Source organism: Achromobacter veterisilvae, from assembly GCF_037619525.1.
Taxonomy (GTDB): Bacteria; Pseudomonadota; Gammaproteobacteria; order Burkholderiales; family Burkholderiaceae_B; genus Achromobacter; species Achromobacter veterisilvae.
In genome coordinates, this window is record NZ_CP148753.1 from 3229091 (window position 1) to 3285983 (window position 56893).

The window sequence follows — 56893 nt, forward strand, 5'->3', positions numbered from 1 at the left end:
GTGCCCCGCGGGCTACAGCGCGGTGATCGTCTCCGCGGGCGGCAAATGGACCGACACCGAGGGCTGGACCACCGGCTACGTCTGCGTGCGCTGAGCCCCGCGCGCGCCCGTTGCCGCGTATGCCCGCCAACCCTCTATAATCAAAAATTCGCCTAAATCCTGCTTCATCCACGATGAAATCCTCCGAGATTCGCCAGCAGTTCCTGCAATTCTTCAAGTCCAAGGGACACACCATCGTTCCTTCGTCGTCGCTCGTCCCCGGCAACGACCCGACTTTGCTCTTCACCAATTCGGGCATGGTCCAGTTCAAGGACGTCTTCACGGGCAAGGAATCGCGGTCCTACACGCGTGCCACCTCGTCGCAGCGCAGCGTGCGCGCCGGCGGCAAGCACAACGACCTGGAGAACGTGGGCTACACCGCCCGCCACCATACGTTCTTCGAAATGCTGGGCAATTTCAGCTTTGGCGACTACTTCAAGCGCGACGCCATCCAGTACGCCTGGGAACTGCTGACGCAGGTCTACAAGTTGCCGGCCGAGAAGCTCTGGGTCACCGTGTACCAGGAAGACGACGAGGCCTACGACATCTGGGCCAAGGAAGTCGGGGTGCCGGCCGAACGCATCATCCGCATCGGCGACAACAAGGGCGCGCGCTACGCGTCGGACAACTTCTGGCAGATGGCCGACACCGGCCCCTGCGGTCCCTGCTCGGAGATCTTCTTCGACCACGGCCCCGAGATCTGGGGCGGCCCCCCGGGATCGCCCGAGGAAGACGGCGACCGCTACATCGAGATCTGGAACCTGGTGTTCATGCAGTTCGAGCGCGATGCCGCCGGCAACATGCCGCGCCTGCCGCGTCCCTGTGTCGATACCGGCATGGGCCTGGAACGCATCGCCGCCGTGCTGCAAGGCGTGCATTCCAACTACGAAATCGATCTGTTCCAGCACCTGATCGCCGCCGCCGCGCGCGAAACCGGCATCAAGGACCTGGAAGACAACTCGCTCAAGGTCATCGCCGACCACATCCGCGCCTGCTCGTTCCTGATCGTCGACGGCGTGATCCCCAGCAACGAAGGCCGCGGCTATGTGCTGCGCCGCATCGTCCGCCGCGCCCTGCGCCATGGCTACAAGCTGGGCCAGACCAAGCCGTTCTTCTACCGCCTGGTGCCGGACCTGGTCGCCGAAATGGGCGAGGCCTACCCGGAACTGGCCGCCACGGCCGACCGCGTCGCCCAGGTGCTGAAGCAGGAAGAAGAGCGCTTCGGCGAAACGCTGGAACACGGCATGCGCATCCTGGATTCCGCGCTGGCCAACGTGCCCAAGGGCGGCCAACTGGACGGCACCACGCTGTTCACGCTGTACGACACCTACGGCTTCCCGGTGGACCTGACCGCCGACATCTGCCGCGAACGCGAAGTGGACGTCGACATGGCCGGCTTCGAGGTCGCCATGGAACGCCAGCGCGACCAGGCGCGCGCCGCGGGCAAGTTCAAGATGGCCGAAGGCCTGAACTACGAAGGCGCGGATACGCGTTTCGAAGGCTACGAAAAGCTCGAACTCGACAACGTCAAGGTCACGGCCCTGTACGTCGACGGCACGCAGGTCCAGCAGGTCCAGGCCGGCCAGAACGCGGTCGTGGTGCTGGACGCCACGCCGTTCTACGCGGAATCGGGCGGCCAGGTCGGCGATACCGGTTTGCTGGAGGCCGACGGCCTGCGGTTCGCCGTCGCCGACACCCTCAAGATCCAGGCGGGCGTCTTCGGCCACCACGGCCTGCTGGAGTCGGGCACCCTGTCCGTGGGCGACACGCTGCTGGCCCGAGTGGATGCGGTGCGCCGCGCCCGCACGGTGCGCAACCACTCCGCCACCCACCTGATGCACAAGGCCTTGCGCCAGGTGCTGGGCGCCCACGTGCAGCAGCGCGGCTCGCTGGTGGATCCCGACAAGACCCGTTTCGACTTCGCCCAGGACGCGCCGCTGACGGCCGAGCAGATCGCCCGCGTCGAGGCCATCGTCAATGCCGAAGTCCTCGCCAACCAGCCTACCGTGGCGCAGGTCATGGCCTATGACGACGCCGTCAAGGGCGGCGCCATGGCGCTGTTCGGCGAAAAGTACGGCGATACGGTCCGCGTGCTGGACATCGGCTTCTCGCGCGAGCTTTGCGGCGGCACCCACGTCAGCCGCACCGGCGACATCGGCCTGTTCAAGATCGTTTCCGAAGGCGGCGTGGCAGCGGGCGTGCGCCGCATCGAGGCCATCACCGGCGACAACGCCCTGGCCTGGGTGCAGAACCAGAACGCCTTGCTGACGCAGGTGGCGGGCATGCTGCGTTCGACGCCGGCGGACCTGCCCGCGCGCATCGCGCAGGTGCAGGAACAGGTCAAGGCGCTCGAGAAAGACCTCGAGCAATCGCGCAGCAAGCTTGCCGCCAGCGCGGGCAACGACCTGGCCTCGAGCGCCGCGGTCGACGTCAAGGGCATCAAGGTCCTGGCCGCCGGCATCGGCGACGTGGATCCCAAGGCCCTGCGCGGCATGGTCGACAACCTGAAAGACCGCCTGAAGCCGGCGGTCGTGCTGCTGGCCACGGGCTCCGCCGATGGCAAGATCAGCGTGGTGGGCGGCGTCACCGCCGACCTGACCGACCGCATCAAGGCGGGCGACTTGGTCGGCTTCGTGGCGGCCCAGGTCGGCGGCAAGGGCGGCGGACGCCCGGACATGGCCATGGGCGGCGGCACCGACGTCAGCGCCTTGCCCGCGGCGATCGCCAGCGTGCAGAAGTGGGTGGACGAGCGCCTGTGATGAACGGCCCCGACGCCGGCGCGCAAGCGCCGTCCTTCGAACAGGAGATCGATGCCAGCGGCCTGACCTGCCCCTTGCCCATCCTGCGCGCCAAGAAGGCCCTGGCGCAGATGGCCAGCGGCGAAGTGCTGCGCGTCGTCACCACGGACCGCAACGCGATCCGGGACTTCCAGGCCTTCGCCCGCCAGACCGGCAATACCCTGGTCGCTCAGCACGAGGCCGATGGCCGAGGGGTGCATTTCCTGCGGCGGCGCTGACCGGCCCGCCGGCCAGGCCAGGCATGCAAAGGGGCCCGCCTTCCGGCGGGCCCCTTTGTTTTGGCCGGGCGCACAGCTACTTGCGGACGGCGGCGGCGACGGCCTGGGTGATCGTGAAGTCGACGAGATCGCCTTCCTTCAACTGCTGGAGCCGCGCCTGCAGGGCGGGATCCTGTACCTGGACGGTGCGCATGCCGCCTTGCGGGCCTTTCAGCGTGACCAGGTTGGCGCTCTTGTTGATGTGCCAGATCTCGGCGGTGATCGTGGTCTGGCGGCCGACGGCGCCGGCGGGCATGCCGCCCTTGGGGCTGCGGGTGCTCGCCGTCTCCGTCACGACCTCGGGCGTGCCCGAACCGGCCGGACGCACCGCCACCGCCACCGATTCGTAGTAGTCGAGCGTCAGCGTATCGCCGGGCTTGATCTGCTGGAAGTTGCGGACGTTGGGGCCGGCCTGGATGTTCAGGGTGTTGCCGTTCTCGCCTTGCAGCGTGATGGTCCGGCTGGCCGGGTCCACCGCGGTGACCTTGCCCGTGGCGGTCGTCAGGGCGGCGCCGACGATCCGGGCGGAAGCCGCCAGCGGCATCGCCAGCGAGCCCGCCAGCAGGCCCGCCAAGGCCAGGCGCGCGACAGGAGTGAAGACGGATTTCTGGTTCTTCATGATGTTGCACCCTCCGAATAGAGGAAGTTGGGGGAAAAACGCAGGAAAGAGGGGATGGCGGCGAGCGGCGGAGAACCCGCCCTCAGGGGAGTGGCTTGAAGAAACCGGGCAGGCGGCGCCGTGGCGGCGCGGCGGGGGAGAGCAAAGCGCGGGATCTTGCGTACGATGACATAAAACCGATCTCCAAAATCGGGTTTTTCTTCAAACGCACTGACTTTGAACGCACTAAGACAGACAGGGGCCGCAGGCACAAGCGCGGCCGAACGGCTACACTTTGGGTTGCGGCGGGCTCCGGCCCGTTTTTGTAGAATACCCGGATGTGGTGTTTTAGGATACAAATCCCGCCGCTATGCAAGATTCCCGCACTCCCATTTGCCAGCCGGCTTGTTTAAGTGCTAGAATTTCCCGTTTTTCACAACTAATTCAAGGGATTACCTATGGTGGTGATTCGCCTGGCCCGCGGTGGGTCCAAGAAGCGTCCGTTTTACAACCTGGTGGCCACCGATTCGCGTAACCGTCGCGACGGCCGCTTCATCGAGCGCGTGGGTTTCTACAACCCCGTCGCCAGCGAAGGCTCGGAAAACCTGCGCATCGCGCTGGATCGCGTGCAGCACTGGACCAGCAACGGCGCCCAACTGTCGCCCGCTGTCGAGCGTCTGGTCAAAGACTACTCGGCCAAGGTTTCCGCCGCGGCTTGATTGCCCGCGTCGCCAAGCCTCAGTCCTGCTAGCTTTACTGCGTTTTAAAGCTACCATTCATAGCTGCTTCATAGCTACCAAGAGCACGATACATGCCTGATGCCGCAACCTCCAACGCGGCGCCGACGGATTTGATCGAGCTGGGCCGCATCAGTGCAGCCTACGGCGTGAAAGGCTGGGTCAAGGTGCAGCCACATTCGGCCCATGCCGAAGTGCTGCTCTCAGCATCTCAATGGTGGTTGACTCGCCCTGTGCCTGAATTGGCGCGGGGCGCTGTCGCGTCCGCGCCTGTCGCATACAAGGTCGTGCAATCCCGTTCGCAAGGGTCCACCGTGGTGGCCCAGTTGGCGGGTATCGCAGACCGCGACCAGGCCGAAGCCCTGCGCGGTTGTTCCGTGCGGGCGCCTCGGGGAGCCTTCCCCGCGCCCGAGGAAGACGAATACTACTGGGTCGATCTCATCGGTTGCGCGCTGTACACCAGCGCCAACGGCGAACCCGCGCTATTGGGCGCGGTCGACGAAGTCCTGGACAACGGCGCCCATGCCGTCCTGAAGATCCTGCGCCAGACGGCCGGGGCCCAGGGTCCGGAACCCGTCCTGGACGCCAAGGGCCGGCCCGCCGAAATGCTCGTTCCGTTCGTGCGCGCGCACATCCATGCCGTCGATTTGGCCGCCCGCCGCATCGACAGCGACTGGCCCGCGGACTTTTGATGCGATTCGACGTCGTTACGCTCTTTCCCGAAATGTTCGGGGTAGTGCGCGACCTGGGCGTCACCGGCCGGGCGCATGCCCAGGGCCGGTGGTTCCTGCATGCCTGGAATCCTCGCGATTTCACGCATGACGTGCACCGCACCGTGGACGACCGCCCCTATGGCGGCGGCCCCGGAATGGTGATGATGGCGGGGCCTCTGGAAGCCGCCGTCAACGCCGCTCAGGCGGCGCGCGCCGCGCAAGGCCTGGGCCGCGCGCCCGTCGCGCTGCTGGCGCCGGTCGGCCGGCGCTACGACCAGGCCGGCGCGGAATCGCTGGCCGCAAGCGAAGGGATCATCCTCATTTGCGGCCGCTACGAAGGCGTCGACCAGCGGTTCATCGACCGCTGCGTCACGCAGGAAATCTCCCTGGGCGACTTCGTGCTGTCCGGCGGGGAGATCGCCGCGCTGGCGGTGATCGACGCCGCCGTGCGGCTCCTGCCCGGCGTGCTCAACGACGGCGACTCCGCCCTGCAGGATTCCTTCAACGATACCCTCTCCGGCCTGCTGGATAGCCCTCACTACACGCGTCCCGAAGTGTACGAGGGCGAACCGGTGCCCGCCGCGCTGCTTAGCGGCCACCACGCCAATATCGCCCGCTGGCGGCGCGAGCGTTCGCTCGCCCTGACGGCGGCCCGGCGGCCCGAGCTGATCGAATCCGCCCGCGCCAAGGGGTGGCTCGACAAGGCGGACGAGCGTTATCTGGCCCAACTGGCCGGCACCTGGGATCCCGCCTCCGAGGCGCCCAAACGCAGGCGCAAGCCCGCCCGGCCCGCCAAGACGCCGGACGCGTCCTGATTTTCCCTTCCCGCCCGGTCCGCAAACGCTAGGGATGTTCCTAGCTTGTGGGCCTTTCGGCCGCTCCCTAGCATTGAAAATTACATGAAAATGAAATTTTCATATGAGCCGATCCGATCCCGCCCGCTCCGCGCCCGTGCGCCGCGCCGCCCTCATGTCCCCGGCGGCGAAGCTTCCGCCCGCCCGGCCGGAATCCGCCGTTGACCTGTGGCTGGGCCAGCAACTGCGCCAGTTGCGCAAGCAACAGGGCCGGCCGCTGGCGGATGTGGCCCGCGCCTGCGGCATCTCGCTGGGCCTGCTGAGCCAGATCGAGCGCGGCCTCAGCTCCGCCTCCGTGAAGATCCTGCACCTGCTGGCCCGCGAATTCCGCGTGTCGGTGAATTCGCTGCTGCGCAACGCCGAGCATACCGAGGGAGAGGACGGCGGACGGGTCGCCCGCGCGGGCACGCACCGCTATATCGATCTGAGCGAGAAGGGCATCAGCAAAGAGATGTACACCCCGCCGGCCTGCCGCAGCATGGACCTGTGCCGCGCCACGATCGAACCGGGCGGCTCCACCGGCAGCGAACTCTTCGTGACGGGGCAGGGGGAACAGATCGGCGTGGTGCTCAAGGGTTCGCTGGAACTGTGGGTGGGCGACCGGGTCGTCCTGCTCAACGAAGGCGACAGTTTTTGCTACGCCAGCAGCACGCCTCGCCGCTGGCGCAATCCCGGGTCGCGGACGACCGAGGTCATCTGGGCCATTTCCAACATCACTCAAGCCGCGGGGGACGATACGAAACAGGCGCCATGAGCGCACAGCATCCATAGCGGCGCGATGGCGATGGGGATCGTCGCGCCACCGGGCGTTGCCCGGATTTCTTTGCCACGACGAGGAAATGTCATGAAATTCAAGACTCTGGCTGTCTCTGTATTTGCTGCATTGTCCATGGCCGCGGGCGCGCAGGCCCAAACGGTATTGAAGGTCGGCTCCACGCCCACGGGCAGTCCTTTCACGTTTCTCGATACCAAGACCAACAGCATCGAAGGCGTGATGGTCGATATCGTGAAAGCGGTTGGCAAAGAGGCGGGATTCGAGGTGCAGATCGAACCCATGGCGTTCTCCGCGCTGATCGGCTCGCTGACGTCCAAGCGCATCGACATCGTGTCGGCGGCCATGTTCATCACGCCGCAGCGCCAGCAGGTGGTGAGTTTTTCGGAGCCCGTGTACCGCTACGGCGAGGGGCTCATGGTGCTCAAGACCGACGACAAGGAATACAAGTCCTTCGCCGACATGAAGGGGATGACGGTCGGCGTGCAGGTCGGCACCGCCTTCGTCGAACCGATACAGAAGAGCGGCGTGTTCAAAGAAGTGAAGCTCTACGACAACCCGCCCGACATGATGCGCGACGCCAACGCCGGCCGCATCCAGGGCGGCTTCATGGACTACCCCATCGCGGCCTACATCCTGACGCAGGGGAATTATCCCAACCTGAAGATGGCGCAGTCCTATCAGCCGACGGTAATGGGCAGCCTGGGGCTGGCCACGCGCAAGGAAGACGCCGCGCTGCTCGACCGCATCAACAAGGCGCTCGTCAAGCTGAAGGCGGACGGCGCCATCGACGCCATCCTGAAGAAATGGGGGCTGTCGGGCGCTTGATGCCGGCCCGGCCTCGAGCAATCGAACGCCATTGCGGCCGTCCGCCAGGCCCGCCTTTCGCGGGCCTGCGGGCGGGGCGCATGCCGCGTTCCCGCGGGCTGTCTAGTTGGGGTGGTGAGTCATGACGGAATTCTTCAAGGACGCGGCGGAATACCTGCCGATATTGCTGCAAGGCGCGAAGCTCACGATCCTGGTGACGCTCGGCTCGCTTGCGCTGTCCACGTTGCTGGGCCTGGTGTGGGCGCTTATGCGCGTCTCCGGAAACCGCTACCTGTCCAAGTTCAGCGGCGGGGTGATCAACCTGCTGCGCGGCATTCCCATCATCGTGCTGCTGTTCTACATCTATTTCGTGATGCCGGACATGGGCGTGTCGCTGACGGCGGTGCAGGCGGCCATCATCGGCCTGGGCGTGGCGTATTCGGCCTACCAGGCCGAGAACTTCCGCGCCGGCATCCAGGCCATCGACCGGGGCCAGATCGAGGCCGCCATGGCCATGGGCATGAGCTGGGGCATGACGATGCGGCGGGTCGTGCTGCCGCAGGCGGTGAAGATCGTGCTGCCGCCCTACGGCAACATCATGATCATGATGCTGAAGGATTCCTCGCAGGCGTCGACCATCACGGTGGCGGAACTCGCCTTGCAGGGCAAGCTGATCGCCGTGTCCACCTTCAAGAACGCCACGGTGTTCACGCTGGTGGCGCTCATGTACCTGGTGATGTGCGTTCCGCTGATCCTGCTGGTCCGCCATCTGGAAAAAAGGAGCGCCGCCAAATGATCGAACTCAAGGGAGTCCGCAAGAGCTTCGGCCCGCTCGAAGTGCTCAAGGGCATCGACGCCGAGATCACGAAGGGCGAAGTGGTGTGCGTGATCGGCCCGTCGGGCTCGGGCAAGTCCACCATCCTGCGATGCATCAACGGGCTGGAGCGCTACAACGCCGGGCGCATCACCGTGGACGGGGAACTGGTCGATTGCGACGCGCCGTCCATCGTGTCGATCCGCACCCAGGTGGCGATGGTGTTCCAGCGCTTCAACCTTTTCCCCCACCGCACCGCGCTGGAAAACGTGATCGAAGGCCCGATCTTCGTGAAAAAGGAACCGCGCGCGCAGGCGGTGGAGCGGGGGCGCGAACTGCTGGCCAGCGTGGGCCTGGCGGACAAGGAAAACGCGCACCCGCCGCAACTGTCCGGCGGCCAGCAGCAGCGCGTGGCGATCGCGCGGGCGCTGGCGATGCGGCCCAAGGCCATTCTCTTCGACGAACCGACTTCGGCGCTGGACCCTGAACTGGTGGGCGACGTGCTGGGCGTCATGCGCAAGCTGGCCGAGGCCGGCATGACGATGGTCGTCGTGACCCACGAAATGAGTTTCGCCCGCGAGGTCGCGGACCGCGTCATGTTCTTCGACGGCGGCGTCATGGTGGAGCAGGGGGCCGCCCGCGAAGTGCTGAATCATCCGCAGCATCCCCGGACGCAGGATTTCCTGCACCGGGTACTGCACCCCATGTAAGGAAGGACCATGCCGCAAGCGCCATTTCCACTTTCCCCTTCGTTATGGGCCGCCACGGCGGCGGCGCCGCCCGCCACGGAGCCGCTGGCCGCGTCCACGCGGGCCGACGTGCTGGTGGTGGGCGGCGGCTACGCCGGCCTGAGCACGGCGCTGCACCTGGCGGAACGCGGCGTGCGGGTCGTGCTGCTGGAGGCGCGGGAGATCGGCTTCGGCGGCTCGGGCCGCAATGGCGGCCAGGTCATCCCGGGCCTGAAATACGACCCCGACGCGCTGATGTCGATGTTCGGGCCGGAGCGCGGCGAACGCCTGGTCCGCTTTGCCGGCGCGACGGCGGACTCGGTATTCGATCTGATCGAGCGGCACGCCATGGACGTGCCGCGCGTGCGCGGGGGCTGGATCCAGGGCGCGCACACCGCGCAGGCCTTGCGGCTGGCGCACGGCCGGGCGGCGGAATGGGCGCGCTGCGGCGCCGACGTCCAGCCGCTGGACCGCGCGCAGGTCGCGCGGCTGATCGGCACCGACCGCTACCTGGGCGGTTGGGTGGACCGCCGCGCGGGCGCCATCCAGCCGCTGAGCTACGCGCGCGGCCTGGCGCGCGCCGCGCTGAACGCGGGCGCCGTCGTCCACACCGGATCGCCCGTCGCCAGCCTGGCGCGCGCGCAAGGCAAGTGGACCGCGGCCACGGCCGCCGGCCCGACCGTCACCGCCGACCGCGTGGTGATGTGCACGAATGCCTACGGCGGCGACCTGCTGCCCGGGCTGAAGAGGTCGATCATCGACGCCAACACTTTCCAGGTGGCCACCGCGCCGCTGCCGGAAGCGGTGCGCGCCGGCATCTTTCCCGAGGGGCACGTCACTTCCGATACGCGCAACCTGCTGCTGTACTTCCGGCTGGACCACCAGGGCCGGCTGCTGATGGGCGGGCGCGGCCCGTTCCGCGAACCGAAAGGGCAGGAGGACTGGGCGCACCTGGAACGCGTCATGCTGAAGCTGTTCCCGCGGGTCGCCGGCACGCCCTTCGAATACCGCTGGTGCGGCCGGGTCGCGGTCACCCGCGACTATCTTCCGCATTTACATGAGCCCGAACCCGGCCTGCTGGTGGACATCGGCTGCCAGGGGCGCGGCGTGGGCCTGCAGACCAGCATGGGGCAGGCCATGGCGCAGTACGTGGCCACGGGCGACGCCAGCGCCTTGCCGCTGCCGCTTTCGCCGGTGGTGCCGTTTCCGCTGTACGGCCTGCGGCGCCTGTATGTGAACGCAGTCGTGGCCTGGTATCGCATGACGGACGGCGGAGTGTAGAGGGCCCCCACGCTGCGCGAGCTTCGCTCGCTTGCTGCCCCCCCGCGGGGGCTGCGCCGCCTTAGGGCGGCCTGGCGGCGGCGCGGGCCCCCACGCTGCGCGAGCTTCGCTCGCTTGCTGCTCCTCGAGGGGGCTACCCCGCCTTGTGGCGGCCCGGCGAAAAAAAGCCCCTCGATAGATCGAGGGGCTTTGGCGTTCAAGCGCGGGCTTCGGTCAGTCGCCCAGCTTGGCGCGCTGTTCGCGCACCTTTTGCAGGGTTTCGCCGAACTGCGCCATGCGCGCCTTTTCCTGTTCGACCACGGCCGCCGGCGCGCGCTCGACGAAGCTGGCGTTCGACAGCTTGCCGTTGGCCTTGGCCATTTCGCCTTCCAGGCGGGCGATTTCCTTGTCCAGGCGCGCGCGTTCCGCCACCACGTCGATTTCGACGTGCAGCATCAGGCGGCTGGTGCCCACGACCTGGACCGGCGCGCCCGCGTCGGGCAGGGCGTCCAGCACTTCGACCTCGCTCAGCTTGGCCAGCGCCGCCAGGTAGGGGGCGTTGCGCTTGAGCACCGGCGCGTCGCCCTGGGCGCACAGCGGCACCTTCTGCGCCGGCGACAGGTTCATTTCGCCGCGCAGCGCGCGCACGGCCTCGACCTGGGCCTTCAGTTCGGCCACTTCGCCTTCGGCGGCGGTGTCGACCGCCGCCGGGTTGGCCCGCGGGTACGGCTGCACGCTGACGCTGTCCGCGACGCCTTCCTTGCGCTTGCCGGCCACCACCGATACCTTCTGCCACAGCGCTTCGGTAATGAAGGGGATGATGGGGTGCGCCAGGCGCAGCACGCCTTCCAGCACGCGGATGAGCGTGCGGCGCGTGCCCAGTTGCTGGGCGGGCGTGCCGGTCTGGATCTGCACCTTGGCCAGTTCCAGGTACCAGTCGCAGTATTCGTCCCAGACGTAGCGGTAGAGCGCGTTGGCGACGTTGTCGAAGCGGTAGTCGGCGAAGCCGCGCGCCACGTCCGCTTCCAGCGCCTGCAACTGGCTGACGATCCAGCGGTCCACGAATGACGTCTCGCCCGCGTCCGCGCCCGTCAGGTCATGGCCTTCGGTGTTCATCAGCACGAAACGCGTGGCGTTCCAGAGCTTGTTGCAGAAGTTGCGGTAGCCCTCGCAGCGCTTCAGGTCGAAATTGATGTTGCGGCCCAGCGTGGCGTAGGCGGCCATCGTGAAGCGCAGCGCGTCGGTGCCGAAGGCGGGGATGCCGTCCGGGTACTGGCGGCGCGTCGCTTTTTCGATGGCGCCGGCCTGCTTGGGATTCATCAGGCCGTAGGTGCGCTTGGCGACCAGGCCGTCCAGGTCGATGCCGTCGATCAGGTCGACCGGGTCCAGGGTGTTGCCCTTGGACTTGCTCATCTTCTGGCCGTCGGCATCGCGGATCAGGCCGTGCACGTAGACGTGCTTGAACGGGATCTGGCCGGTCAGGTGCGTGGTCAGCATGACCATGCGCGCCACCCAGAAGAAGATGATGTCGAAACCCGTGACCAGCACGCTGGAAGGCAGGTAGCGCTGCAGGTCCGGGGTGTTTTCCGGCCAGCCCAGCGTGGTGAAGGGCACCAGGCCGGACGAGAACCAGGTGTCGAGCACATCCGGATCGCGCTTGAGTTCGCCGGTCACGCCGGCGGCGCGCGCCTGGGCGGTGGCCTCGGCTTCGTCGTGGGCCACGAACACCTGGCCGTCTTCCGAATACCAGGCCGGGATCTGGTGGCCCCACCAGAGCTGGCGCGAAATGCACCAGTCCTGGATGTTGTTCAGCCACTGGTTATAGATGGTGGTCCAGTTGTCGGGGTAGAACTGGATGCGGCCGTCGGCCACCACTTCCAGCGCGACCTCGGTGATGCTCTTGCCCGGGTTCAGCGTGCCCTCGGGGGCGGGCTTGCTCATGGCCACGAACCACTGGTCCGTCAGCATGGGCTCCAGGACGACGCCGGTGCGGTCGCCCTTGGGCTGCATCATCTTGTGCGGCTCGACCTTGACCAGATAGCCTTCGGCCTCCAGTTGGGCGACAACCGCCTTGCGGGCCTCGTAGCGCTCCATGCCCTGGAATTGCCTGGGGCCGTTTTCGTTGATGTGGGCGTCCAGCGTGAAGATCACGATCAGCGGCAGATCGTGGCGCATCGCGCAGGCGTAGTCGTTGAAGTCGTGCGCGCCGGTGATTTTCACGCAGCCGGTGCCGAATTCGGGGTCGACGAAATCGTCCGCGATGATCGGGATGTTGCGGTCGCACAGGGGCAGTTCCACTTCCTTGCCGACCAGGTGCTTGTAGCGCGGGTCTTCGGGATGGACGCACAGCGCGCCGTCCGCCAGCATCGTTTCCGGGCGGGTAGTGGCGATGGTCAGGCCGCGCAGGGTGACGGTCTGGCCGTCCTTGTCGACGATGGTCTGGGGGCCGTCCACGAAGGGGTAGAGGATGTGCCACATGTGGCCATCGGTCTCTTCGGACTGGACTTCCAGGTCGGACACGGCGGTCAGCAGCTTCGGGTCCCAGTTGACCAGGCGCTTGCCGCGGTAGATCAGTCCCTGTTTATGCAGGCGGACGAACGTTTCGACGACGCCGCGCGACATGCGGTCGTCCATGGTGAAGTATTCGCGCGGCCAGTCCGCGGAAGCGCCCAGGCGGCGCACCTGCGCGGTGATGGCGTTGCCCGACTTTTCCTTCCATTCCCACACTTTCTCCACGAATTTCTCGCGGCCGAGGTCGTGGCGGGAAACCTTCTGGGCATCCAGTTGTCTTTCAACCACGATCTGCGTGGCGATGCCGGCGTGGTCGGTGCCGGGGATGAACACGGTGTCGTCGCCCAGCATCCGGTGGTAGCGCACCAGGCCGTCCATGATGGTCTGGTTGAACGCGTGGCCCATGTGCAGGGTGCCCGTCACGTTGGGGGGCGGGAACTGGATGACGTAGGGTTGGCTTTCTGTCCCTGTTTTTACGTGCTGGCCCGCCTGGAAGTAGCCGCGCTGTTCCCACTCGGCGTACCAGCGGGATTCCAGCTCGGCGGGTTCGAAGCTCTTGGGGAGTTCCTGGGTGTCGCTCGCGGGCGTCGCGGCGTTCGGGGGAGCAGCTTGAGTCATTACAGGGTTCCGGCAGACAGGGGCGCCCGGCCTAAGGATGCGGGCAGCAAACCGCTCATTTTAAGATGTAATGCGGTCATCACGGCGTGTTAGAATACCGGGTTACTGTAAACCTTTTAGAAGTCCCTGAATTCATTGAGGATTCCTTCGGAAATGCGCACTCGAAAACGCGTGTCCGGGGCCCCGATGGAAATCCGGGGCGAGTCCGACAGGTGGGCAGTGTCGAATCCCTGCCTTGGCCCAGCGGTTCAGGCCGGCCCGAAACGTCCTTGCGTTTCGGACCGCCTGCGCGCCAGCAGCGCGATGACGCTTCAAGGGTGACACCGACAAGCGCAGAGCCGCGCCAGGCAATTAATCAGAAACCAGTCAGAAATCAGCTTTCGGAGTTCTTATGTCCATTCAACGCACCCTCTCGATCATCAAGCCCGACGCCGTCGCCAAGAACGTCATCGGCCAGATCGTCGGCCGCTTCGAGCAAGCCGGCCTGAAGGTCATCGCCGCCCGCCTGGCCCAACTGTCGCGCGCCGACGCCGAGCGTTTCTACGCCGTGCACAAGGAACGCCCGTTCTTCAAGGACCTGGTCGATTTCATGATCTCGGGCCCGGTCTTCGTGCAAGTGCTGGAAGGTGAAGACGCCATCCTGAAGAACCGCGACCTGATGGGCGCCACGGACCCCAAGAAGGCCGCTCCCGGCACCATCCGCGCCGACTTCGCCGACAGCATCGACGCCAACGCCGTGCACGGCTCGGACGCTCCGGAAACGGCCGCTGTCGAAGTCGCTTTCTTCTTCCCCGAAATCAACATCCACAGCCGTTGATTTTCGCGGAACTGTTCTAGCTTTTCGAGTTTTACCCAGGTCATGGAATCCGCCGAACGAATCAATCTGCTGGGGCTGGACAGCTCCGCCCTGTCCGAGCTCGTCGGGCAGTGGGGCGGCAAGCCGTTCCGCGCCCGCCAGTTGCAGCGCTGGATGCACCAGCGCGGCGCCGATTCGTTCGACGCCATGACCGACCTGGCCCGCGACTTCCGCGGCCAGCTTGCGACGCATTGCCGCATCGAGGCACTGCCCGTCAATACCGAGCAGCGCTCGTCCGACGGCACCCGCAAGTGGCTGTTCGACGTGGGGCAGGGCAACGCCATCGAAACGGTCTTCATCCCCGAGGACGACCGCGGCACGCTGTGCGTCTCCAGCCAGGCGGGATGCGTGGTGAACTGCCGCTTCTGTTCGACGGGGCACCAGGGATTCAACCGCAACCTGAAGACCAGCGAAATCATCGGCCAACTGTGGTGGGCCAAGCGCGTGCTGGAAGCCGACATCGGCACCGCCCGCCTGGAAAGCGCCCGCGCCACCGAAGATACCCGTGTCGTCAGCAACGTGGTCATGATGGGCATGGGCGAACCCCTGCTCAACTACGACCAGGTCCTGCCCGCCTTGCGCCTGATGCTGGACGACAACGCCTACGGGCTGTCGCGCCGCCGCGTCACGGTGTCCACTTCGGGCGTGGTGCCCATGATGGACCGGCTGTCGCAGGACTGTCCCGTGGCCCTGGCGGTTTCGCTGCACGCGCCCAACGACGCGCTGCGCGACGAGCTGGTGCCGCTGAACAAGAAGTACCCGCTGAAGGAGCTGCTGGCCGCTTGCGAACGCTACCTGGCGTTCGCCCCGCGCGACTTCATCACGTTTGAATACTGCATGCTGGACGGCATCAACGATACCGACCAGCACGCCAAGGAACTGATACACATTGCACGCCAACTGCGGTGCAAGCTCAATCTGATTCCGTTCAACCCCTTTCCCGAGTCCGGCCTGAAGCGCTCGAACTCGGCGCGGGTGAAGGTGTTCGCCCAGCGTCTGATGGACGCCGGCATCATCACCACCGTCCGCAAGACCCGGGGCGACGACATCGATGCGGCTTGCGGCCAGTTGGCCGGAGAAGTGCGCGACCGCACCCGGATTACCGAGCGCAACGCCGCACAGCGCCAGACCATACCAATTAAACAGGTGCATGCATGACGCAGGATTTCGCTTCTGCAGTTCCAGAGACGTCCGCCGGCGCGGCGGGCAGCATAGGCTCGGCATTGCGCGCATTGCGCCAGTCCAAGGGCTGGTCGCTCGACGAGGTGTCCAGCCGCATCAAGTTCTCCACGAAGCAGATCGAAGCCCTTGAAAACGAGGAATGGGCGGCATTGCCCACCGGCGTTTCATTGCGCGGCCTGGTGCGCAACTATGCGCGCCTGCTGGGCGCGGATTCGCAGGCCATCGTCGACTCGCTGGACCCCAAGGCCCGTGTCACCGGCCCGGTGAAGCTCAGCCCTGGCGCCTTGCATTCGGCGCATTCCATTCCCCAGTCCAGCGCCGAAGACGACCGTTCGTCCTCGACCTCCTGGGGATGGCTCATCGCCATCGTGCTGGTGCTGGCCGCCGGCGTGGCGTATGCCTTCTGGCAAGGCTGGTTGCCGCAGCACTGGCTGCCGATCGACTGGCTGCCGAAGCCAACCAAGTAAAAAACCCGGTTCCACCGATGCAAGAATCCTCTCTGCCTTGCCAGGACGCGCCGCCTCCCGCCGTGGGGGCGGCAGAGCGCCGCGCCACGCGTTCGGTGGCGGTGAAGTGGGGCAACCGTGTCGTGACGGTGGGCGGCGACGCCCCGGTCGTGGTCCAGTCCATGACCAACACCGACACGGCGGACGCCATCGCCACGGCGATACAAATCAAGGAACTGGCCCAGGCCGGTTCCGAACTCGTGCGGATCACGGTGAACACGCCCGAGGCGGCCCGCGAGGTCGCCTCCATCCGCGAACAACTGGACCGCATGGGCGTGGACGTGCCGCTGGTGGGCGATTTCCACTACAACGGCCACAAGCTGCTGACGCAGTTTCCCGAATGCGCCCAGGCCCTGTCCAAGTACCGGATCAACCCGGGCAACATGGGCGGCGGCAAGCGGCGCGACGACAACTTCGCCCAGATGATCGAAGTGGCCTGCCGCTACGACAAGCCTGTGCGCATCGGCGTGAACTGGGGCAGCCTGGACCACGAACTGATGGCGCGCAAGATGGACGAGAACAGCCGCCGCGCGCAGCCCTGGGAGGCCCAGGCGGTGATGCGCGACGCGCTGGTCGTGTCCGCCATCAGCAACGCCGAGCGCGCCGAAGAACTCGGCTTGCGCCGCGACGCCATCATTCTGTCGTGCAAGGTCAGCCACGTGCAGGACCTGATCGCCGTCTACCGGGACCTGTCCGCGCGCTGCGACTACCCGCTGCACCTGGGCCTGACCGAGGCCGGCATGGGCAGCAAAGGCATCGTGGCGTCCACCGCCGCGCTGGCCGTGCTGCTGCAGCAGGGCATCGGCGACACCATCCGCATTTCGCTCACGCCCGAACCCGGCGGCGACCGCAGCCGCGAAGCCATCGTGGCGCAGGAAATCCTGCAGACCATGGGCCTGCGCGCATTCACGCCGATGGTCGTTGCGTGCCCCGGTTGCGGCCGCACCAGCAGCACGTTCTTCCAGGAACTGGCTGACAGCATCCAGGGGTACCTGCGCCGCCAGATGCCGCTCTGGCGCGCGCAGTATCCCGGAGTCGAAAGCATGAACGTCGCCGTGATGGGCTGTGTGGTCAATGGGCCGGGCGAAAGCCGCCATGCCGATATCGGCATCAGCCTGCCGGGCACCGGCGAAGTTCCGGCCGCGCCGGTGTTCGTCGACGGCGAGCGCACGGTGACCCTCAAGGGCGACCATATTGCCGAAGAGTTCCAGGCCATCGTCGAAGACTACGTCGCGCGCCGCTATGGCGCGCCCGCTTCTCATTAAAGTAAGGGTGTAGCCGTTCGCGCGCCGGCGCGCGACGCGGCATGATCAAGATGACTCAAGCTTTCCAGAAAGTCGCCGCCATACGCGGCATGAATGACCTGTTGCCGGGGGCGAGCGCCCGCTGGGAGCAATTCGAGGAAATCGTGCGCGGCTGGCTGCGCGGCTACGGCTATCGCAACGTGCGCACGCCCGTGCTTGAGCATACGCGCCTGTTCGCGCGCGGCATCGGCGAAGTGACCGATATCGTCGAAAAAGAGATGTACACCTTCACCGATGCGCTCAACGGTGAATCGCTGACCATGCGTCCGGAAATGACGGCCGGCATCGTGCGCGCGTCCATCGAGCACAACATGCTCTACGACCGCCCGCAGCGCGTTTATTCCATCGGCCCGGTCTTCCGCCACGAACGTCCGCAGCGCGGCCGTTACCGCCAGTTCCACCAGATCGACGTCGAGGCCCTGGGCTTCGCCGGCCCCGACGTGGACGCCGAACTGATCGTCATGCTGGCCCGCCTGTGGAAGCTGCTGGGCCTGACCGACGTGCGCCTCGAACTGAATTCGCTGGGCCAGCCGGCCGAGCGCGCCGCCCACCGCGCCGCGCTGATCGAGCACCTGGAAAAGCACCGCGACATCCTCGACGAAGACGGCCAGCGCCGCCTGTACAGCAACCCGCTGCGAGTGCTGGACACCAAGAATCCCGCCATGCAGGAAATGGCCGACAGCGCGCCGCGCCTGTTCGATTTCCTGGGCGAGGAATCCCGCGCGCACTTCGACGGCGTGTGCCGGCGCCTGGCCGACGCCGGCATCGAATACCGCCTGAATCCGCGCCTGGTGCGCGGGCTGGACTACTACAACCTGACCGTGTTCGAGTGGGTGACCGACAGGCTGGGCTCCCAGGGCACGGTTTGCGGCGGCGGCCGCTACGACGGCCTGATCGAACTGCTGGGCGGCAAGCCGGCGCCCGCCGTGGGCTTCGCGATCGGCATGGAGCGCCTGCTGGACCTCTGGGAACAGAGCGTGGAAATGCCGGTCCCGGCCGAATGCGACGTCTACGTCGTGCACCAGGGCGAAGAGGCCCAGCGCCTGGCCGCGCGCGTCGGCGAAGACCTGCGCGATGCCGGCCTGTCGGTCATCGTGCATGCCGGTTCGGCCAGTTTCAAGTCCCAATTCAAGCGCGCCGACGCCAGCGGAGCCCGGGTTGCGGTTATCCTTGGCGCCGATGAAGTGGCTGCGCAGACCGCGAGCGTCAAGTTCCTGCGCGCGGATGCGCAGGGCGAAGCCGCACAGCAGCAGGTCCCGCTGGCGGGATTGGCCGAAGTATTGAATATCAAGGGTTAATGCATGGCATACGATCTGGAAGAACAGGAAAAACTGGACGCGATCAAGGCGTGGTGGGCCCGTTACGGCACGCTGGTCGTCACGCTGGCGGCGGCCGTTGCGCTGGCCTGGGGCGGCTGGTGGGGCTGGAAGGCCTATCAGGCGCACCGCGCCAACCAGGCCATGGGCTACTTCGAAGCGCTGGAAGACGCGGCCCGGCTGGGCGGCGCCGATTCGGCGGTGCGCATCAAGACCGCGGCCGCCACCTTGCGCGAAGAATATCCGGCCACGGGCTACGCCACGCGCGGCGCGCTGGTGGCCGCCCAGGCGCTGCAGGCCCAGAAGGACGACGCCGGCGCCCGCGAGCAACTGGAATGGCTGGCCGGGCAGGGCAAGAATCCGTCCATGCAGGCCGTGGCGCGTCTGCGGCTGGCCGGCATGATGCTGGACCAGAAGCAGTACGATGCCGCGCTGGCGCAACTGAACAACCCGCCGCCGGCCTTCGCCGCCTTGTATGCGGATCGCCGCGGCGATATTCTCGCGGCGCAGGGCAAGCGTGAGGAAGCCCGGGCGGCATGGCAAAGCGCCATCGATGGCCTGGGCACGACGAATCCCTTGACCCAGGTTGTGCAACTGAAACTGGATGCCCTGAGCGGAGCGTGACTGTAATGCGTAAATTTGCAACTGGCCGTACGTGGCGTGGCGCCGTTTGCCTGGCGAGCCTGCTCGCCCTGGGTGGATGCGGCCTGTTTTCCCATGACGACGGCCGTTACGACCCGGCGCCACTGACCGAATACAAGGCCGGCATGTCCGTGCGCCAGGTCTGGTCCGCGTCGGTCGGCAGCGGATCGGGCCTGGGCTTCGCGCCCACGGTGCTGGGCGACGCCATCTATGCCGCCACGCCGGACGGCTCGGTCGGCAAGTTCGACCTGCATAGCGGGCGCCCCATCTGGAAGGCCAAGACCGACGGCAAGCTGTCGGCCGGCGCCGGCAGCGACGGCACGACCACCGCCGTGGCCTCGCCCGACGGCGACGTGATCGCCTTCGACGACACCGGCAAGGTGAAATGGAAGGTCCGCGCCACCAGCGACGTGACGATTCCGCCCGCCGTGGGCTATGGCATCGTCGTGGTCCGCAGCGGCGACTACCGCATCCAGGCGTTCGACGCCAACAACGGCGAACGTGTCTGGAACGTGCAGCGCCCCGGCCCCGCGCTGGCCTTGCGCAGCGTGTCGCAGATGGTCCTGGCCGAAGGCCTGGTCATCACCGGCCTGCCCGGCGGCAAGCTCATGGCCATCGCCTCCAACAGCGGCAACGTGCAATGGGAAGGCACCGTGGCGACGCCGCGCGGCGCCAGCGACCTCGAACGCCTGACCGACGTGGTCGGCGCGCCCCGCATCGCGGGCAACCTGCTGTGCGGCGTGGCCTACCAGGGCCGCATCGTCTGCTTCGACGTGACGGCCGGCGGCCGTCCGCTGTGGGCCAAGGACTTCTCCAGCGTCAGCGGCCTGACCCTGGACGACCGCTACGCCTATGCGCCGGACCAGAACAGCGTGCTCAACGCCTTCGCCCTGGACAATGGCGGCAATGTCTGGAAGCAGGCCGCCCTGAAGAACCGCCAGCTCACCGCGCCGGCCCTGCTGGGCGGCTCGCTCGCCGTCGGCGACCTGGACGGCTACGTGCACTTCGTGTCGCGCAGCGACGGCAGCCTGATGGCCCGCCTGTCCGTGGGCGGCGGCGCGGTCGTGTCGCCGCCGCAAACCACCCCCCAAGGTGTACTAGTCCAGACGGGCAATGGCAATCTCGTCCTGATCGGCGCCAACTAATCCTATAGAAAAGCCTTACACCGTGTCTTTCAAGCCTGTCGTCGCCCTGGTCGGTCGCCCCAATGTGGGGAAATCGACCCTTTTCAACCGCCTGACGCGATCGCGCGCCGCGCTGGTGGCCGATTATTCCGGCCTGACCCGCGATCGCCACTATGGCGAGGGCAGGGTGGGCGAGACCCCCTTCATCGTCATCGATACCGGCGGTTTCGAGCCTGTCGCCAAGGACGGCATCCTGCTGGAGATGGCCCGCCAGACCCGGCAGGCCATCGCCGAGGCCGACGTGGTGGTGTTCCTGGTGGACGCCCGGGCGGGCATCAATGCCCACGACCACGAAATCGCCAAGCTGCTGCGCAAATCCGGCCAGCAGCGCGTGCTGCTGGCCGTGAACAAGGCGGAAGGCATGGGCGCCGGCGCCGCGGTTTCCGAATTCCACGAGCTGGGGCTGGGGCAGCCCTATCCCATCTCGGCGGCGCACGGCGACGGCATCGTCGACCTGATCGAACTGGCCCTCCTGGACCTGGCCGAACCGCCCGCCGAAGAGGAAGCGCAAGAAGAAGGCGAACACGACCACCGCATCAAGCTGGCGATCGTCGGGCGCCCCAACGTGGGCAAGTCCACGCTCATCAACACCCTGATGGGCGAAGAGCGCGTGATCGCGTTCGACATGCCCGGCACGACCCGCGACGCCATCGAGATCGACTTCGAGCGCGACGGCCGCCGCTATACGCTGATCGACACCGCGGGCCTGCGCAAGCGCGGCAAGGTGTTCGAGGCCGTCGAGAAATTCTCTGTCATCAAGACGCTGCAGGCCATCGAGGCCAGCAACGTCGTGCTGCTGATGCTGGACGCCCAGACCGAGATCTCCGAACAGGATGCGCACATCGCCGGCTTCGTCCTGGAAACGGGGCGCGCCGTGGTCGTGGCCATCAACAAGTGGGACGGCCTGGACGGCGAGGCCAAGGAACGCATCGAACGGGAATTCCAGCGCAAGCTGCGCTTCCTGTCGTTCGCCCGCATGCACACCATTTCGGCGCTGCGCGGGCAGGGCGTGAAGCCCTTGCTGAAATCCATCAACGCGGCGCATGCCGCGGCGTTCGCCAAGCTGTCCACGCCCAAGCTGACGCGTGAATTGCAGGCCGCCGTCGAGCAGCAGCCGCCTCCCCGCAAGGGTATTTTCCGTCCGAAGATGCGCTACGCGCACCAGGGCGGGCAGAATCCGCCGCTGGTCGTCATCCACGGCAACGCGCTGGATGCCATTCCGGACTCCTACCGCCGCTACCTGGAAACGCGTTTCCGCAACGCGTTCGACCTGGCCGGCACGCCGTTGCGCATCGAATTCAAGTCTTCGCACAACCCTTACGCGCAGGAAAGCTGATCCATGAGCCGCTTCTGGAGTCCCGTGGTCGGGACGCTCAGTCCGTATGTCCCGGGCGAGCAGCCCAAGCTTCAGAACCTGGTCAAGCTGAACACGAACGAGCACCCCTACGGGCCGTCGCCCAAGGTGCTCGATGCGATCCGCGCGGCCTGCGACGACACGCTCAAGCTGTACCCGGACCCGTCCTCCGACCGGCTGCGGCAGGCCATCGCCGAAACCGCCGGCGTGCAGCCGGGGCAGGTCTTCGTGGGCAACGGTTCCGACGAGGTGCTGGCGCACGCCTTCCTGGCGCTGCTCAAGCATGAGCGTCCGCTGCGCTTCCCGGACATCACCTACAGCTTCTACCCAGTCTATTGCGGCCTGTACGGGATCCAGTACGAAACGGTGCCGCTGACGCCCGATTTCCGCATCGACGTCGAAGACTACCTGCCCGGGCGCAACGGACAGGCGGGCGCCATCATTTTCCCGAACCCCAACGCGCCCACCGGCCGCGCGCTGGATGCCGCCGACGTCGAACGCATCGTGGCCGGCAATCCCGACGCCGTCGTCGTGGTGGACGAAGCCTACGTGGATTTTGGTGGAGAGTCCGTCATCCCTTTGGTCTCGCGCTACGACAACCTGCTGGTCGTGCAGACGCTGTCCAAGTCGCGTTCGCTGGCGGGGCTGCGGGTCGGCTTCGCCGTGGGCAGCGCCGCGCTCATCGAAGGGCTGGAGCGGGTAAAGAACAGTTTCAACTCCTATCCCATCGATCGCCTTGCATCCGCGGGCGCGGTGGCGGCGCTGGAAGATACGGAGTACTTTGAGAAGACTCGCCGAGCCGTGATCGAAACCCGGTCGCGGATGACGGCCGGCCTGCAGGCGCTGGGCTTCGAGGTGCTGCCTTCTTCCGCGAATTTCGTGTTCGCGCGGCATCCGTCGAAGGACGCCGCGGGCCTGGCCGCCGCCCTGCGCGAGCGCAGCATCATCGTGCGCCATTTCCGCCATGCGCGCATCGATCAGTTTCTGCGCATCACCGTGGGCACGGACGAGGAGTGCGGGCTGTTGCTGAGCGCGCTCGCGGAGATCCTGCGGACGTGAACCCGCCGGGCCGGTTCAAGGGCGAATACCGGAGCGCAAAGCACGAAGGCAGCCCGGTGGACGCAGGGGGTTCCGGCCGGAAATCTCTGGTGTCACTTTTTGCATCCTGGCCAAGTAGCACGGGCCGGGAAAACCCTGTAGAGTACACGTTTCGGCGTACCCCACCAGTACACAAGTACGCCACCATTCAATAACAAACAAATGGAGCCTGGCCAATGAGCAATAAAGGGCAAACTCTGCAAGATCCGTTCCTGAACACGCTGCGCAAGGACCATGTCCCCGTGTCGATCTATCTCGTGAACGGCATCAAGCTTCAAGGGCAAATCGAATCCTTCGACCAGTACGTGGTGCTGCTGCGCAATACGGTCACGCAAATGGTCTACAAGCACGCCATTTCAACCGTCGTTCCCGCGCGCGCCGTGAATTTCCAGGTGGAAGTCCCTGCTGAATAATCTCGCTCCAGCTTTACCTTTTATTGCCCGCCGGACGGCTGACGTCGGCGGGCATTTTCGCTTTGGGTCCAATATGGTGCATGTATGCGCGCTTTGATCATCAGTGTCGATCTGGGAGACCCGGATTTCGCGGCCCATGCCGAGGAATTCGCCATGCTGGCCAAGGGCGCCGGCGCGGAAATCGTCGGCACCCTGACCGCGCGGCGCGACCGGCCCGACGCCAAGTTCTTCATCGGCTCGGGCAAGGCCGACGAGGGCGTGGCCATGGCGCAGGCGCTGTTGGCCGATATCGTCCTGTTCGACCAGCCCCTGTCGCCGGCCCAGCAGCGCAACCTGGAACGCGCGTTCAACCTGCGCGTGGTGGACCGCGTGGCGCTCATCCTGGACATCTTCGCCCTGCGGGCCAAGAGCCACGAAGGCAAGCTGCAGGTGGAACTGGCCCAGCTCCAGCATTTGGCCACCCGCCTGACCCGCATGTGGTCCCACCTGGAGCGCCAGCGCGGGGGCATCGGCATGCGTGGGCCGGGCGAATCCCAGTTGGAAATGGACCGCCGCATGATCGGCGCGAAGGTCAAGGTGCTGCGCGAGCGCCTGGACAAGGTCGAACGCCAGCGCGTGACCCAGCGCCGCGCGCGCGCCCGGGGCGGCGCCCTGTCGGTGTCGCTGGTCGGGTATACCAACGCCGGCAAATCCACCCTGTTCAACGCGCTGACCCGGGCCGACAGCTACGCCGCCGACCAGCTTTTCGCCACCCTGGACACGACCACGCGCCGCATCTGGATCGAAGGGGCGGGCTCGGTGGTGGTGTCCGACACCGTGGGGTTCATCCGCGATCTGCCCCACGGCCTGATCGCGGCGTTCCGCGCCACCCTGGAAGAGACCGTGCATGCCGACCTGCTGCTGCACGTGGTCGACGCCGCCAGCCCGCAGCGCGACGAGCAGATTTTCGAAGTCAACAAGGTGCTTGCCGAAATCGGCGCCGCGGCCGTTCCCACCATTCTTGTATACAACAAGATAGACCGGGCGGGCTTGGAACCCCGGGTGGAGCGCGATGCACATGGTACGATTGCGCGAGTATTTGTAAGCGCCACCGAGCGCGCCGGTTTGGATGCGTTGCGCGGGGCAATTGCGGAAACCGGACAGATTGTGGGAAACAATGCCGCGAATTATCAAACTCTTCAATCTGAATGACCCCGGTTGGGGTCGTGGGAACAACAACGGCTCCGAGCCGCCGCCCAAGCGGCCTCAAGGCAGCGGAGACGGCCCTCCCGACCTGGACGAGGTCTGGCGCGATTTCAATAATCGCATCGGATCGCTGTTCGGGCGCAAGGGCGGGGGCGGCAACAACCGCCCTGGCAACCGGGGCGGCATGACGCCGCCTTCGCCGCGCGGCGCGCGCATCGGCCTGGGCGTGGTCGCCCTGGTCGCGGCGGGCATCTGGCTGGCCAGCGGCTTCTACATCGTGCAGGAAGGCCAGGTCGCGGTCGTGACCCAGTTCGGCAAGTACAAGAGCACGTCGCAAGCCGGCTTCCAATGGCGCCTGCCGTACCCCATCCAGAGCCAGGAGATCGTCAACGTGTCGCAACTGCGCACGTTTGAAGTCGGTTTCCGCGGCGGTTCGCGCAACAAGGTCCTGCCCGAAGCGCTGATGCTCACGACGGACGAGAACATCGTCGACATGCAGTTCGTCGTCCAGTACCGCCTGCGCGCCGACGGCGCGCCCGATTACCTCTTCATGACGCGCGACCCGGACGAATCCGTGCGCCAGGCCTCAGAAACGGCCATGCGCGAAGTCGTGGGCAAGCAGTCGATGGACTTCGTGCTGTACGAGGGCCGCACCGCGGTCGCCTCGCAAGTGCAGACGCTGATGCAGCAGATCCTTGACCGCTACCAGACCGGCGTGCAGGTCAGCACCGTCGCCATCCAGAACGTGCAGCCGCCCGAGCAGGTGCAGGCCGCGTTCGACGACGCCGTCAAGGCGGGCCAGGACCGCGAGCGCCAGATCAACGAAGGGCAGGCCTACGCCAACCAGGTCGTGCCGCTGGCCAGCGGCCAGGCGTCCCGCATGACCGAACAGGCCGAAGGCTACAAGGCCAAGGTCGTCGGCGATGCCCAGGGTAATACCTCGCGCTTCACCAGCATCCTCGGCGAATACGAGAAGGCGCCGGCGGTCATGCGCCAGCGCATGTACCTGGAAAGCATGCAGGACATCTTCACGCGCGCCAGCAAGGTCATGGTCGACACCAAGAGCAACAACAACATGCTGTACCTGCCCTTGGACAAGATCATGCATCTGGCAGCCCAGGACGCCAGCAAGTCCAGCGTCGGCAACCCCGGTTCGCCCGCGTTGGTCAGCCCGCCCATCCAGCCTCCGTTGCGCGGCAACGCCGTGCCGGTGCCTCAGTCTTCCGGCAGCAGCAACAGCAACACGCTGCCTCGCGACCGTACGTCGCGCTAACCCGGAGGAGTCCTGATCATGCAACGTCTCATGCCTATCCTGGTCGGCCTGCTCATCGTGCTGGCCGCCCTGTCTTCCTGCGTCTTCGTCGTGCGCGAGCGCGACTACGCCCTGGTGTTCTCGCTGGGCGAAGTGCGCAAGACCATCAATGAACCCGGCCTGTATTTCAAGGCCCCGCCGCCGTTCCAGAATGTCGTGACGCTCGACAAGCGCATTCTGACCATCGAAACCAACGAAGCCGAACGCATCCAGACTTCCGAAAAGAAGAACCTGCTGATCGATTCCTACGTCAAGTGGCGCATTGCCGACCCCCGCCAGTACTACGTGTCGACGGGCGGCAACGAACGCGTGGCGCAGGAACGCCTGCAAGCGCTGATCCGCGACGCGCTCAACGCGTCGGTCAACGTGCGCACGGTGCGCGACGTGGTCTCGACCGAGCGCGACAAGATCATGGCCGAGATCCTGACCAACGTGGCCAAGCGCGCCGAGCCCCTGGGCGTGCAGATCGTCGATGTGCGCCTGCGCCGCATCGAGTTCGCGCCGGAGATTTCGGAATCGGTGTATCGCCGCATGGAAGCCGAGCGCACCCGCGTCGCCAACGAACTGCGTTCCATCGGCGCCGCCGAAGGCGAGAAGATTCGCGCCGAAGCCGACCGCCAGCGCGAAGTGATCGTGGCCCAGGCGTATGCCAAGGCCCAGGGCATCATGGGCGAGGGCGATGCCGCCGCGGCATCGATCTACGCGCAGGCCTACGGCAAGAACCCGCAGTTCTACACGTACTACAAGAGCCTGGAAGCCTATCGCGCTTCGTTCTCGAAGCCGGGCGACGTGCTGGTGGTCGACCCCAGCTCCAGCTTCTTCCAGTTCATGAAGGACCCGGCCGGCGCCGCCCTGGCTCCGGTCACCGTGCCGGCCAAGTGATACGGCCGCGCTAGCGCGCAACGCAAAGCCCCTTGGATTTCCAAGGGGCTTTTTCGCATTTCGGCGCTAGGGCGCCTCGCCCCGGCGCAATGGGGGACGGTTGCTTGCGCGGGCAATTCCGGCTGGCGCCGGCCGCCGAACCATGTACAATACCGCGTAAGCTAGAAAACATTCCGCAGCGGCTGAGCGGGCTTACGCCCCTCAGCCGCTTTTCGTTTGGGCGACGCCCACGCATCACTAGGCGTTATTCAGGTAAACATTCATGGGTAACTGGTTGCTGCCCGAGAGCCTTGCCGACGTACTTCCGGCCGAGGCCCGGCGCATCGAGGAATTGCGCCGCGAACTTCTCGATCTGTACCGCACGTACGGTTTCGAGCTGGTCGCGCCGCCCCTGGTCGAATACATCGATTCGTTGCTGTCCGGCACGGGCAGCGATCTGGATCTGCGTACGTGCAAATTGATCGACCAACTGTCGGGCCGCACGCTGGGCGTGCGCGCGGACATGACTCCTCAGGTCACGCGCATCGACGCGCACTTGCTGAACCGCGCGGGCGTCACCCGCCTTTGCTATTGCGGCAACGTGCTGCATGCCCGCCCGGCGGACCTGCTGGCCAGCCGCGAGCTGCTGCAGATCGGCGCCGAGATCTACGGCCATGCCGGTTTCGAGGCCGATCTGGAAATCATCCAGCTCGTGCTGGAAACGGTGGCGATCGCCGGCGTGCGCAATCCCCGGCTCGACCTCTGTCATCCGGGCGTGCTTCGCGCCATCCTGGAGTCGGATTCCGCCCTGGGCCCGCTGTCGGAAGAGGTCATCCTCCTGATGCGCGAGAAGGACGTTCCCGGCCTGGTCGAACTGTCGGCGCGCGCGCCCGGCCTGCGCGGCGAGACGCTGCAGGCCCTGAAGCTGCTGCCCAATCTTTACGGCGGCCCCGAAGTGCTGAAGGAAGCCCGCCGCGATCTGCCCCTGCTGCCCGGCGTGGCCGCGGCGCTGGATGCGCTGCAAACCGTGGTGGACACCATGCCCAGTGTGTCGTTCGGGGTCGACCTGGCCGACGTGGGGGGCTACGGCTACCATTCCGGCGTGAAGTTCGCGCTGTACGCCGAAGGCTGGCGCGACGCGCTGGTCAGCGGCGGACGCTACGACGACGTCAGCCGCGCATTCGGCCGGGCGCGTCCCGCCACGGGTTTCAGCCTGGATTTACGCAAGCTGGCGGCGGGTTTGGCGCCAGCGGAACGGGCGCGTGCGGTTCGCGCGCCCTGGGGGCAGGCCCCCGCCCTGACCGAGGCGGTTCGCCGCCTGCGCCGGTCGGGGGAAATCGTCGTCCAGGTATTGCCCGGCCACGAGCAGGATCAGGACGAATTCGTTTGCGATCGCGAGCTGGCGCTGCAGGACGGCGCCTGGACGGTCAGGACGCTGTGACTAACTCCCTCTCGGAAACGAGGGGGCCGCGGGGAGATTTCCGGATTTCCCGAGAAACTCGATATTGATTCGTAACATGAGCAAGAACGTAGTCGTAATCGGCACCCAGTGGGGTGACGAGGGCAAGGGCAAGATCGTCGACTGGCTGGCGGAATCCGTCCAGGGCGTGGTCCGCTTCCAAGGCGGTCACAATGCCGGCCATACGCTGTGGATCAACGGCAAGAAGACGATTCTTCGCCTGATCCCGTCGGGCATCATGCATCCCGGCGTCACCTGCTTCATCGGCAATGGCGTCGTGCTGTCCCCGGAAGCCCTGCTCAAGGAAATCGAAGAGCTTGAGGCAGCCGGCCTGGACGTGCGTTCGCGCCTGCAGATTTCCGAAATCTGCCCGCTGATCCTGCCGTACCATGTCGCCATCGACAAGGCGCGCGAAGCGCGCAAGGGCGACGGCAAGATCGGCACGACCGGCCGCGGCATCGGCCCCGCCTACGAAGACAAGGTCGCCCGCCGCGCGCTGCGCGTGCAGGACCTGTTCAATCCCTCGCTGTTCGACGAGAAGCTCGCCGAAGTGCTGGACTACCACAACTTCGTGCTGACCAAGTACCTGGGCGCCGAGGCGGTTTCCGCCGACGAAGTGCGCGACCAGGCCATGGCGCTGGCTCCGGCCATCGCCCCGATGGTCAAGGACGTGTCCAGCAACCTGTATGCCATGCAGCAGGAAGGCAAGCGCATCCTGTTCGAAGGCGCGCAGGGCGCGCTGCTGGACGTCGATCACGGCACCTACCCGTTCGTCACCAGCAGCAATTGCGTCGCGGGCGCGGCATCGGCCGGCGCCGGCGTCGGTCCCCAGCAACTGGACTATGTCCTGGGCATCACCAAGGCCTACACGACCCGCGTCGGCTCGGGCCCGTTCCCCACGGAACTGGTCGACGAGATCGGCACCCGCCTGGCGACCATCGGCAAGGAATTCGGTTCGGTCACGGGCCGTCCGCGCCGCTGCGGCTGGTTCGACGGCGCCGCGCTGAAGCGCTCGGTCCGCCTGAACGGCATTACCGGCCTGTGCATCACCAAGCTGGACGTGCTCGACGGCCTGGAAACCATCCAACTGGGCGTGGGCTACCGCGTCAACGGCGAATTCCGCGACGTGCTGCCCTACGGCGCGCACGCGGTCGCCCAGGCGCAGCCGGTGCTGGAAGAGCTGCCCGGCTGGAGCGAATCCACCGTCGGCATCACCGAGTACGACAAGCTGCCCCAGGCGGCCCGCCGCTATCTGGAGCGCGTGGCCGAAGTCTGCGGCGTGCCCATCGACCTGGTGTCGACCGGCCCCGACCGCAACGAAACCATTGTGCTGCGTCATCCCCTGAAGGGCTGACATCGGGTTATTATTCGCAAGGCCGCCGCCGGTCTCACACCGGCGGCGGCCTTTTCGTATCTTTAAGCAGGAGATGCTTGCCTATGAGCACGCCGACCAATGATGACAGCCATCTGTGGGTGACGTGGGACGACTACAACCGCCTGATCGAGCGCCTGTCCTTGCAGGTGCATCAGTCGGGTTGGAAGTTCGACAAGATTCTTTGCCTGGCGCGCGGCGGCATGCGCGTCGGCGACGTTATGTCCCGTATTTTCGACGTACCGCTGGGCATCCTGGCCACCAGCAGCTATCGCGAAGCGGCCGGCACCAAGCAGGGCGATATGGATATCGCCCAGTTCATCACCATTACGCGCGGCACCCTGTCCGGGCGTGTGTTGCTGGTGGACGACATGGTCGATACCGGCAAGACCTTCAGCAAGGTCTACGATCACCTCAAGAAGCAGTTCTCCGACATCACCGAGCTGCGCAGCGCCGTGCTCTGGTGGAAGGGGCATTCCCAGGCGACGCCCGACTATTACGTCGAAAAGCTGCCCACGAACCCGTGGATCCACCAGCCTTTCGAAGATTACGACAGCCTGCGCCCGCACCAGCTCGAGGCGTGGATCCGCAAGGGTTCCCAGGGCTGAGCCAGGCGGCAGGGCGGGATGGGGCGCCTGGCGGCCTGTGGCCCCAAGGTGTCCCTCCAGTAGTCAAAATGCCCATGGCCATGCTAGAATCGCTGGTTATCGCTAAACCGAACTTGGCTTGTTACTCTTTGGGTAGTCTTTGGGTAACGGAAACAGCCAGCTGGAATCCGGTTCCCAGTGCGCGGCGCTTGCCTCTCTTGGTATGATTTTTTCGTGTCATCGAGGGCCGTCTTCGCGCAACTGGACCCGTGCAGCGTTGCTGGTAAGCAAGCCAGGTTTGTCATCAACTTTTGTTACCCTACAAGCAGGCCAATTACTTTATGCCTATCGTTCGACTGAAGGAAAACGAACCGTTTGAAGCCGCTCTGCGCCGCTTCAAGCGCACCATCGAAAAGACCGGTTTGCTCACCGAGCTGCGTTCGCGCGAGTTCTATGAGAAGCCCACGGCCGAGCGCAAGCGCAAGCACGCCGCGGCCGTGAAGCGCCACTACAAGCGCATCCGTAGCCAACAACTGCCCCCGCGCCTGTATTGATTTTTGATTCCCGAATCTATTGATTCCAGAATCATTCATCCAGGATTTGCTCGCCCGAGTCGACGTCGTCGACATAGTCGGGCGATACGTGCAGTTGCGAAAGGGCGGGGCCAACTTGCTTGGCCTGTGCCCTTTTCATAACGAAAAAAGCCCCTCGTTCACCGTCAGTCCCACCAAGCAGTTCTATCACTGCTTCGGTTGTGGAGCGCACGGCAGCGCCATCACCTTCCTGATGGAACACACGGGCGCCAGTTTCCCCGATGCCGTGCGCACGCTCGCCGGCTCGGTGGGAATGACGGTCCCCGAAGAAAACCGCAGTCCGCGCCAGCAGCAGGAGTCCGCGCGCCGCAAGGCCGAGGAATCCCGCCATACGCAGGTGCTGGATGCCGCCCAGGCGCATTACCTGAAGCAGTTGCGGGCATCGCCCGCGGCGATCCGCTACCTGAAGCAGCGCGGCCTGACCGGCGAGATCGCGGCGCATTTCGGCCTGGGGTGGTCCGGCACGGACCGCCACGGCCTGTCGCAAGTCTTTCCCAGCTACGAAGATCCGGTCCTGGTGGAATCGGGCCTGGTCATCGAGTCCGAGGACGGCCGCCGCTACGACCGTTTCCGGGAACGCATCATGTTCCCGATCCGCAACGTGCGGGGCAGCCTGATCGGGTTCGGCGGCCGCATCATCGGCAAAGGCGAACCCAAGTACCTGAATTCGCCGGAAACCCCGCTGTTTTCGAAGGGCCACGAGCTCTACGGGCTGTGGGAGGCGCGCCAGTCCATCCGCCAGGAAGGGCAGGTGATCGTGGTCGAAGGCTATATGGACGTCGTCGGCCTGGCGCAGCAGGGCATCGCGAACGCGGTGGCCACGCTGGGCACCGCCACCACGCCGGATCACGTGAAGAAGTTGCTGCGCACGAGCGACAAGGTGATTTTCAGCTTCGACGGGGACGGGGCCGGCCGCCGCGCCGCGTGGCGCGCGCTGCAGGCCTGCCTGCCCGTGCTGCGCGACGATATCGCGATCCGCTTCCTGTTCCTGCCGTCGGAGCACGATCCGGATTCGTATGTGCGCGAACTGGGCGCGGAGGCTTTCCGCGCCTGCCTGGGCGATGCGGTGGCGCTGTCGCGCTTCCTGCTGGACGAGCTCGGGTCGCGGCACAACATGGACGAGGCGGAAGGGCGGGCAAGCTGCCTGCACGAAGCCAAGCCGCTGCTGGCCGCCATACCCGAATGCGCGCTGCGCGTGCAGATCGAGCGGGAAATGGCCAAGCTCGTGCAATTGACGCCCGAGGAAATGGCCCAGGTGCTGGCGCAGCAGCCGGCCAAGCCTTTCGCGCCCGGCCCCAGGCCGGGGGAAGGGGCGCAGGCGGCAGGCCAGGCGGCGGGCCACGACGCGGGCCCGCCGGACATGGGCCATGACTTCGGCGGACACGATTTCCACGACATTCCCGCCGATGAGTCCGATTACGCGGACTACGGCCATTTTCCGTCCCGGGACGGCGAATCCCCCGGGGCGGCCGCTGCCTACCCGGGCAGGCAGGAATGGAAGGGCAAGGGCGACTGGAAAGGCAAAAGCGATTGGAAGGGCGGTAAAGGCGACTGGAAGGGCGGAAAGGGCGGCTGGAAGGGCCGGCGCGACGACGTGGGCGGCTTCGAAGGGCGCCGCACCATGCCGTCGCTGGCCAAGCGCCTGCTGGGCCTGCTCCTGGCGCACCCCGAGCTGGTGGACTCCATGGGAGACCAGCAGCTTGAAGTCATCGACCATGGACCCCATCTAGGTCTAGTCAGGGACTTGATCATGCTGGCGCAGTCCAGCGGCGCCCGCCACGTCGGCGCGCTGCTGGAAGCGGCGGATCCCGATTCGGACCTGGCGACCGTGCTGAAGGGCCTGAGGGCCGACATCCTGTCCCAGGAAGACCTGCCCGATCCGCAAACCGAATGGGACGACGCCCTGCGCCGTATCGAGTTCGATGCCGCCAGGTCCGAGATGACCAGGCTGGCCGCCAGCGGCTTGGCGACCGAGGAGGCGCGCAAGCGTTATTTGGAACTTTCCAGCCGCCTGACGGTACTGAAAGGTGCTGGAATACGCTAAATGCGCTAAAATCAAAGGTTTTCCGCGGGGCGGAGGGTTTCAGATCCGATGCTGCGGGCCGATGATGGATTGTGGCGCTGATTGCTGATTGTGGCGTTTATGGCCGATTCATACCGGCAACGAAGAAATCAACAGCGAAATCAACAGCGCCGTTGGCAGTACAAAATGCATCTGGCTGGCGGGAATCTATTTCTGCCGCTGGAATCTAATCGATGTAAGGGTTTGACGCGGCGCCCGGGTAAGCCGGCCGAAGTAAGCCAGCCGAAATAAAAAAATGGATACGTGCGTCAAATTTGTTACGTAGTTAATTAATATAGCTGAGCGGTGAATCAGGCAAGTTCGGCGGCGGTTGTTTCCGCGTAGCGTTAGTGGTTTGGGTGCTGTGTCTACTGAGCTGCTTTGGGCAATGGCCCGATAAGCAAGCAACGCCTATTTATAGGCAGGCAGCCCCCCCGACGCCCGGGATCCGTCCCCGAATGAAACCATGCACGCCAAGAGCCACTACGGTCGCGCACCGGAACGGCGCAAGGCGGGCTCACAAGGGCTGGCGCTGCGAACAACGCAGCCGCTTGGTTTCGGCCGATTCACCAGTTTTACCCGTAGTACCGCCGCGCTGGGCAGCCGTCCAGGGTGGCTTAATGCGGTGCAACATGCCCAATCGGGTTGCGACGACCACGGAAGCGACTATGACCAAATCCACCGGCAAATCCTCCTCTGCAATGAATGCGGCCGAAACCGAGGCCAAGACGGCCAAGCGTGCGGTAAGCATGGCGGCGGAAAAAGCGCCCGCCAAGACGGCGGTGAAGGTCGCCAAGCCCGCTGCCAAGACGGCCGCCAAAAAGGTGGCCAAGACGGCTGCCGGGGCTGACAAGCCTGAGAAGGTGACGAAGGCTCGCGCCAAGAAGGCCGAAGACAAGCTGGCCGACCTGGTGGGCAGCGCGCGTCCGGCGCCCAGCGGCCGCCGCCCGGGCCGCCCCGCCAAGAACGCCAATAACGATTCCGACGGCTTCGACGATACGATGGACGGCGAAGGCGAGGTCCTGCCCGACCTGAAGCCGCCGAAGCGCGGCGGCAAGCGCGGCAAGGCCGATCCCAAGGATCTGATCGCCCGCGGCCCCGTGAGCCCGGAAGAATACGAAGCCCGCCGCAACCGCCTGAAGCAGTTGATCAAGCTGGGCAAGGACCGCGGCTACCTGACGTACGGCGAAATCAACGATCATCTGCCCGACGACCTGGTCGATGCGGAAGCGATCGACGGCATCATCAGCACCTTCAGCGATATGGGCATCGCGGTCTACGACCAGGCTCCCGACGCCGAAACGCTGCTGATGAGCGAGAACGCGCCCGTCGCCTCCAACGACGACGACGTCGAAGACGAAGCCGAAGCCGCGCTGACCACGGTGGACTCCGACTTCGGCCGCACCACGGACCCCGTCCGCATGTACATGCGCGAGATGGGTTCGGTGGAACTGCTGACGCGCGAAGGCGAAATCGAAATCGCCAAGCGCATCGAAGACGGCCTGAAGCACATGGTCATGGCCATCTCGGCCTGCCCGACCACGATCAACGAGATCCTCGCCCACATCCTGCGCGTGCGCGAAGGCCAGGCGCAGATCGATGAAGTGGTCGACGGCCTGGTCGATCCGGAAGACGGCGAGGAATACGCCGGCGCCGGCGTCACCGCCGACGAAGACGAAAGCGACGACGGCCCCGCCGGCGGCATGTCCAGCAAGCAACTGGAAGACCTGCGCGTCAAGGCCCTGGCCAAGTTCGACGAGGTCGGCAAGCAGTTCGACAAGATGCGCCAGTCCTACGAAAAGGACGGCTACAAGTCGGACGTCTACGTGCGCGCCCAGGAATCCATCCAGAATGAACTGATGGGCATCCGCTTCACCGCCAAGATGGTCGAGAAGCTGGCCGACACGCTGCGCCAGCAGGTCGAGGAAGTGCGCCAGCTCGAGCGCGCCGTCCTGCACACGTGTGTGGACCGTGCCGGCATGCCGCGCACGCACTTCATCAAGGTCTTCCCGGGCAACGAAACGAACCTGCAGTGGGTCATGGACGAAGTGGCCGCCGGCCATCCGTACGCCGAAACGCTGGAGCGCCAGATCCCCGCCGTGCAGGAACTGCAGCAGAAGCTCATCGACCTGCAAACGCGCGTCGTGCTGCCGCTGAAGGACCTGAAGGACGTCAACAAGCGCATGGCCACCGGCGAAGCCAAGGCCCGCAAGGCCAAGCGCGAAATGACCGAGGCCAACCTGCGCCTGGTGATTTCCATCGCCAAGAAGTACACGAACCGCGGCCTGCAGTTCCTGGACCTGATCCAGGAAGGCAACATCGGCCTGATGAAGGCCGTGGACAAGTTCGAGTACCGCCGCGGCTACAAGTTCTCGACCTACGCGACGTGGTGGATCCGCCAGGCCATCACCCGTTCCATCGCCGACCAGGCGCGCACCATCCGTATCCCGGTCCACATGATCGAAACGATCAACAAGATGAACCGGATCAGCCGCCAGATCCTGCAGGAAACCGGCGCCGAGCCGGATCCCGCGACCCTGGCGCAGAAGATGGACATGCCCGAGGACAAGATCCGCAAGATCCTGAAGATCGCCAAGGAGCCGATCTCCATGGAAACGCCCATCGGCGACGACGACGACTCGCACCTGGGCGACTTCATCGAGGACACCTCCACGCTGGCGCCTTCGGACGCGGCTCTGCATGGTTCGATGCGCGACGTGGTCAAGGAAGTGCTAGACTCTCTCACCCCGCGTGAAGCCAAGGTCCTGCGCATGCGTTTCGGCATCGAAATGAGCACCGACCAGACCCTGGAAGAAGTGGGCAAGCAATTCGACGTCACGCGCGAGCGCATCCGCCAAATAGAGGCGAAGGCGTTGCGCAAACTGCGTCACCCCAGCCGGGCCGACAAGCTGAAGAGCTTCCTGGAAGGGCAGTAATCGTTTCCTGGGCCTCTAGCTCATGCCTGGTTAGAGCAGCGGACTCATAATCCGTTGGTGCCGAGTTCGACTCTCGGGGGGCCTACCAAGAAAGTCCTGTGAATTCAGGCACCTACAGCCGCCAGCAATGGCGGCTGTTTCTTTTCCAGCGTCTGCTGTGACCAAAATGTGACCGTTTCGGTGTGCGCGGCCAGGTGTGTCGGTGCCAGGTGGGCATACTTCTGGACCATCTCAATACGCTCCCAGCCGCCCAGCTCTTTCAGGACCATCAGTGGCGTGCCGGCCTGGACGTGCCCCGATGCCCAGGTGTGGCGCAGGTCGTGAAAATGGAAGTCCTCGATGCCGATGGCGCGGCACGCCCGTTCGAACATGCGGGCATCAACCTGGCTGATCTTGGCGACCGCCCGGCCTGAGCGTGCCGCGCGCGTGAAGATCATGGAGCCGTGAATCCCGCGCCGGCGTTCCAGCACCGCCAAGGCGTCGGCGTTGAGTGGAACCGCCCGCGCCCGCTTGGACTTGGCGCGACCATGGGTGACCCAGGCATGACTCCGCGCTGTGTCGACCTGCGACCAGGTCAAGGAAAGGATCTCGTCTGCGCGCATGCCCGTAGCCACGGCGAAAAGGGCAACCTCCTTGAGCCAGTCCATGGCGATTGCCTGGATAAGCGTGGTTATGACCGGGCGCGGCTTCCAGCGCACGCGCACGTCGGGCTCTTCAAACTGCGTGATTTTCGGCAGCTTGGCTATCCAGTTCCATTCAACACATAGGGACAGGATGCGACAGATAGTCGCCAGATATCGCACGCTCGGCGGCCAGGTGTTGCTTATCGTCGAGTAGGCCAAGGGCGTCAGCCAGACGATGGCCAGCTACCACTTGCCACAGGCGGACGGGCTGAGCCATGCGGTCGACCTGGCGTCGCTGGTCGGCGGGGCGATTCCCTGGAACAACTGGCAGGCCTTCGCGGATCTGGCCGGCGTGGTCAAGGCCTGCGCCGCCGAACTGGGTGTGCCGGTGGAATGGGGCGGCGACTGGAAGACGCTCAGGGACGGGCCGCATTTCCAGATCCCGCGTGACTGAAAGGGGCGCGCGTGATCGCCGGCCTGCTGAAGATGCTGACGGGCTGGAAGGGCTACGTCGCAGCCGGCCTGCTGGGCGCCTTGCTGTTGGGAGCCGCAGCGTTCGAACGTCAGTGGTACGGCGCGCTCAAATACCAGGCTGGCGGGGACGCCAGGCAGGCCGAAATCGAAAAACGCCAGGCCGCGATCGAGCGCGCCTGGCAGGAGGAAAGGGATCGTGCTGATGCCCAACACCGCGGCGCCATGCTGGCGCGACAGGAAACCGAGTCGCGGCTGGCCCGGGCCGAGCGCGATCGTGATGCCGCTTTTGCTCGTGTTGGGGGGCTGCGCAAGCAGCTTGCCGCCCGGGGCTCCGCGGCATCCTACGCCGGCGCAGGACCTGATGGCGCCAGCCCCGACTGGATCGGCCTATTTGGAGAGTGTCTCGGCAGAGCAGAAAGCCTTGGACGCCGACTTGGCGAGGTGGGAAAGGATGCTGCTCGATGGGCTAACCGGGTGAACGGCCTGCAGGGCTACATTCGGGCGTTGACGATCAGGCCGGAATGAAGCCGCAGAGGCCGATCGCCAGAACGCTAATCTCAAGTGTTGCTACGCACAAGTGGCGGCCAGTCTGAATGCTTCTCCCATATGTGCATGCGGCGATGTTCTCTATTGCATCGGTAGAACTCATAGTCCTGGATCAAGGCTTCTCGATCATCATCCAGTAGCCGGTGTTTTTTCAGAAATTCCCTCAACACAGATGGGTCTGGCGCACTACCAAAAGAAAAGTTTCGAAGATCCTTCCATTCCTTGGCTAATTCATGGTCACTGATAGGGCGGGGAATCTGGGAATTTCCAAGTATGCTCTGGACGTAATCGAACTCTTCGACTGCATGCCACTCGCTCATTGCAGACTGGATTTCTTCATTTCTTACGCCGAGACGGGCCACTACGGCGAGCGTATCGCTTTTCAGGCGTTGCTCCTCTGGAACTGAGTACCCACCCAAACGTCCTTGTCTCTTTATTAGGGATAGCCCAAGCGCCGCTAGTTGAGCCGCTAGCATTTGCAGCTCACTGATCGCGCCTTCGGTTTGCCGGACTAGCTCCCTTGTTTTCGCTCTAAGTCCGTCTGAGGAAGCGGAAATCTCCGCAATCTGGTCCAAGTTCGCGCACAGCAATAGCAACGCGGTGGCAAAAAAACAGATGACCAGAACTTCCCACCGGCCCAGCGCCCCTAGCGTTATGCCAGCGGTTAGCGTCATCAGCGCGGCGATTGTGAGCGTCCATTTCATCGATGCCTCAGTTCATATGAGTATGCGTAAAGTTGGGATAGATTATGGGCATAACGTTACCTTGGCTCCATCCCCTTGCGCAATTTGCCGGGCAGTTCCAGCAACTCGGCCGCAACCTGATTGCGCTCCAGCACGCAGGGCTCGGCGTGGATCTGCTTAATCCAGTCATCGAAGACTGTTCCTAGGATCTCATGTGGGCGCTGCAAGTCGCCGGAAAGCTGGTTTGCACGTAGGACGAACGAGCGCAGGCGGCTGATCTACCACAGCAGGGCGACGATGTCGGAGTTCCAAGGTTGGCGCGCTTTAATGGCGCTCAACTGTTCGGCGGTAAGGGGATCTTTGAACGGCATGGGGGAAAACACTGGTTGAACATCCAGTGTGTTCGAGTAGAAATCGGGGTCAGTTTTCAGGCTTTCCCGCGGGCGCCGTCCGTATGCCATTGTGGCGTTGTAGTCGGATCTCGGCGACGTAAGCCAGAACGATCGCTTCCAGCAATTCCCGATCAGCCTTGGCCAGTTGGTCGATCTGCTTGAGGATGATAGGGTCGAAGGGCTTGAGGTCCATGTCAGCTCTCCCTCCTACCTGACCACAGGCGCCGTGTGGTCAGTAGCCAATTTCGGGCCGATTGGCCTCTTGTTGGAGAACGCAGCGTCTGGCACATGGAACCCCCGAAGGATGATAGCGACATCCACTATCAGCACGTGTCATGCCTGTGAGGGAGGCGGGACATTGCCATATGCCATGCCAAGGTTTAAACGCTTACCTTGAACTCGGAGGGGCAGGGCCCGGCTTCTGGGGAGTATTGCGAAGATGCACGGCCGGTCTATTTTGACTCGGCTGCGGAGGTTGATCGAACGCCGGGACAGGTGCGGCGCCAGGTGCTGGAGGGGAACGAAAAATGGCGTCGGTTTTGTGATCCGTCGTGGGCTAGGTTTCAAAGGCACCCCCAACGAGAGCCGGCCCTGTCTGATTCGTGCGACCGAAAAAAATCCAGTATAACGACAAGTGATGTCAGAATGTAAGAAAACTGGAATTTGATGCGCGTCGGAGAGGATAAGTGGCGACTAAACGGCAGGGGACACGTACAAAAGTGGATTTGAGCAAGCCAGTCATCAAAAAGACAGGCGAGATTCTGATTGGCAGCGAGGCAGCGGCGTTTGAGTTGATGGAACGTGCCTTGCGCAAAGAATTTGAAGGCTCAAATGTCCACCTTTCATTGCAGAACTGGCCCAGGTTGCGCGTCTCTCTCCGGGGAGAGGGATATGACAGCACCATCACGGCTGACGTGGCCGAAGCGCTCGTGGACGTGCAGAAAAGGCTAAACCGTGCGTTTGCTCTGGTGGTCCTAAATCATGCATCGGCTGTCCACTTGAAAGAAGAGCAGCGAGATGCCCTGAAGTTCAAGGCGAAGGTGGAAAAGGGCAGTTCGCTCATTACCCTAGACTTGAGCAGCGCCGTGCAATATATCGCGCAAAGTATGGTGGGCAAGATGACAGGAACAGAGCTGCTGATTGCAGCACTCGGCGTAGCAACGATCATCGCGGCGACGTCCGTTACTAAACAGTATCTGAAGGATCGGGCGGAGAACAAGCACGTCTCGGAAGAGACAAAGCGAACCATCGCAATGAGCCAAGAGGAAACGAAGCGGCAAAAGATTCTGGCGGATGCCTTGAGCCCGCGGGCCGCGTTGCGTCACGTGAAGCAGGATTTTGACGAGGCGCGCGACGAAATTTTATCGAGTGTCGGTGACGCAGACACCTTGAAGATCAACGGCATTGAAGTGGATAGGCATTCCGCCAAAGAGATGGCCCGTCGGCCTCGAGCAAGCTCTCAAGAAGTTCAGTTGAATGGAACATACTTTGTTTCGGAGGCCAGCTTTAAGCAGGAGTTCTCCACCAGGGTCTGGCTACGGCGTAAGGAGGACGGTAAAGAGTTTGCCGCAGAGTTTCAGGACGAGAGTCTGGACCAGATGCAGTTGGATATCCTCCGTGATGCGGCATTTGCAAGGACGCCTGTGTACCTGAGCATCAATGGCGCGCAACTCCGCGGAGACGTGACTAAGGCGACGATTATTTCAGTTGCCCAGCAGCCAATAATCACTTGAGTTCAGGGTAGTGCTGGACTTCTGAACGAAAACGCCCCAACCCGCGTGGGTCTGGTAGTGGCTGCACATGACCAGGATATGGAGTTATATGAGTTCAGATAGCCAGGAATCTCCAACCGCCCAACGTGAAAGCTATTAGGCTTCCCAAACCCGCTGCAACTTGGAAAATCCACAGTCCGTTCACCCATCGTAGGGTGCCCTTACTCAGCCCAAGGTACTGCAACTCTAGAGATTCCGCGAATTTCGAGTGATTGTTTTCCCAAGCGTTGCTCTGAATTGTATGCATCACCCAGCCGGAAAAGATACCTATGAATGCGGCGGCGATGCCGACAATGAAGTAAAGTAGAGAGGCAGCAAATTGCTCCTTGCTTGCTGCAACAAGCGCAACAGCGCCTGCGAGGCCGCCGCCGTTTAGGACTATCAGGGCCCGAAAACATTCAAGTGCCCATGTATCTTGAAAAGTCCCGATTTTTTCCACAATCGCTGTTAGGCCTGCATCGAGGCGTTCCACCTCTTTTTCTGACTCAGCATGTGTCCGTTGCGACATGACCGTCCTAGCTTGTTGTTGGGAAGAGATGGAGCTTACCGTTATTCGTCTTGGGGAGCGCGGGCCGACGTTCGGCGTGGGGCAGGTATTGGCCGCCCACCTGCTCCAGGATTCCGTTGCCTTCCATAGTCGTCTCCTATTAGGACGCGGCAACGCCAGCAGATGACCGGCCCTCGATGCCATGGCCAAATCATGCCCACAGTACCTGAAAAAAGGCCCAAAATGGCGCAAGATGCGCAGCCGATTTAGGGGTGGCTGGCAGTGCAAGTTTTTGAATTTGCTGCGCTTCTTGTTTTCGCCTAGCTGCAATCTAGGCGACTCATAATCCGTTGGTGCCGAGTTCGACTCTCGGGGGGCCTACCAAGAAAGACGCGGGTCTCGGAGCAATCCGAGACCCGTTTTCTTTTCCGCAATCTCGGCGTATTTCCGAAGATCGCGAAACGGAAATGCGGCCTTGGCCATGCGCCAGCGGCTCTTCCGTGCTTGCGCAGTGCTCAAGTATGGGGCGCAATAAAATCGTTTGTCGCTCCCGTCTTGCAAGCCTAGATTGCATGCTGAATCAATCACTTTTTTCAATCGAACATAAAGGTTGTCAGCATGCAAGAGCTGTCGCAAGACGCGGGCACGAGCGCCGTCGACGCCCCCTATTTTTCGCCCCGCCGCCTGGGCCACGTCAATCTCATCGTTCGCGATACCGACGCATCAATGCGCTTCTACCAGGACGTCGTCGGTTTCGAAGAGGTGTATCGCGTGCCGGCCATCGGCGGCGGTTTTCTCAGTAACGGCAACACGCACCATGACGTAGGAATGGTGCAAAGCTCCGGCCCTTCGGGCAAGGGCCGTCCGCCGGGCCTGAATCACCTCGCGTTCGAGCTGGAAACCGAAATCGCGCTGGTCGACGGCTACGAGCGGTCGCGCCAAGATGGCCTCGCGTTCGAGCGGACCCTGGACCACGACATCGCGCACTCGGCCTATTGTGCCGACCCGGACGGAAACTCGTGCGAGCTGTACGCCGACGTCGTCAGCGAATGGCGTACCGCGCGCACCGGTGAAGTTACCAAGCCCAAGCCGGCATGGTGGCCGGGCAAGACGCCTCCCGATCCGCGTCACAACTATCATGCCGAACCGGAACTGCGCCGGGTTGCGCATGCGGTGTTCCACCCCCTGCGCACGCAGCATGCCACGCTGGTCGTGGCCGACCTGCAGGAGAGCATCGCCTTCTACACCCGCAGGATAGGCCTGGCGCTGCTGGCGCAGGGTGAAGGATACGCGCTGCTGGGCGGGCGCTGCGGTCGGCGCGACGTCGCGCTGGTGCAGGCGCACGGCCAACTGAGCCCCGGCTACCATCATGTGGGTCTGGAAGTCGCCGACGCCGGCGAACTGCGGCAGTCCGCGCAACGCTGGCGCGAGCAGGGCGGCCAGGTGGAGCGCATCGTCGAGCACCCCTTGCGCACGGCGGTGTACGTGACCGATCCGGATGGCCTGCTGCTGCAATTCTTCGTCGACCACGCCGCCGGCCACGCCTCCTGGCGCGACCTTGAGAGGGAGCAGGCATTGTGGATCCTGTGAACGCGCCGGCGTGCGACGCGCGGCCGGTCAGCCTGACCGCGTACGCCCCGCGGCAGTATGCCGAGATACTCGGCATACGAACGGCCTACTATCGGTCGCCCGCCCGGCCGAGGCCGGGCAAGCCCGCCATCATGCTGGTGCATGGCGGTGCGCCGGGTGCGTCGGCGGAACTCAATTGGTTCCGCAATTTCGCCGTATTGGCCGAGGCCGGCCACGATGTGATCGCCTATGACCAGCCGGGCTTCGGATACAGCAGCCCGCCCGCCGACCACGGCATCGACTTTCGTTACCAGCACCTGGTCGCCACCCTTCAAGCCCTGGCGCCCGACACCGTGCACCTGGTCGGGAACTCCATCGGCGGCCTGCTGTGCAGCCTGTATGCCCTGCGCCGGCCCGCCGCCGCCCCTCGGGCGCGTTCGCTGATCCTGTCGGCGCCGTTTCCCTATTTCGATCCGCCGGCGGCCGTCAACGACAGGCTGCTGGCGCACCGTGGCCGCCTCGGCTCGATCGAACCCACGTTCGAGAGCATCCAGGCGCTGTGCATGAATACCTTCAACCAGCCCGCGCAGGTCACCGACGACATTGTGCGGCTGCGCCTGGACATGCTTGCGGGCGAGCGCTGGGATGCATACAAGGCGCGGGCCGGTGCGTCTCGCGAGTTCGAGCGCGCCGACGTGATCGGCAGGCAGCTCGATACGCCAACCCTGCTGGTGTGGGGCGTGGAAGACCGCAGCCTGCCCTACGAAATCGGCATTGAAGCGATGAAGCACATCTGCCGCGGACAGTTTGTGTATTTCACGCAATGCGGCCACTGGCCGCAGACGGAACACGCCGGCGCGTTCAACCGCCTGGCGCTGGCCTTCCTCGACGACAACGGCCGCCCCTGACCGCGCCACGGGAAAGCACACAGGCCGGCGCATGCCGGCCTGTGTGCTTGCGGCGCGACGGCCTGCTACAGGCCCAGCACCAGCCGCTTGCTGCGCGAACGCGAGCAGCACGGGAGGAACTGATCGTTCCTGCGCTTCTCGTCGTCGGACAGATACATATCGCGATGGTCCGGCTCGCCTTCCAGCACGCGCAACAGGCAGGTGCCGCAGATGCCCTGTTCGCACGACGTCTCGACGAACACGCCGTGGCGCGCCAGCGCTTCCACCACGCTCTCGTCCTTGCCGACCGCGAAAACCTCGCCTGACGAGGACAACTGCACTTCGAACCCCTCGTCCCCCGCGAGGGCGGTATCGCCGCCCTGCGGATTGGAAAAGCGCTCGTAGTGGATGCGGGCGTCGTCCCATCCCAGCCGGCGCGCCTGCGCGATAACGGCCTCGATGAACCCGCCCGGGCCGCACACATACAGGTGGGTGCCGTGTTCCTGGCGCGCCAGCACCTCCGCGATATCCAGCCTCTGCGCGGGCGGGCCGTCGTCGGTGTGGATGTGCGCCCGCGCCGCCAGGCCGGGGGCCTGCAGCCGGTCCAGGAATGCCATCCGCTCGCGCGAACGGCCGCAGTAATGCAGCGCGAACCGGCCCCCGCGCGCGGCCAGCGACTCCGCCATGCACAGGATGGGCGTGATGCCGATGCCGCCCGCCAGTAACAGCGACGGGCCGTCGGCATCGGCCAGCGCAAACAGGTTGCGCGGAGTTCCGATCTCGATCACATCGCCCACTTCCAGCACATCATGCACCGCCTGCGATCCCCCGCGCGAGGCGGGTTCACGCAGTACCGCGATCTGGTAGCGCGCCGGGGGGCCGCCGTAGCGGCACAGCGAATACTGCCGGCTGACGCCATTGCCGACATGGACATCGACGTGGGCGCCTGGCGCATAGGCCGGCAATGGCCCGCCGTCCAGGCTTTCAAGCTCCAGTACGCAGATGTCGCGCGCCCCGGAATGCTTTCCCGCGATACGCACCGCCAGACGCTCGCTCATTGGGGCACTTGCTCCTGAATCGCCTTGGTGTCGGGCACGGCGGGATAGCTCAGGCTCTTCAGGAAGTCCGCCAGCTCGCGCGTCTCGGCCACCGTATCGACGGGTGCCATCGAGAAGACCGTGCCGTCTCGCACCAGCGCGCGGAACTTCTGCAGCGCCTCCGGGCTGGCCATGAAGTCCAGCACCTTGCGGCGCGCCATCACGATGGCCAAGTCGGCGCTCACCAGTTTTTCCTTGGTCCGGTCGGCGATGCGTCCCATGCCTTCCTGCATGGCGCGGTCCTGGTCATTGACGCCATGGATGCCCGTGGTGGACGTGCCCTTCTGCGCTTCCCGATTGACCAGGTAATCATTGCGCCGATTGCGGATCGGCGCCCAGGTGTCGATGATGGAACCGCTGTTGAGTTCGACCGGGCCGTAGCGGTACTCGGGCGGAAAGGAAATGCCGCGCTCGACGAATTCCAGGAACGCCTGCGGCAGCTCCCCATCCAGCACGTAGCTGAAGTCCCAGCAATACGTGTTCTCGTCGTCAATGGGCACCCAGGCCCGGCCGCCGATGGGCCAAGCCGCACTGGGAATGACCGAGAACATGGGCGCCATCCATTGCGTGACGCGCCAATAGAAGCGCTCGTCGGCGCGGCGCCGCGCGATCGACATGAACCCGATGGGCGTTTCCTCGACGTTCAATTCCGGTTTGGGATCCTTGTACGTATAGGTACGGTGCACACGATCGGATGTCACGCCCTGATCCGACTTGTGCAGCGTCGATACGTGCGAACTGTCGATCTCGCCCTCGGCGCCCTGCATCCAGTTGGTTTCCTGCACCCAGACGCTGGCCAGCCGCTGCTTTTCCGGCAGGTCGATCCACGGAAACCGCGGCAGCTCGGGCGCCGGCCCGGCGCCCATGAAGATCCAGACGATGCCGGCCTTTTCCTGCACCTGATAGGCGGGCAGGTGCATTTTCTGGCAAAGGTTGGAATTCTTCTCGCTGGGCATTTCCAGGCACTGGCCATCGCGGCCATACAGCCAGCCGTGATAGGAGCAGCGGATGCCGCGCTCCTCGACCTTGCCGAAGAACAGCGGCGCGCCCCGGTGCAGGCAGTGCGCGTGCGTAATACCGACCTGGTTGCTGCCGTCGCGAAACGCGATCAGGTCTTCGCCCAGTAGGCGCAGCCGCACTGGCGCGCGGCTGCCCTCGGGCAACTGGGCCGACAACACAGCGGGCAACCATAATGAGCGGAAAAGCTCGCTGCCCGGGGTGCCGGCACCCACCCGGCACAAACGCTCATTATTTTCCTTGGTCAACATGACGTTCTCCTTTGTGCTACTTTCCCGCGACGCTGGCCACGGCATTCATGATCTGCTTGGCCGCGGCTTCGCTTTCACGCAACTGCTCCTCGGTCCGGACTTCGACGACCTTGACGTCAGGCATCATGGCCTTGATTCTCTGGGTCGTGGCCGAATCCGGATCGTGGAACAGCGACAGATACTCTTCCTTCTCCTGGATCTCCGCGCCCTCGGTGGCCAGCCACGCCAGGAACAGCTTGCCCAGGTTAGGCTGGGGGGCGCCCTTCAGCATGAACATGAACAGGGGGCCCACAGGCATGGTGGCGAGCGGCGCCCAGTCGATCGGCGCGCCCTTGCGCTTCTGCGCTTCGGCCAGGGCGGTGTAGCCCGACACGCCCAGCGCCACCTCGCCATTGGAGATCGCGCCCACGACGGCCGGCGGCCCCGGCTTGAAGCGCGGCTTGTTGGCGATCAGCTTGTTGGTCAGCTCGACCGCTTTGTCCACGCCGATGTCCACGGCCAGGATGTCCAGCGGCGGCGGCGTATTGTTGGCCATCGCGAAGCGGCCCTGCCATTTCGGCTCGGTCAGCTCCCACAGGTCCTTGGGCACCTCGCCCGCCTTGACCAGGTTCTTGTTGTAGACCATGACATACTGCACGTCCCATTGCCGCAGCATGCGCTTGCGGTAGGACGGCAGCACGCCATTGACCGCGGCCTCCTGGATCTTCGGGAACATCTCGCCGAAATCGCCGGCCCAGTCCACTTCGGCGCCCAGTCCGTTCTTGGCGAACCAGTTTTCGTACGTGTTGTAGCCATAGCCGCCGATGGCGCTGGGCACGGGCAGTCCGGCCGTGGCCTGCTGGTGTACCCGCGGCGCCGACACGGTCGAAGTCAGCGGCGTCCACTCCCACTTCACGTCGATGCCGAAGCGCTTCTGGAACGCCTCCATGATGCGGCGCTGCGCCTGCTCCGACTTGGGCGAACTGACCATGATCACGAACGGTCCCGAGGCGGCTTCCTTGCGCGCCGCCTCGACGATGGCCTGGTTGTCCGCCGCCTGCGCGGCGAAAGCCGCGAGCGACGACAGCGCCACCGCCGACAGCCACTGCCCGCCGCGCTTCATCGCGGCCCTCCTGGAACTGCACGTCTTGTCTTGCATTGCCTGTCTCCTGGTCGTTGTTTTATGCCCGTGGTCTTTTGTTTTCGTGGAAAACCAAAGGATTACTACTCTAGGAACTGCCGCTACGCTGGAAAAGCGATTTTTCCGCCGCCCATGCATGACCTGCGCTCAGCTATTGCGCTCGTCTACCCGCGCCATGTAGACCTGCAGGGGCATGACGACCGCGGCCAGCAGCAAGATCAGCACGACCGACAGCGCCGCTGCGCCCGGCACATCGGGGTAGCCCCACAGCAGCCACAGCGCCGAACTCAGCATGGCCGTCTTGGTGGTCAGGAAGATCAGCGGAATGCCGACGTCGCGCATGCCATGGGCGAAGACCAGCATCCAGCCGTTGAAGATCTGCGTGCGCAGGATCGGCACCAGGATGCGCCAAATGATGCGCAGCCGCCCGACCCCGCTCAGGATGGCGGCGCGCTCGATATCGGGATGCACCTGGATCAACGCCGCCGAGATGACCCGGGTGCCGAAGACGAGATTGACGACGACCTGGGCAAGCAGGATGGCGGCGATCGTGCCGTAGATCGGCGTGCGCACGTACAGCAGCAGCACCGCCAGCCCCAGGACGATGTTGGGAATCGCGATCGGCAGGAACGACAGCACATCCAGCCAGCGGCACCAGCGGTTGACCGGGCGCACCGAGACATACGCGACCAGGAAGCTGATGCAGATCGCCAGGGTCGAACCCAGCACCACGACGATGGCCGTATTGGACAGGCTGCGCTGGAACAGCGCCGACGAAAATAGCTGGCGGTAGTTGTCGAAAGAAACATTGGCCAGCGCCTCGACCGAGGGCAGCGTGTAGAACGGCAACAGGCTGGCCCACAGCAGGATCAACACCGGCATGAAAGCCAGCAGGAAGAACAGCACCGCATAGCCGTGCACGGCATGCCTGCGCCATCCCAGCTCCCTGGCCACCAGGCGGAAGTTCTTGCCGCCGATGACGGCGAACTTCTCGGACTCGCGGGTCAGGCGCTGATACAGCAGCACCAGGAACAGCGCAATCACCACCAGCACGATCCCGAACGCGGCCGCCAGGTTGTAGTCGGGCGCGCCGAGTTCGGCCGTGCTCAGCAGATAGATGCGGGTGCTCAGGACCTGGATGCCGCCGGTCAGGCCGATGGACAGCGGAATTTCGAAGACCTGGATCATGATCATCACCGTATAGATGAAGACCGACAGCAGGCCGGGCAGGAGAATCGGGCCGACGATGCGCAGCAGGATGCGCCAGGGGGAGACCCCCGCCAGCGTCGCCGGGAACTCCAGCTTGTAGTCCATGTTCCGGATGATGCCGGACAGCATCACGTAGATGGTCGGCGTCAGCAGGAAGCTGCTGACCAGCACCATCATGCCCAGGCTGTAGATATTGATCGGACCGTTCTGCGTTTCCAGGTTGAACCAGGTGCGCAGCAAATGATTGATGTAGCCATTGCTGGGATTCAGCAGCAACACCCAGCCGAAGCCCTGGATGAGCGAGGGCAGCGATAAGGTCAGGATCATCAGCACCCGCACCGTGACCTTGTAGCGGAAATCCGTGCGCTCGGTGATCCACGCCCACAGCGTGGCGAAGAACGTGGCGATCGCAATGGTGCCGCCCACGTAGATCACCGTGTTGGAAATGAGCTGGCCCAATCCGGGCTGGCTGGCCAGGTTGACGAAGTTCTCCAGAGAGAACCCGGCGGGGTCCAGCCACAGCTTGCCCTGGGGACGAAACGCCGTCAGCAGCAGGACCAATACGGGCAGAACGGTCAGCGATACCACCAGAAAGCTGACCAGGCCAAAAATGGCAACCATGCTGACTACTCCTCGATGCAGTGGATTTTCTCTGGGGGATAGTGCAGCTCGACGTGGGAAGCGTTCGCGCCCATGGCGCGCGCATTCACGTACGCGGACACGGTCTGGCCGGCGCCGGCCGGCGCGCGGCACACGACCTCCATGCGCTCGCCCAGGAAAACGCAGCGCTCGACCGCCATCGAATACCGGTTAGGCCGGTCCCGCGGACCGTCGGCGGCAACCAACTGGAAATCCTCCTGCCTGAGCACCAGCGTGACCTTGTCGCCAGCCTTCAGCGATGCCTCGCGGCGCAGGAAGACCACCGGTCCCAGCGCGCTGTGCGCCAGCGCTTCACCGGACAGCGCATTGACCTGCTCGACCGTGGCCTCCAGCAGATTCGGCGCCCCCATGAACTGCGCTACGAAGCGCGTTCCAGGCTGGTAGTAGATCTGGTGGGGCGTGCCGACCTGCTCGATCCTGCCGTCGTTCATCACGATGATGGTGTCCGACATCGCCAGCGCTTCTTTTTGGTCGTGCGTTACGTAGACAGTCGTGATGCCCTCCTTGCTGACGACTTCCCGGATCTGCTTCTGCATGGCGTCGCGCAGGTTGGCGTCCAAATTGGAAAGCGGTTCGTCGAGCAGGATTAGGTCCGGGCTTTGCGCGATGGCGCGTGCCAGGGCTACGCGCTGTTGCTGCCCACCGCTGAGCAGGGGCGCAGGCCGGTCGGCCAGGTGGTCCAGATGAACCTTCTTGAGCGCGGCGTCCGTGGCCCGCTCCAGCTCCGCGCGGTTCCGGCGGCGCTGGCGTCCGTTGAGCAACGGGAAGGCCACGTTTTCGCGGACCGTCATGTGTGGCCAGATCGCATAGCTCTGGAACACCATCGATATGTTGCGTCCGGCGGCAGGCACGAACACCGCTGCGCCGCTGTCAAAGACGTTACAGCCGCTTATGTCGATCCTGCCGCCGGAGGGCTTGTCCAGGCCCGCCAGCATATTGAGCAGCGTGGACTTGCCACAGCCGCTGGGGCCGAGCAAGGTGACGAAGGCGCCTTTCGGCGCTTCGAACGATACGCCGCGCAAGGCCTGGTGATGATCGCCCCGGCGGGTATATCCTTTGGTGAGATCGGTGACTCGAAGACCCATGGTTGCCACCTCAGCGTTCGATTTGCCTGCCGGTCATGCTGGACTCCAGCACGGCCAGACACACTTCCAGCGTATCCTTGCCCCACCGCGCGTCGCGCAGCGTGGGCGCCACGCCGGCGATGGCGTCGCGCAGTTCGTCGATCGTGTCGCCCTGGCTGTACGGTCCTCGGCCTGTGATGGCGGGCACCTCGCGCACCCCTTCGTCTCCGTACACCAGCACTCCGTCCGGAGAGGCGCGCAGGTCGGCATGTTCGCAAGTGACCAGCATCACACCGAAGTGCGGTTGCTTGCGATCGGTATTGCCGGACTCCATCGACTTCGAGATCGGACCGCCGAAACCATAACGGGAACGGCGCAGTTCGGCCTCGTCGCCCTCCAGTTGGCGGAGCACCTTGCGCGAACCGCCGTGGTTCGGCTTCTTTCCGCGTCCCCCTTCGGCCAGCCAGAAGTGCATTTCGTCGCTGTCGAAGTGGTCGTATCCGCTGTACACCATCACCGCGCACGCGCCGTCCTCGAGGGTCAACATGGCGGCGCAATTGCCTTCGGTGGGACGCTTCGGATCGAGCCGGCCCGTCATGGCGCGCACCGCGGCGATCCGCTGTCCCGTGATGGCCTTGATACTGTCGATCTGGTGCGGCAACTGGTTGTAGACGATGCCGCCGCCCTTGCTGGTGTCAAGTTCCTCGGGCCGGCGCGGACGGTACAGGAAGTCCGTGTAGTTGAAGCAATTGAGCATGGACACGCGTCCCACGCTGCCTTCCTGGACGATGGCGCGCAAAGTGCGCACCACCGGGTCGTGGCTGCGCGACGTTCCCACCACCAAGTGCACGCCGGCGCGCTCGACCGCCTCGATCATGCGGTCGGCCTCGTCGCGGTTCAATGTCAGCGGCTTCTCGACAATGATATGCAGACCCCGCTCGCTGGCCTGCACGACGTGCTCGCAATGGAACTGATGCGGCGACGCGATGTAGACGGCATCCATCTGCACGTGCCGCATCATCTCCGCCAGGGTGGCGAACACCGGAATGCCGTACTCCTTGCCGAACCGCTCGCGCACGTCTTCGTTGGGATCGCAGGCCGCCGTGATCTGCGCATCGGGGTGGGCGCGCATCGCAGGTGCCATCAACACCGACCCCGCGAAGCCCAGGCCGCAAATTCCGAATCGTATTTTCATTGTCTGTCTCATCCTTGGTGGCGCAGGGCTACACGTGCCCGTATTGTTCGAGCGCCTGGGCCAGTGTCAGCCCCTTGGCGAGCTCGACCCGGATCTGCCTTTCGGTATCGGTCAGCTTCTCGGCCTCGACCAGCACCTGTTCGACCACTTCCATGGGGATGACGATCGCTCCGTCCTCGTCGGCCAGGATGAAATCGCCGGGCCGCACCTGCACGTAGGTCGACGTGGCGCCGCGCAGGTAGATCGGCACCTGGCGATCGGTTACCTTCCAACGCCCGATCGATTGCACCGGCGTGCGATACCTGGCGTATACGGGAAAACCATGCTCGCCGATCCAGCGCACATCGCGTATGCCGCCGTCGACCAACGCGCCCACGCAGCCGCGCTCCTTCATGCCCAGCGCGATCAGCTCGCCGAAATAGCAGATCCCTTCACCGTCGCCGCTCCATACGCTGATCTCGCCTTCCGAGATGCCATGGCATGCTTCCATCTTGGCCGCATCGCCGCCCTGTGGATAGGGCGTCATCTGACCGCGTATCGTGTAGGCCCAGCCGGCCAGCCGTCCGCCATGGGCGGGGTAGGGCGAGAATTCCTGGGCCAGCCCGCAATCCAGATAGCCGAGGGTATCCAGCACGTCCGCCACGTTGGCGGTGTCCACCTTTGCGAACCGTTGCCGGATGTCATCGCGCTGCGCTTTCGAAAACATGTTTTGCTCCTGTGATGTCGGTTTGCTGCGGTCAGATGCCGGGGATAAGCCCGCCATCCACACGTACGGTCGAGCCCGTGATATACGACGCGGCCTCGCTTGCCAGAAATGCGATCGTGTCGCCGTATTCTTGCGGGCGCCCATACCTGCCCATCGGGATGCTGTCCGTGCTGGCGTCCACCACCTCGGACAAGGTCCGGCCTTCCCGCCCCGCCTTCGCCTCGTCCAGTTGTTGGATGCGGTGGGTCGCGATGCGGCCAGGCAACACCAGGTTGACCGTGACGCCCGCGGCGGCGACTTCGCGCGACAGCGTCTTGGACCAGCCCAGCAAGGCTGCGCGCAGCGTGTTGGAAATACCCAGGTTCGGGATCGGCGCGAGCACCCCGGACGATGCGCTGGTAATCACCCGTCCCCAGCCCGCCCGCCGCATCCCGGGCAGCACCGCGTCGGTCAGCCGGATTACGCTGGCCACCATGGCGCGGAAGTGCCTCTCCCAGTCGTCCGTATGCACGCCCTGCGCCTGCGTGGGCGGCGGACCGCCCGTGTTGTTCACCAGAATCTGCACATCCCCCCAGTGCGCCGCTATCTCGGCGACACGCGACTCGGTATGGCCGAGGTCGGCCAGGTCCCATTGCATGGGCATGGCCGTTCCGCCGGCCGCGCCGATCCGACTGGCGGTCTGCACCGCAGCATCCAGGTCGATATCCGCCACTACGACCCGGGCGCCTTCCCTGGCCAGGCTGGCCGCAATGGCGCTGCCCAGCCCGCCGCCGCCACCGGTCACCAGCGCGACTTTGTTCTCGATACCGAGGTCCATGGCGCGCTCCTCAGGTGCCGACGCGCACGGGCGCGGATAGCTTGCGCAGCAGGGCCAGGACGCTTTGCGCGGTGATGCGTCCGGTCTTGGGATTCTCCGAAGGGATATTCTCGATCGTCATGCGCAGTAACGCGGCGTCGGACACCACTTCGATGGTGTGCGTATTTCGCACCACGCCGGGATCGGCCCAGACCTCGAGCTGCGTCTCGTCGGGGCCTATGCCGGCCAGCGAGAGGGCTACGGCGACATTCAGGTTGGCCGGAAAGCCGCGCGCGGCCGCCCTGGCCGATCCCGAATACAGCAGCATCGGCTCGGTCAGCCCATCGATATTCAGATTCCGTTCCGCCAGGATGGGCGCGCCCTTGAATCCGATCGGCGGCTTGCGCGAGACCATCTTTACTGATTCGATGCTGCCCTCGGCGGCCGCCGTGACGGCATCCAGGCCGAGCAGAGCGCCCGTGGGCACCAGGATCTGGCCATCGCTCGCCTCGGCCTGGAGGAACAGGTCCGGAAATTCCAGCAACGCGCCGACCGACAACACAATGACTTTCTTGCCTGCGTCCAGCACCGGGCCGACGATCTGCGGCAACACGGCCGCTGGCGCGCACTCGACCACGATATCCGCATGTTGCGGCAGCTCGTGCAGCGGCAATGCCGGCACCGGCCGGGGCAGCGATGCGATGAAATCCGCCGTCTTTTCCGGGGTGCGCCCGCTTACCGCGCTGAGCCGGCAGCCAGCCACTTCGTTGCGGGCCAGGCGGTGGGCAAGCACCTTGCCGATCGCTCCGAGCCCTGCAATTGCGACACCCAATTCCTCTCTACTACTCATTGCTTTCCCTTTTTTCATCTATAAAATGGGCAAAACGCTATGTCAGGGAATTTATGCGGCGTGAAATTGGGCGACAAACGATTTGTTCTCGGCCAAAGCATGAGTTCCGGTAATGCATAAGCCGTCCACGCCAGAAAGAGCGAAGGAGACAGAGGTATGCACAAGGCCTTGCCGCCCCTTATCGCGTTGCGCTTTTTCGAGGCAGCGGGACGGCTCCAGAGTTTCTCGAATGCGGCCCATGAGTTGCACGTCACCCAAGGGGCCGTCAGCCGGCAGATCCGTGCGCTGGAAGACGAGCTCGGCGTCAAGCTGTTCAATCGCCTGACCCGCAAGGTCGAACTCACCGACGCCGGCCGCAGCTATCTTGCCGACGTCGACGCGGCGTTCGCGCGCCTGCGCGCCGGCACCGAGCGGCTGAAGGCGGAGCAGGAACACACCATCCTGCGCATCAGCGTGCTGCCGTCGGTCGGTTCTTCCTGGTTGATGCCGCGCCTGGGTTCGTTCACGCGCGAGTACCCCTACATCGAGATCCGCATCAGCAGTTCGATCGAACCCGCCACCCTGCAAGCCGGCGACGCGGACGTCGCCATACGGGTCGGCGCCATGCCCGGGCACCATTACAGCAAGGACGCGCCACGCATCGATCTGGCGATGACCGACGACTGGCGCGATGTATTGGCGGAAGAATTGATGGAGGATGTGCTGGTGCCGGTGTACTCGCCCAACATCCTCGAAGCGGACGCCAAGCTGGACGACAAGCAGATCTTTCAGACCTTGCCGCTCATCCACACGACCAGCCGAGTCGATGCATGGGCCGGTTGGATGAGGGCCTTCAACCTTCATGAGCCGCCCGCCACGCCGCGTATCGAATACGGCCACTTCTTCATGTCATTGGACGCGGCCCGCCAGGGGCTTGGCGTAGCGCTGATACCGGAAATCATTTACCGCAGCTCGCAGACCCATGGCCTGCACTGCGCCTCGCAGTACCGCGTGCGCAGCGCGGGCGATTACTACATGCTTACCCTGAATCGGCATGCGCAAAGTCACCACGTCGCGGTTTTTCGGCACTGGGTACACAGGCAATTCCGGGAGTTCAGACAACTTGAAGTAGCGTCCCGATACCTCGAACCAGTGCGGCATGGCTGCGAGGGGTGAAGACCGGACCGTTATCGGATCGCGGCAGGAACGAGACAGGATCGTCAATTTCCTCCATCATGGCGTGAGCAGGTTTTCACTGGGTCAATACAATTCGGCGCACGCGCGCGCCAGGCCATATGGATGACAGGCATCCACCCGGGCCGCCAGGCTTGATAACGAAAAGGAGCGCTACATGCTTGATGCGTTTCCGAAGTTGCGCCGGGCCGGCGCGGCCGCCGCGGTGCTTGGCGTGGCCGGCCTGCTGTTCGCGGGCTGCACGACGACCACCCCGCAATCGACGGCCACCGCCGCCGAGAAAAAACAGGAACTGGACGCCGCGGCCAACGCCACTTTGTCCAAGCTCTATGAATCCTCGCCCCAGGCCAGGCAACTGGTAGAGCGGGCGCGGGGCGTGCTGGTGTTTCCCGCCGTGCTGAGCGCGAGCTTCATCGTGGGAGCCCAGCATGGCTCGGGCGTGCTGCGCGTGCAAGGCGCGGACAGCGGCTACTACAGCGTCACCGGCGGCTCCATCGGCCTGCAGGCCGGCGCGCAGTCCAAGGCCATGGTGCTCCTGTTCATGACGGACGGCGCCCTGGCGCAGTTCCGCAACAGCAGCGGCTGGACGGTGGGGGCGGACGCGACGGTCGCCGTGGCCAACGTGGGCGTCAACGGCAGCATCGATACCAATACCGCCCAGCAGCCCATCGTCGGCTTCGTCCTGAACAATGGCGGCCTGATGGCCGGCGTGTCGGTCGACGGCAGCAAGATCTCGCCGCTGCTTCTGTAACCGGCCGCGCGGGGATTGCATGACCGGGGCGCCTTTCGGGGCGCCCCGGCCGTTTACAGTCCCATGGCCGTTTCCCAGGGCAGCTTGGGCGGCAGGGCCTCGGTCATTGCGTCGACGAATGCGCGGATGCGCGGCGATAGGTGCCGGTTGGGCAGGTAGACCAGTTGCACGGGCGTGCCGGGCGCGATCCAGTCGGTCAGGACGAGTTTCAGGCGTCCGTCCAGGACGGCCGCCTCCGCGATGAAGCTGGCCATGCGCGCAATGCCCGCGCCGGCCACCACGGCGTCCAGGATGGCTTCCGGGTGGTTCACGTTCAGATTGCCGCCGGGCGTGATGGTGTAGCGCTCTTCGCCTTTCTGGAAATCCCATTCGTGGTAGCGGCCGGTCTGCCATTGGACGTAGGCCAGGCAGTTGTGCCGTTCCAGTTCGGCGGGCGTGGCCGGCGTGCCGTGCGCGGCCAGATAGGCGGGGCTGGCGCACGTGACGTAGCGCAGGCGCGACAGGGTCTTGGCGATGACCCGGGAGTCCGCGGTGACGCCGATCCGGATGGTGGCGTCGAGCCCTTCTTCGGCCAGGTTGGGAACGCGGTCGCTGAAATCGGAATTGATCGACAGGCCCGGGTAGCGCGCCGTCAGCGACAGCAGGGCCGGCATGATGACTTTTCTGCCCATGCCGACGGGCGCATGCACGCGCAGCTTGCCGCGGGGAGTCAGGCTGGCGCCGGTCACCTCGGCTTCCGTGGCCTCCACTTCCAGCAGGATGAGGCGGCAACGCTGCAGCAGCAGTTCCCCATCGTCGGTCAGCGACAGGCTGCGGGTGGTGCGGTTCAGCAGCTTCACGCCCAGCTTGCCCTCCAGCAGGGACACGCTTTTGCTGACGGCGGCGGGCGACACGCCGAGCCGGTGCGCGGCGGCGGTGAAGCTGCCGCTGTCCGCGACACGCACGAAATTGAGGACATGCTTGAGATGCTCGATCAGGATGTACATGGCGGCCGGGCGTGGGAATCCACGCCATCTTAGCGATTCCTTCGCAGAAAGTTAAAGGTGATTTGCCCTAGGATCCGTTTATCTCTGGAATCCACCTCCCTACACTGGCCCGCAATGCTGGACACAACAGGAGACGAGGGTGGAGATCCAGAGCAATGCGCGGGCCGCGGTCGGGCCCGAGCAGGTTTATCTAGACGGTTTGGCCGCGGGCCGGTTCGAGATCCAGCGCTGCGCCGGCTGCGGCCAGGCGGTTTTCTATCCGCGCTGCGTGTGCCCGCATTGCGGCGGCACGGCGCTGGACTGGTTCGCGCCTTCGGGCAAAGGCGTGGTCTATGCCACCACCACCGTGCATCGCAAGCCCGAGCAGGGCGGCGACTACAACGTGTGCCTCGTCGACCTGCAGGAAGGCGTGCGGATGATGAGCCAGGTCAGGGCGGTCGCGCCCGGGCGCGTGCGGATCGGCATGCGCGTGGCCGCCCGGATCGCCGCCATCGGCGATGCCGCGCAGGTCGTCTTCGAACCGGCGGAGGACCTGGCATGACCTTGCGCGACTTGCGGGGCCGCACGGCCATTGTCGGGGTGGGGCAGGCCGGGCTGGGGCAGGCCTCGGGCTACACCGAGCAGGAGGTGCTGACGCAGGCGGCGATGGCCGCCATCGCGGACGCGGGGTTGACCCTCAAGGACATCGACGGGATCACGACCTGCAGTTCCCTGTCGCCCATGTGGGGGATGTCGGTCGTCGAGTATCTCGGCATCCGGCCCACATTCCTGGACAGCACCATGATCGGCGGGTCCAGCTACGTGGCGCACCTGCTGCCCGCGATGCATGCGCTGGTGTCGGGGCAATGCAATGCCGT

Annotated in this window: 55 protein-coding genes and 1 tRNA gene (2 of these 56 cut by a window edge); 40 read left to right on the top strand and 16 right to left on the bottom strand. The window is 64.8% G+C overall.

The window, feature by feature from the left end; all coding sequences use genetic code 11:
* The 3 genes from WHX56_RS15020 to WHX56_RS15030 all read left to right on the top strand — a co-directional run.
* Positions 1-94 carry the 3' portion of a prepilin gene (locus tag WHX56_RS15020; RefSeq protein ID WP_338881693.1) on the top strand. Its footprint begins 941 nt before the window's first position, so the window shows 94 of its 1035 coding nt (coding positions 942-1035); the start codon falls outside the window, past its left edge; its stop codon occupies positions 92-94.
* A gap of 79 nt (positions 95-173) precedes the next feature.
* Positions 174-2798, top strand: a complete 2625-nt coding sequence (gene alaS, locus WHX56_RS15025) for an alanine--tRNA ligase (protein ID WP_338881694.1) — start codon at positions 174-176, stop codon at positions 2796-2798.
* A complete protein-coding gene (locus WHX56_RS15030; protein ID WP_129240577.1) occupies positions 2798-3055 on the top strand; it encodes a sulfurtransferase TusA family protein in 258 nt (85 codons plus the stop codon). Before alaS ends, WHX56_RS15030 begins: the two co-directional genes overlap by 1 nt.
* A 76-nt stretch (positions 3056-3131) precedes the next feature.
* On the opposite strand, the gene WHX56_RS15035 is transcribed toward WHX56_RS15030, so the two are convergent.
* Positions 3132-3713, bottom strand: coding sequence for a hypothetical protein (locus tag WHX56_RS15035; protein WP_129240576.1), 582 nt, complete (start codon positions 3711-3713; stop codon positions 3132-3134).
* A gap of 437 nt (positions 3714-4150) precedes the next feature.
* Between WHX56_RS15035 and rpsP the strand changes: the two genes are divergently transcribed.
* From rpsP to WHX56_RS15075, 8 genes are all read left to right on the top strand, one after another.
* Entirely contained in the window at positions 4151-4411 is a 261-nt protein-coding gene (gene rpsP / locus WHX56_RS15040; RefSeq protein WP_129240575.1) for a 30S ribosomal protein S16, read from the top strand.
* A 92-nt stretch (positions 4412-4503) separates the two neighbouring features.
* Positions 4504-5121, top strand: coding sequence for a ribosome maturation factor RimM (rimM, locus tag WHX56_RS15045; RefSeq protein WP_129240574.1), 618 nt, complete (start codon positions 4504-4506; stop codon positions 5119-5121).
* The gene (gene trmD, locus WHX56_RS15050; RefSeq protein ID WP_338881695.1) at positions 5121-5957 is read left to right on the top strand and encodes a tRNA (guanosine(37)-N1)-methyltransferase TrmD; all 837 of its coding nucleotides are present in this window, start codon (positions 5121-5123) and stop codon (positions 5955-5957) included. Before rimM ends, trmD begins: the two co-directional genes overlap by 1 nt.
* Positions 5958-6060: 103 nt before the next feature.
* Positions 6061-6750 carry a helix-turn-helix domain-containing protein gene (locus WHX56_RS15055; RefSeq protein WP_287753838.1) on the top strand — a complete coding sequence of 230 codons (690 nt, stop codon included), beginning with the start codon at positions 6061-6063 and terminating at the stop codon, positions 6748-6750.
* 90 nt (positions 6751-6840) lie between these two features.
* A complete protein-coding gene (locus WHX56_RS15060) occupies positions 6841-7596 on the top strand; it encodes an ABC transporter substrate-binding protein (RefSeq protein ID WP_129240571.1) in 756 nt (251 codons plus the stop codon).
* 121 nt (positions 7597-7717) lie between these two features.
* On the top strand, positions 7718-8371 hold the full coding sequence (locus WHX56_RS15065) for an amino acid ABC transporter permease (protein WP_129240570.1): 654 nt from the start codon (positions 7718-7720) through the stop codon (positions 8369-8371).
* Positions 8368-9099 carry an amino acid ABC transporter ATP-binding protein gene (locus WHX56_RS15070; protein WP_129240569.1) on the top strand — a complete coding sequence of 244 codons (732 nt, stop codon included), beginning with the start codon at positions 8368-8370 and terminating at the stop codon, positions 9097-9099. Before WHX56_RS15065 ends, WHX56_RS15070 begins: the two co-directional genes overlap by 4 nt.
* A gap of 9 nt (positions 9100-9108) precedes the next feature.
* Positions 9109-10398 (top strand): FAD-binding oxidoreductase, encoded by a 1290-nt coding sequence (locus tag WHX56_RS15075; protein ID WP_338881699.1) that lies wholly within the window; start codon positions 9109-9111, stop codon positions 10396-10398.
* Positions 10399-10611: 213 nt separating this feature from the next.
* Here the strand turns inward: WHX56_RS15075 and WHX56_RS15080 are convergent, their stop codons facing one another.
* Positions 10612-13506 (bottom strand): valine--tRNA ligase, encoded by a 2895-nt coding sequence (locus tag WHX56_RS15080; protein ID WP_338881701.1) that lies wholly within the window; start codon positions 13504-13506, stop codon positions 10612-10614.
* Positions 13507-13897: 391 nt separating this feature from the next.
* Here WHX56_RS15080 and ndk point away from each other — a divergent pair, with 391 nt between their 5' ends.
* The 20 genes from ndk (at position 13898) to WHX56_RS15180 (ending at position 35816) form a co-directional block, all read left to right on the top strand.
* Entirely contained in the window at positions 13898-14323 is a 426-nt protein-coding gene (ndk, locus tag WHX56_RS15085; RefSeq protein WP_006393972.1) for a nucleoside-diphosphate kinase, read from the top strand.
* A 42-nt stretch (positions 14324-14365) separates the two neighbouring features.
* Entirely contained in the window at positions 14366-15520 is a 1155-nt protein-coding gene (rlmN, locus tag WHX56_RS15090) for a 23S rRNA (adenine(2503)-C(2))-methyltransferase RlmN (protein ID WP_129240566.1), read from the top strand.
* Complete coding sequence (locus WHX56_RS15095) at positions 15517-16011, top strand: helix-turn-helix domain-containing protein (RefSeq protein ID WP_287753509.1); 495 nt, start codon at positions 15517-15519, stop codon at positions 16009-16011. Before rlmN ends, WHX56_RS15095 begins: the two co-directional genes overlap by 4 nt.
* A 17-nt stretch (positions 16012-16028) precedes the next feature.
* A complete protein-coding gene (gene ispG / locus WHX56_RS15100; RefSeq protein ID WP_338881702.1) occupies positions 16029-17315 on the top strand; it encodes a flavodoxin-dependent (E)-4-hydroxy-3-methylbut-2-enyl-diphosphate synthase in 1287 nt (428 codons plus the stop codon).
* 50 nt (positions 17316-17365) lie between these two features.
* Entirely contained in the window at positions 17366-18652 is a 1287-nt protein-coding gene (hisS, locus tag WHX56_RS15105) for a histidine--tRNA ligase (RefSeq protein ID WP_338881704.1), read from the top strand.
* Positions 18653-18655: 3 nt separating this feature from the next.
* Complete coding sequence (locus WHX56_RS15110) at positions 18656-19294, top strand: YfgM family protein (RefSeq protein WP_129240562.1); 639 nt, start codon at positions 18656-18658, stop codon at positions 19292-19294.
* 5 nt (positions 19295-19299) lie between these two features.
* Positions 19300-20457 carry an outer membrane protein assembly factor BamB gene (bamB, locus tag WHX56_RS15115; protein ID WP_287753507.1) on the top strand — a complete coding sequence of 386 codons (1158 nt, stop codon included), beginning with the start codon at positions 19300-19302 and terminating at the stop codon, positions 20455-20457.
* Between the two features lie 22 nt (positions 20458-20479).
* Positions 20480-21832: a ribosome biogenesis GTPase Der gene (gene der, locus WHX56_RS15120; protein WP_129240560.1), complete on the top strand. Its 1353-nt coding sequence runs from the start codon at positions 20480-20482 to the stop codon at positions 21830-21832.
* A gap of 3 nt (positions 21833-21835) precedes the next feature.
* On the top strand, positions 21836-22909 hold the full coding sequence (gene hisC, locus WHX56_RS15125) for a histidinol-phosphate transaminase (RefSeq protein WP_338881705.1): 1074 nt from the start codon (positions 21836-21838) through the stop codon (positions 22907-22909).
* A 215-nt stretch (positions 22910-23124) separates the two neighbouring features.
* On the top strand, positions 23125-23361 hold the full coding sequence (gene hfq, locus WHX56_RS15130; RefSeq protein ID WP_006218585.1) for an RNA chaperone Hfq: 237 nt from the start codon (positions 23125-23127) through the stop codon (positions 23359-23361).
* 84 nt (positions 23362-23445) lie between these two features.
* Positions 23446-24552, top strand: a complete 1107-nt coding sequence (hflX, locus tag WHX56_RS15135) for a GTPase HflX (RefSeq protein WP_129240558.1) — start codon at positions 23446-23448, stop codon at positions 24550-24552.
* Entirely contained in the window at positions 24518-25819 is a 1302-nt protein-coding gene (hflK, locus tag WHX56_RS15140; protein ID WP_129240557.1) for an FtsH protease activity modulator HflK, read from the top strand. The genes hflX and hflK overlap by 35 nt, the downstream gene beginning before the upstream one ends.
* An 18-nt stretch (positions 25820-25837) precedes the next feature.
* Positions 25838-26740 (top strand): protease modulator HflC, encoded by a 903-nt coding sequence (gene hflC, locus WHX56_RS15145; protein ID WP_129240556.1) that lies wholly within the window; start codon positions 25838-25840, stop codon positions 26738-26740.
* Positions 26741-27002: 262 nt separating this feature from the next.
* Entirely contained in the window at positions 27003-28160 is a 1158-nt protein-coding gene (locus WHX56_RS15150) for an ATP phosphoribosyltransferase regulatory subunit (RefSeq protein WP_129240555.1), read from the top strand.
* A 76-nt stretch (positions 28161-28236) separates the two neighbouring features.
* Positions 28237-29532, top strand: coding sequence for an adenylosuccinate synthase (locus WHX56_RS15155; protein ID WP_165360131.1), 1296 nt, complete (start codon positions 28237-28239; stop codon positions 29530-29532).
* Positions 29533-29615: 83 nt separating this feature from the next.
* The gene (locus WHX56_RS15160; protein WP_129240553.1) at positions 29616-30158 is read left to right on the top strand and encodes a phosphoribosyltransferase; all 543 of its coding nucleotides are present in this window, start codon (positions 29616-29618) and stop codon (positions 30156-30158) included.
* A gap of 320 nt (positions 30159-30478) precedes the next feature.
* Positions 30479-30691: a 30S ribosomal protein S21 gene (gene rpsU / locus WHX56_RS15165; protein WP_006218592.1), complete on the top strand. Its 213-nt coding sequence runs from the start codon at positions 30479-30481 to the stop codon at positions 30689-30691.
* A gap of 19 nt (positions 30692-30710) precedes the next feature.
* Positions 30711-32774, top strand: a complete 2064-nt coding sequence (dnaG, locus tag WHX56_RS15170; RefSeq protein ID WP_338881706.1) for a DNA primase — start codon at positions 30711-30713, stop codon at positions 32772-32774.
* A 686-nt stretch (positions 32775-33460) separates the two neighbouring features.
* On the top strand, positions 33461-35728 hold the full coding sequence (gene rpoD, locus WHX56_RS15175) for an RNA polymerase sigma factor RpoD (RefSeq protein ID WP_129240551.1): 2268 nt from the start codon (positions 33461-33463) through the stop codon (positions 35726-35728).
* Between the two features lie 9 nt (positions 35729-35737).
* Positions 35738-35816: transfer RNA gene (locus tag WHX56_RS15180), tRNA-Ile, on the top strand.
* Between the two features lie 16 nt (positions 35817-35832).
* Here the strand turns inward: WHX56_RS15180 and WHX56_RS15185 are convergent.
* Positions 35833-36570 (bottom strand): site-specific integrase, encoded by a 738-nt coding sequence (locus WHX56_RS15185; protein ID WP_338881709.1) that lies wholly within the window; start codon positions 36568-36570, stop codon positions 35833-35835.
* Positions 36571-36586: 16 nt separating this feature from the next.
* Here WHX56_RS15185 and WHX56_RS15190 point away from each other — a divergent pair, with 16 nt between their 5' ends.
* Both WHX56_RS15190 and WHX56_RS15195 read left to right on the top strand, forming a co-directional pair.
* Positions 36587-36805: a M15 family metallopeptidase gene (locus WHX56_RS15190; RefSeq protein ID WP_338881710.1), complete on the top strand. Its 219-nt coding sequence runs from the start codon at positions 36587-36589 to the stop codon at positions 36803-36805.
* Positions 36806-36816: 11 nt separating this feature from the next.
* Entirely contained in the window at positions 36817-37350 is a 534-nt protein-coding gene (locus WHX56_RS15195; RefSeq protein ID WP_338881711.1) for a hypothetical protein, read from the top strand.
* A gap of 32 nt (positions 37351-37382) precedes the next feature.
* On the opposite strand, the gene WHX56_RS15200 is transcribed toward WHX56_RS15195, so the two are convergent.
* Both WHX56_RS15200 and WHX56_RS15205 read right to left on the bottom strand, forming a co-directional pair.
* On the bottom strand, positions 37383-38075 hold the full coding sequence (locus WHX56_RS15200; RefSeq protein ID WP_338881712.1) for a hypothetical protein: 693 nt from the start codon (positions 38073-38075) through the stop codon (positions 37383-37385).
* Positions 38076-38474: 399 nt separating this feature from the next.
* A complete protein-coding gene (locus WHX56_RS15205; RefSeq protein ID WP_338881594.1) occupies positions 38475-38639 on the bottom strand; it encodes a 2'-5' RNA ligase in 165 nt (54 codons plus the stop codon).
* Positions 38640-39132: 493 nt separating this feature from the next.
* On the opposite strand from WHX56_RS15205, the gene WHX56_RS15210 reads away from it, so the two are divergent.
* Positions 39133-40179: a hypothetical protein gene (locus WHX56_RS15210; RefSeq protein WP_338881714.1), complete on the top strand. Its 1047-nt coding sequence runs from the start codon at positions 39133-39135 to the stop codon at positions 40177-40179.
* A gap of 94 nt (positions 40180-40273) precedes the next feature.
* Here the strand turns inward: WHX56_RS15210 and WHX56_RS15215 are convergent, their stop codons facing one another.
* Positions 40274-40726: a hypothetical protein gene (locus WHX56_RS15215; protein ID WP_338881715.1), complete on the bottom strand. Its 453-nt coding sequence runs from the start codon at positions 40724-40726 to the stop codon at positions 40274-40276.
* A 597-nt stretch (positions 40727-41323) separates the two neighbouring features.
* On the opposite strand from WHX56_RS15215, the gene WHX56_RS15220 reads away from it, so the two are divergent.
* Positions 41324-42295 (top strand): VOC family protein, encoded by a 972-nt coding sequence (locus WHX56_RS15220; protein WP_338881717.1) that lies wholly within the window; start codon positions 41324-41326, stop codon positions 42293-42295.
* Positions 42283-43182 (top strand): alpha/beta hydrolase, encoded by a 900-nt coding sequence (locus WHX56_RS15225; RefSeq protein WP_338881718.1) that lies wholly within the window; start codon positions 42283-42285, stop codon positions 43180-43182. The genes WHX56_RS15220 and WHX56_RS15225 overlap by 13 nt, the downstream gene beginning before the upstream one ends.
* A gap of 65 nt (positions 43183-43247) precedes the next feature.
* On the opposite strand, the gene WHX56_RS15230 is transcribed toward WHX56_RS15225, so the two are convergent.
* The 9 genes from WHX56_RS15230 to WHX56_RS15270 form a co-directional block, all read right to left on the bottom strand.
* A complete protein-coding gene (locus WHX56_RS15230; RefSeq protein WP_338881720.1) occupies positions 43248-44219 on the bottom strand; it encodes a PDR/VanB family oxidoreductase in 972 nt (323 codons plus the stop codon).
* Positions 44216-45571: a Rieske 2Fe-2S domain-containing protein gene (locus WHX56_RS15235; RefSeq protein WP_338881721.1), complete on the bottom strand. Its 1356-nt coding sequence runs from the start codon at positions 45569-45571 to the stop codon at positions 44216-44218. Before WHX56_RS15235 ends, WHX56_RS15230 begins: the two co-directional genes overlap by 4 nt.
* On the bottom strand, positions 45543-46664 hold the full coding sequence (locus WHX56_RS15240; RefSeq protein WP_338878271.1) for an ABC transporter substrate-binding protein: 1122 nt from the start codon (positions 46662-46664) through the stop codon (positions 45543-45545). The genes WHX56_RS15235 and WHX56_RS15240 overlap by 29 nt, the downstream gene beginning before the upstream one ends.
* A gap of 129 nt (positions 46665-46793) precedes the next feature.
* Complete coding sequence (locus WHX56_RS15245; RefSeq protein WP_338878272.1) at positions 46794-48476, bottom strand: iron ABC transporter permease; 1683 nt, start codon at positions 48474-48476, stop codon at positions 46794-46796.
* 5 nt (positions 48477-48481) lie between these two features.
* Positions 48482-49600 (bottom strand): ABC transporter ATP-binding protein, encoded by a 1119-nt coding sequence (locus WHX56_RS15250; protein WP_338878273.1) that lies wholly within the window; start codon positions 49598-49600, stop codon positions 48482-48484.
* 10 nt (positions 49601-49610) lie between these two features.
* On the bottom strand, positions 49611-50774 hold the full coding sequence (locus WHX56_RS15255; RefSeq protein ID WP_338878274.1) for a Gfo/Idh/MocA family oxidoreductase: 1164 nt from the start codon (positions 50772-50774) through the stop codon (positions 49611-49613).
* Between the two features lie 28 nt (positions 50775-50802).
* Positions 50803-51480, bottom strand: a complete 678-nt coding sequence (locus WHX56_RS15260; RefSeq protein ID WP_287756062.1) for an RraA family protein — start codon at positions 51478-51480, stop codon at positions 50803-50805.
* Between the two features lie 31 nt (positions 51481-51511).
* Positions 51512-52297, bottom strand: a complete 786-nt coding sequence (locus tag WHX56_RS15265; RefSeq protein WP_338878275.1) for an SDR family oxidoreductase — start codon at positions 52295-52297, stop codon at positions 51512-51514.
* A 10-nt stretch (positions 52298-52307) separates the two neighbouring features.
* Complete coding sequence (locus WHX56_RS15270) at positions 52308-53126, bottom strand: aspartate dehydrogenase (RefSeq protein WP_287756069.1); 819 nt, start codon at positions 53124-53126, stop codon at positions 52308-52310.
* Between the two features lie 156 nt (positions 53127-53282).
* On the opposite strand from WHX56_RS15270, the gene WHX56_RS15275 reads away from it, so the two are divergent.
* The gene (locus tag WHX56_RS15275) at positions 53283-54281 is read left to right on the top strand and encodes a LysR substrate-binding domain-containing protein (protein WP_287756060.1); all 999 of its coding nucleotides are present in this window, start codon (positions 53283-53285) and stop codon (positions 54279-54281) included.
* A gap of 175 nt (positions 54282-54456) precedes the next feature.
* Positions 54457-55050, top strand: a complete 594-nt coding sequence (locus WHX56_RS15280) for a BPSL1445 family SYLF domain-containing lipoprotein (protein ID WP_338878276.1) — start codon at positions 54457-54459, stop codon at positions 55048-55050.
* A 53-nt stretch (positions 55051-55103) separates the two neighbouring features.
* Here the strand turns inward: WHX56_RS15280 and WHX56_RS15285 are convergent, their stop codons facing one another.
* On the bottom strand, positions 55104-56036 hold the full coding sequence (locus WHX56_RS15285; RefSeq protein WP_129240547.1) for a LysR family transcriptional regulator: 933 nt from the start codon (positions 56034-56036) through the stop codon (positions 55104-55106).
* A 139-nt stretch (positions 56037-56175) separates the two neighbouring features.
* On the opposite strand from WHX56_RS15285, the gene WHX56_RS15290 reads away from it, so the two are divergent.
* Together WHX56_RS15290 and WHX56_RS15295 are read left to right on the top strand one after the other, a co-directional pair.
* The gene (locus WHX56_RS15290; RefSeq protein WP_287756059.1) at positions 56176-56577 is read left to right on the top strand and encodes a Zn-ribbon domain-containing OB-fold protein; all 402 of its coding nucleotides are present in this window, start codon (positions 56176-56178) and stop codon (positions 56575-56577) included.
* Positions 56574-56893 carry the 5' end (the start) of a thiolase gene (locus WHX56_RS15295; RefSeq protein WP_287756058.1) on the top strand. The gene runs 853 nt beyond the window's last position, so only the first 320 of its 1173 coding nucleotides appear in the window; its start codon is at positions 56574-56576; its stop codon lies beyond the right edge, outside the window. Before WHX56_RS15290 ends, WHX56_RS15295 begins: the two co-directional genes overlap by 4 nt.

What these genes read in the sequence shown, in the direction of transcription:
- alaS (WP_338881694.1), top strand. Translation starts at nt 174, where the DNA reads ATGAAATCCTCCGAGATTCGCCAGCAGTTCCTGCAATTCTTCAAGTCC.
- WHX56_RS15030 (WP_129240577.1), top strand. Translation starts at nt 2,798, where the DNA reads ATGAACGGCCCCGACGCCGGCGCGCAAGCGCCGTCCTTCGAACAGGAG.
- WHX56_RS15035 (WP_129240576.1), bottom strand. Translation starts at nt 3,713, where the DNA reads ATGAAGAACCAGAAATCCGTCTTCACTCCTGTCGCGCGCCTGGCCTTG.
- rpsP (WP_129240575.1), top strand. Translation starts at nt 4,151, where the DNA reads ATGGTGGTGATTCGCCTGGCCCGCGGTGGGTCCAAGAAGCGTCCGTTT.
- rimM (WP_129240574.1), top strand. Translation starts at nt 4,504, where the DNA reads ATGCCTGATGCCGCAACCTCCAACGCGGCGCCGACGGATTTGATCGAG.
- trmD (WP_338881695.1), top strand. Translation starts at nt 5,121, where the DNA reads ATGCGATTCGACGTCGTTACGCTCTTTCCCGAAATGTTCGGGGTAGTG.
- WHX56_RS15055 (WP_287753838.1), top strand. Translation starts at nt 6,061, where the DNA reads ATGAGCCGATCCGATCCCGCCCGCTCCGCGCCCGTGCGCCGCGCCGCC.
- WHX56_RS15060 (WP_129240571.1), top strand. Translation starts at nt 6,841, where the DNA reads ATGAAATTCAAGACTCTGGCTGTCTCTGTATTTGCTGCATTGTCCATG.
- WHX56_RS15065 (WP_129240570.1), top strand. Translation starts at nt 7,718, where the DNA reads ATGACGGAATTCTTCAAGGACGCGGCGGAATACCTGCCGATATTGCTG.
- WHX56_RS15070 (WP_129240569.1), top strand. Translation starts at nt 8,368, where the DNA reads ATGATCGAACTCAAGGGAGTCCGCAAGAGCTTCGGCCCGCTCGAAGTG.
- WHX56_RS15075 (WP_338881699.1), top strand. Translation starts at nt 9,109, where the DNA reads ATGCCGCAAGCGCCATTTCCACTTTCCCCTTCGTTATGGGCCGCCACG.
- WHX56_RS15080 (WP_338881701.1), bottom strand. Translation starts at nt 13,506, where the DNA reads ATGACTCAAGCTGCTCCCCCGAACGCCGCGACGCCCGCGAGCGACACC.
- ndk (WP_006393972.1), top strand. Translation starts at nt 13,898, where the DNA reads ATGTCCATTCAACGCACCCTCTCGATCATCAAGCCCGACGCCGTCGCC.
- rlmN (WP_129240566.1), top strand. Translation starts at nt 14,366, where the DNA reads ATGGAATCCGCCGAACGAATCAATCTGCTGGGGCTGGACAGCTCCGCC.
- WHX56_RS15095 (WP_287753509.1), top strand. Translation starts at nt 15,517, where the DNA reads ATGACGCAGGATTTCGCTTCTGCAGTTCCAGAGACGTCCGCCGGCGCG.
- ispG (WP_338881702.1), top strand. Translation starts at nt 16,029, where the DNA reads ATGCAAGAATCCTCTCTGCCTTGCCAGGACGCGCCGCCTCCCGCCGTG.
- hisS (WP_338881704.1), top strand. Translation starts at nt 17,366, where the DNA reads ATGACTCAAGCTTTCCAGAAAGTCGCCGCCATACGCGGCATGAATGAC.
- WHX56_RS15110 (WP_129240562.1), top strand. Translation starts at nt 18,656, where the DNA reads ATGGCATACGATCTGGAAGAACAGGAAAAACTGGACGCGATCAAGGCG.
- bamB (WP_287753507.1), top strand. Translation starts at nt 19,300, where the DNA reads ATGCGTAAATTTGCAACTGGCCGTACGTGGCGTGGCGCCGTTTGCCTG.
- hisC (WP_338881705.1), top strand. Translation starts at nt 21,836, where the DNA reads ATGAGCCGCTTCTGGAGTCCCGTGGTCGGGACGCTCAGTCCGTATGTC.
- hfq (WP_006218585.1), top strand. Translation starts at nt 23,125, where the DNA reads ATGAGCAATAAAGGGCAAACTCTGCAAGATCCGTTCCTGAACACGCTG.
- hflX (WP_129240558.1), top strand. Translation starts at nt 23,446, where the DNA reads ATGCGCGCTTTGATCATCAGTGTCGATCTGGGAGACCCGGATTTCGCG.
- hflK (WP_129240557.1), top strand. Translation starts at nt 24,518, where the DNA reads ATGCCGCGAATTATCAAACTCTTCAATCTGAATGACCCCGGTTGGGGT.
- hflC (WP_129240556.1), top strand. Translation starts at nt 25,838, where the DNA reads ATGCAACGTCTCATGCCTATCCTGGTCGGCCTGCTCATCGTGCTGGCC.
- WHX56_RS15150 (WP_129240555.1), top strand. Translation starts at nt 27,003, where the DNA reads ATGGGTAACTGGTTGCTGCCCGAGAGCCTTGCCGACGTACTTCCGGCC.
- WHX56_RS15155 (WP_165360131.1), top strand. Translation starts at nt 28,237, where the DNA reads ATGAGCAAGAACGTAGTCGTAATCGGCACCCAGTGGGGTGACGAGGGC.
- WHX56_RS15160 (WP_129240553.1), top strand. Translation starts at nt 29,616, where the DNA reads ATGAGCACGCCGACCAATGATGACAGCCATCTGTGGGTGACGTGGGAC.
- rpsU (WP_006218592.1), top strand. Translation starts at nt 30,479, where the DNA reads ATGCCTATCGTTCGACTGAAGGAAAACGAACCGTTTGAAGCCGCTCTG.
- rpoD (WP_129240551.1), top strand. Translation starts at nt 33,461, where the DNA reads ATGACCAAATCCACCGGCAAATCCTCCTCTGCAATGAATGCGGCCGAA.
- WHX56_RS15190 (WP_338881710.1), top strand. Translation starts at nt 36,587, where the DNA reads ATGGCCAGCTACCACTTGCCACAGGCGGACGGGCTGAGCCATGCGGTC.
- WHX56_RS15200 (WP_338881712.1), bottom strand. Translation starts at nt 38,075, where the DNA reads ATGAAATGGACGCTCACAATCGCCGCGCTGATGACGCTAACCGCTGGC.
- WHX56_RS15205 (WP_338881594.1), bottom strand. Translation starts at nt 38,639, where the DNA reads ATGGACCTCAAGCCCTTCGACCCTATCATCCTCAAGCAGATCGACCAA.
- WHX56_RS15215 (WP_338881715.1), bottom strand. Translation starts at nt 40,726, where the DNA reads ATGTCGCAACGGACACATGCTGAGTCAGAAAAAGAGGTGGAACGCCTC.
- WHX56_RS15220 (WP_338881717.1), top strand. Translation starts at nt 41,324, where the DNA reads ATGCAAGAGCTGTCGCAAGACGCGGGCACGAGCGCCGTCGACGCCCCC.
- WHX56_RS15230 (WP_338881720.1), bottom strand. Translation starts at nt 44,219, where the DNA reads ATGAGCGAGCGTCTGGCGGTGCGTATCGCGGGAAAGCATTCCGGGGCG.
- WHX56_RS15235 (WP_338881721.1), bottom strand. Translation starts at nt 45,571, where the DNA reads ATGCCGTGGCCAGCGTCGCGGGAAAGTAGCACAAAGGAGAACGTCATG.
- WHX56_RS15240 (WP_338878271.1), bottom strand. Translation starts at nt 46,664, where the DNA reads ATGCAAGACAAGACGTGCAGTTCCAGGAGGGCCGCGATGAAGCGCGGC.
- WHX56_RS15245 (WP_338878272.1), bottom strand. Translation starts at nt 48,476, where the DNA reads ATGGTTGCCATTTTTGGCCTGGTCAGCTTTCTGGTGGTATCGCTGACC.
- WHX56_RS15250 (WP_338878273.1), bottom strand. Translation starts at nt 49,600, where the DNA reads ATGGGTCTTCGAGTCACCGATCTCACCAAAGGATATACCCGCCGGGGC.
- WHX56_RS15255 (WP_338878274.1), bottom strand. Translation starts at nt 50,774, where the DNA reads ATGAAAATACGATTCGGAATTTGCGGCCTGGGCTTCGCGGGGTCGGTG.
- WHX56_RS15260 (WP_287756062.1), bottom strand. Translation starts at nt 51,480, where the DNA reads ATGTTTTCGAAAGCGCAGCGCGATGACATCCGGCAACGGTTCGCAAAG.
- WHX56_RS15265 (WP_338878275.1), bottom strand. Translation starts at nt 52,297, where the DNA reads ATGGACCTCGGTATCGAGAACAAAGTCGCGCTGGTGACCGGTGGCGGC.
- WHX56_RS15270 (WP_287756069.1), bottom strand. Translation starts at nt 53,126, where the DNA reads ATGAGTAGTAGAGAGGAATTGGGTGTCGCAATTGCAGGGCTCGGAGCG.
- WHX56_RS15275 (WP_287756060.1), top strand. Translation starts at nt 53,283, where the DNA reads ATGCACAAGGCCTTGCCGCCCCTTATCGCGTTGCGCTTTTTCGAGGCA.
- WHX56_RS15280 (WP_338878276.1), top strand. Translation starts at nt 54,457, where the DNA reads ATGCTTGATGCGTTTCCGAAGTTGCGCCGGGCCGGCGCGGCCGCCGCG.
- WHX56_RS15285 (WP_129240547.1), bottom strand. Translation starts at nt 56,036, where the DNA reads ATGTACATCCTGATCGAGCATCTCAAGCATGTCCTCAATTTCGTGCGT.